Below are 56133 nucleotides of genomic sequence, written 5' to 3'. Positions count from 1 at the left end.
GCAGGCCTCGGCGAAGTCCGAGGCGGTGACGCCGAGGCCGGCGACGCCGAAGCACAGGATGTTCGATTGCCCGGCCGTCGGGTCGAAATGCAGGCCGGGCACGTCGGCGATCGCCGCGTGGATCAGCCGGATATGCGCGTTGTCGGTCTTCAGCTGATCGACGTGGTGGTCGAGCGCGTAGAGGCCGGCGGCCGCGATCACGCCGGATTGGCGCATGGCGCCGCCGAGGCGGTACTTCCAGCGCCACGCCTCGACGACGAAGTCGCGAGAGCCGCACAGCACCGCGCCGACCGGGCAGCCGAGACCCTTGCTGAGGTCGAGCCAGACGCTGTCGAACCCCTCGGCGTAGTCCTTCGCCGGGATGCCGGTGGCGGCCACCGCATTGAGGAGACGGGCGCCGTCGATATGCGCCTTGAGGCCGTGCGCGCGGGCGATGTCGCGGATCGCCCGCATGTCGGCCAGCTCCCAGACCGAGCCTCCGGAGAAGCTGGTGGTCTGCTCGATGGAGACGAGGGCGCTGCGCGGCGCGGTGCGCGCCGGCGGACGGATCGCGGCCCGGAACGCCTCGGGCGTGTAGACGCCCGCCGGCGTCGGGAGCGCCCACACCGAGACGCCGCCGATCGCGGCCGAGCCGGCGGCTTCCGTGTTGTAGATGTGCGACTGGTCGTCGACCACGATCTCGTCGCCGGCCCGGGTCTGCACCAGGATCGAGACCAGGTTGCACATCGTGCCGGAGGGCATGAACACGCCGTCCTCCTGGCCGAGCAGCGCCGCGACCCGGTCGCAGAGCTCGCGCGTCGTCGGGTCGGAATCCGACTGCTCGTCGCCCACCACCGCGCGCGCCATCGCCTCCCGCATGCCCGGCGTCGGCCGCGTCTGGGTGTCGCTGTAGAGATCGATCGTCACAGGAAGGCTTGCCTCTGGGCGGGGTTGCGGCGCCATAGTGCCATGGCCGCGCGGGATCGCGAAGGCGATGCGCGCCATCTTTCCCTAAAAATGAATTTTGAATACATTTAGGAGAGGCGGCCGCGTTCGGTCGCACGGAGGGCCGAGCAGGTGGCGGTTGGAACGGCGCCCCAGGGTGCACGACAGGGCGCACGCGTCGCGGGGCGGAACGGAGCGGGTCTGGCGCGGCGTCTCGCCGAGGCGTTGCAGGGCGAGGCCCGGTTCGACGCCTTCACACGCGGACGCTACGCGACGGATGCCTCGATCTACCAGATCATGCCGGCCGGCGTGGTGCTGCCGCGGAGCGCGGCCGACATCGCCGCGACCCTGACGATCGCCGCCGAGCACGGGGTGCCCGTGATCATGCGCGGCGGCGGCACCTCGCAGAACGGGCAGCCGATCGGCTCCGGGCTGGTCGTCGACTGCTCCCGCCACTTCAACGGCATCCGCGACTACGACGCCGAGGCCGGCACCGTCACCGTCGAGCCAGGGATGGTGCTGGAGCGCCTGAACACCCGCGTGAAGGCCGACGGCTGGTTCTTCCCGGTCGAGCCCTCGACGGCGACCCGCTGCACCATCGGCGGCATGGCCGGCAACAATTCCTGCGGCGCCCGCTCGCTGCGCTTCGGCAAGATGAGCGACAACGTGCTCGCCATGGAGGCGCTGTTCCACGATGCGGAGGCCTTCGGCTTCGGGCTGACCGGCAACGCGTCCGACGGCGTCACCGGCTCGGCCCGCGCGGAAGACCTCGCGCGCAAGATGATCGCGCTTGCCGAATCGGAGCGCCAGGAAATTCGAGACAGATACCCGAAGGTCCAGCGCCGGGTCGGCGGCTACAACCTCGATGCGCTGATCGAGGCGCGGCCGAACCTCGCCCACCTGCTGGTCGGCTCCGAGGGCACCCTGGCGGCGACCACCGCGGTGACGCTGAAGCTGTCGCGGCTGCCGGCGCACCGGGTGATGGGGGTGTGCCACTTTCCGTCGTTCCGCGCCGCGATGGAGACCACGCGGCACATCGTCGACCTCGACCCCGTGGCGGTGGAGCTCGTCGACAACAACGTGCTGGTGCTCGGCGCCGACATCCCGCTGTTCCGCGCGACGCTCGCCGACATCACCCGCGGCACGCCGAACTGCCTTCTGCTCGCGGAGTTCGCCGGCGAGGATCTCGCCGGGCTGAAGCGCGACCTGAAGCGCCTCGACGCCTGCATGGCCGACCACGGCTTCCCCGACGCGGTGGTCGAGATCCACGAGCCGTCGCGCCAGAAGTCCGTATGGGAGGTGCGCGAGGCCTGCCTCAACATCATGATGTCGATGAAGGGCGATGCGAAGCCGGTCTCGTTCATCGAGGATTGCGCGGTGCCGCTCGAGCACCTCGCCGACTACACCGACGCCGTCACCGACGTGTTCACCAAGCACGGCACGCGGGGCACCTGGTACGCCCACGCCTCGGTCGGCTGCCTGCACGTCCGCCCGATCCTCGACATGAAGCTGGGCGGCGACGTCGCCAAGATGCGCGCCATCGCGGAGGAGACCTCCGAGCTGGTGCGCCGCTACAAGGGCTCGTATTCCGGCGAGCACGGCGACGGCATCTCGCGCTCGGAATACATCGCGCCCCTGTTCGGGCCGCGCCTCGCCCGCGCCTTCGACGCGGTGAAGGACGCGTTCGACCCGGAGAACCGCCTGAACCCGGGCAAGATCGTGCGCCCGCTCAGGATGGACGACCGCACGCTGATGCGGTTCGCGCCGGACTACCGGGTGAGCGAGCCGCAGGCGACGGCGCTCGACTGGCCCGAGGCCGGCGGCTTCGGCGGCGCCGTCGAGATGTGCAACAACAACGGCACCTGCCGGAAGCTCGCCGGCGGGGCGATGTGTCCGTCCTACCGCGTCACGCGCGAGGAGCAGCACCTGACCCGCGGACGGGCGAACTCCCTGCGGCTGGCGATCTCGGGCCAGCTCGGCAAGGACGCGTTCACGTCGCCCGAGATGAAGCGCGCGATGGACCTCTGCGTCTCGTGCAAGGCCTGCCGCCGCGAATGTCCGACCGGCGTCGACATGGCGCGGATGAAGGTCGAGTTCCTGCACCACTACCACGCCCGCCACGGCCTGCCGCTGAAGGACCGGCTGATCGGCGCGATGCCGCACTACGCCGGCATCGCCGCCCGGCTCGCGCCGCTGCTCAACCTGCGCGACCGGGTGCCGGCGCTGGCGCGGATCTCCGAGCAGGTCGCCGGCCTCTCCGCCCGGCGCTCGCTGCCGCGCTGGCGCAGGCCCTGGAAGGAGACCGGCGAGCCGGCCCATCCGCAGGACGTGGTGGGCGAGCACCGCGACGTGATCCTGTTCGGCGACACCTTCAACCGCGCCTTCGAGCGCGAGAACCTGGAGGCGGCCGAGCGGGTGCTCGTCGCCGCCGGCTATCGGCTGCACCGCGTCTTTCCCGCCAAGGGCAAACGCCCGCTCTGCTGCGGGCGGACGTGGCTCGCCTCGGGCCAGACCGACCGGGCGCGGGCCGAGGCGCGACGGACGCTCGACGCGCTCCTGCCCTTCGTCAGGGCCGGCGCCCGCGTCGTCGGCCTCGAACCGTCCTGCCTGCTCACCTTCCGCGACGAGTTCGTCGCCCTGCTGCCCGGGCCGGACGCGAACCTGCTGGCCAAGCAGAGCCTGCTGATCGAGGAGCTGCTCGCCGCCGACCTCAAGGCCGGCCTGATCGCGCCGGACTTCACCGACCAGGGGGGCCGCGTCGCGCATCTGCACGGCCATTGCCACCAGAAGTCCTTCGGCGCGATGGGCGCGGTCGAGAGCGTGCTGCGCAGCGTGCCCGGGCTCGACGTGCGCCCGATCGAATCGAGCTGCTGCGGCATGGCCGGCGCCTTCGGCTACGGCGCCGAGACCGTCGACACCTCGCTGGCGATGGCCGAGCTGTCGCTGTTTCCGGCCTTGCGCAAGGCCGGCCCCGGCGATCTCGTGGTCGCGGACGGCACCAGCTGCCGCCACCAGATCCACGACGGGCTCGGGTTGGAGGCAGAACATGTGATCAGGATCCTGGACCGAGCCCTGATGCCTCGACACTGATTTCGGAGGCGCCTAAACAGGGGCGCCTCCTGCTCGCCCGCGATTGCATCGAACGCATGAACAAGATCGATCCCGGCCTCGGCATCAATCGACGTTATCTTCACGACGAGGTGGCGGACCGGATCCGGGCGCTGATTCAATCCGGGGAGATGGAGCCCAAGGCGCGCGTCAACGAGGGCGAGCTCACCGAACGCTTCGGCATCTCGCGCACGCCGCTTCGCGAGGCGATCAAGATCCTGGCCACCGAAGGCCACCTCGAGCTGCTGCCCAATCGCGGGGCGCGGGTCGCCAGCATCTCCCAGGTGGAGATCGAGGAGATGATGGAGGTCATCGCCGGCCTCGAGGCGACGGCCGCCGACCTCGCCTGCCGCACCGTCACCGAGGACGAGATCGCCGCGATCCAGGCGGATCACGACGCGATGGTCGGGATGTGGAAGGCCTCCGACGAGGCCGGCTACTTCCGCCTCAACCGCCAGATCCACGAGGCGATCATGGCCGCGAGCCGCAACGCGACGCTGGCGGGGATCTATCGCAGCCTGTCGGGCCGCATCCAGCGCTCGCGCTACTCCGCGCACCAGACGCCCGAGCAGTGGACCCGGGCGATCGAGGAGCACGACCGCATGGTGCAGCTTCTGCGGGCCCGCGACGGCACCGCGCTCTCCCAGCTGATGCGCGAGCACATCCGCGGCAAGAAGCCGGTGATCGCCGCCAATTTCGGCGAGGCCTCCGCCGACCTGCCGGCGGACGCCGCCGACTGAGGCTTTAGTCGGCGTCCGTCATCTCGAACCAGAACGAGGCGCCCGGCAGGCCGGTGTCGTTCGGGTAGTGGAACGGGATGTCCGGGCCGCCGGCGGGCGCCGCGAACACCCGTTTCACCCGCTCGCCGAAGCCGGCATCCTGGCAGAGATAGGTGATCGGCGCCGTGACCTTGAACGGCGGCCGTCCGCACATCAGCATCGCGGCGAGCAGGTATTGCTCGTTGTAGAGCCGGTAGTTCCAGGCGGTCGGGTAGTCGTCGGGGATGAAGATGTCGTGGATGTGCACGATCACGCCCGGGACCAGCCGCGGCAGGATCTCGAAGAAGAACACCACCACGTCGGAGTTGGCGAAGGCCCGGTGCGACCCGTCGAAGAACAGCACGTCGCCGGCCTGCAGCGCGTCGAAGACCGCGAGGTCGCAGACCTCGAGCGGCTGGCGGATCACCCGGTCGCAGATCTGGTCGATGTGCCGGCGCGGGTTGGGATCGATCGAGGTCATCCGCGTCGGCAGCGACAGGGCCTCGACGGCGTAGCGGGCGAAGCAGGTCGAGGTGCCCGAACCGATCTCGACGTAGCGCGCCGGCCGTTTCCAGGCGAGGAAGGTGACGAGGGCCGCCGCATCGAGCGCCGTGAACCAGGTGTTGTTCCAGCACGGCGCGGTCGGGTTGGCGATGTCGGGCGCGTGGGCGACCCCGTGGATCAGCGCCGCGTGGTCCTCCAGCGCCGACACGAAGCGCTCGTAATCCGGGCGGCCCTGGTCGAGCACCGTTCGCAGGCGGCTGTGCGGAAGGGTCTGCGGCTGCCAGCGTGCCTGCGGGGCGACCGGATAGTAATCGTGGACGGTGTGGCTCCACCGGAACGGATCGGTGCTCGCCCGGAAGATGTCGAGACCCGCCTTCCGGCCCGCGGTCTTCACCAAGTGCTTGAGCATCGACGACTCCGACCCGCACGCCCCAGGACGAAGGATCGTACCATCAAAAACAATCTGTGGTTGAGTTGTTCTGCGTAGACGCCCGCTCCGATCGCAATCGCGGTAAATGCAATTCCCGCTGCCCGCCTGAGCCGGATGGTTCCGTCCGGTCGGTGGCTCAGGCGGCGTTGCCGAGGGAGCGCAGGCCGGCGACCAGGTCTGAGAAGCGGTCGCCCTGCACCACCACGTGCGTCCGCAGCCGTTCGGCGGCCGCCGCGTCGTCGCCGCCGACGATCGCCGCGACGATGCTGTCATGCTCCGCCAGCGATTGACCGAGCCGATGCCGCGTCCGAAGCTGCAGGCGGCGATAGGGCGCGAGCCGCCGGCTAAGCAGGCGCGCCTGCTCGGCGAGGAAGGCGTTGCCGCAGGCGCCGTAGACCACCGCGTGGAAGACGTGGTTCTCCGCGTAGTAGCCTTCGGTGTCGCCGGCCGCGGCGGCGGTCTCGCAGGCCGCGAGCGCCGCCTTCAGCGCAGCCTCGTGGTCCGGCGTCAGGCGCCGGGCCGCGAAGCGGCCGCAGGCCGCCTCCAGCTCGGCCATGGTCTCGAACATCGCCAGCAGGAGCTGCGGCTCCGGCGCGCTGACGATGGTGCCCTTGCGCGGCTTGGTCTCGACGAGCCCGGTGACCGCCAGTTGCAGCAGCGCCTCGCGGATCGGCGTCCGGGACACCCCGAACCGCTCGGCGAGAACGACCTCGTCGAGGCGCGCGCCGACGGCCAGGCGGCCGGCCACGATCTCGTCCTCGATGGTCTGCCGCAGGCGCTGTGCCTGGCTCATCGCCGAACCCCTCCCGGGCGCAACGTTTTCTCTCAGCTCATTATGCAGGGGCGTTGACAAAATATACAAGAGCCCCTCCAATGTATACCAAGCGTTGCATCCCGTATATTGTGCGGCGCAAAACAATACAGTCGCGATTGTGCGACGCGGGAGAAACATCATGATGCCGACCCGACGCGCCCTCCTCGCCGGCGGCCTCGCCGCGCCGGCCCTGCTGCGCTTCGGCCTCGGCGCGGCCCAGGCCGCGACCGTGCTGAAGCTCTCCCATCAGTTCCCGGGCGGCACCATCGACGAAGGCGACTTCCGCGACCGCATGTGCCGGAAGCTCGCGAAGGCCGTCGGCGAGCGCTCGAAGGGCGCGCTGGAGGTGCAGGTCTATCCCGGCTCGTCGCTGATGAAGACCAACGCCCAGTTCGGCGCGATGCGCAAAGGCGCGCTCGACATGTCGCTCTACCCGTCGCCCTACGCCGGCGGCGAGATCCCCGAGCTGAACATCGGTCTGATGCCGGGGCTGGTGACCTCCTACGCGCAGGGCGTCGCCTGGAAGGCGGCGCCGGTCGGCCGCAAGCTCACCGAGATCCTCGACGCCAAGGGCATCATCCTCGTCTCCTGGGTCTGGCAAGCGGGCGGCGTCGCCAGCCGCGAGCGCCCGCTCTACGCGCCGGCCGACGCCAAGGGCCTCAAGGTCCGCGGCGGCTCGCGCGAGATGGACCTGATGATGAAGCAGGCGGGCGCGGCCACCCTCTCGATCCCGTCGAGCGAATCCTACGCCGCGATGCAGACCGGCGCGTGCGACGCGGTCATCACCTCCTCCACCAGCCTGATCTCGTTCCGCCTCGAGGAGCTGTCGAAGGCGCTCACCTCCGGCCGCGAGCGCTCGTACTGGTTCATGCTCGAGCCGATCATGATGTCGAAGTCGATCTTCAGCGGCCTGCCGAAGGACCAGCAAGACCTGATCATGACCGTCGGCGCCGAGCTCGAATCCTTCGGCCAGGACGGCGCCAAGGCCGACGACACCCATGTCGAGCAGGTCTTCGCGAAGGCCGGCGCCAAGGTGCAGAACCTCGACGAGAAGACCATGGGGCAGTGGCGCGACATCGCCCGCGACACGGCGTGGAAGGACTACGCCTCCAAGAACGCGCAGTGCGCCGAGCTCCTCAAGCTCGCGGAGCAGGTCGCATGAGCGCGATGCAAGCGCAGTCCTGGCCATCCGGCCAACGGCCGGCAAGCGCGAATGCGCGCCGCGGCCGGTGCCGCGGAACGCTCCCGAGGCGTCGGCATCGGGAGCACACACGATGAGCCACGCCTTCGACGCGGCCTCGGCCGCCTCCGAGACGAAGGCGGTCGCCGAGCCCCGGATCCCCGGCGCGCTCGGCGTCATGGATCGCGCGATGAAGCGCCTGAACGGGGTGATCATGGTGCTCGGCGGGCTGGCGCTCGTCGGCGCCTGCCTCGTGCTGAGCTACAGCGTGGTGATCCGCTACGTCCTGCACGAGCCGACCGACTGGCAGGACGAGATGGCCGTGTTCCTGATCGTCGGCGCGACCTTCTTCTCGGCCGCCGCGGTCCAGGCCAAGCGCGGCCACGTGGCGATCGAGGCGCTGACCGGGTTCCTGTCGCCCAAGGTCAACCGCGCCCGCCTGCTCATGGCTGACGTGATCAGCTTCGTCTTCGTGGTGTTCTTCGCCTGGAAGAGCTGGACGCTGTTCCACGAGGCCTGGGTCGACGGCCAGGTCTCGCAATCGAGCTGGGGCCCGCCGCTCGCCATCCCCTACGCGCTGATGGCCGTCGGCATGAGCCTGCTCGGCATCCAGTTCGCCGTGCAGATCGTCCAGGCCCTGACCTACGGCCCGAACTCCGCCGGCTGGGTCGCGCCGAAGATCGGCGTCGGCGCCGACCTGAACAAGGACATGCACGGGCGGCCCGACGCGACGCCGCGCGGCACCGACCCGATGGGCGACACCGTCGACACCGCGAGGATCACCCGATGAGCACCGCCGCGATCGGCTTCCTCTATGCCGGAGCCACCCTCTCGGCGATGCTGGCCGGCATCCCCATCGCCTTCGCGCTCGGCTTCGTCGCGCTGGCGTTCATGTTCTTCTTCATGCCGTCGGCCTCGCTCGATACCGTGGCGCAGAACGTCTACGAGGAGATGGCCTCGATCACCCTGCTCTCGATCCCGCTCTTCATCCTGAAGGGCGCCGCGATCGGTCGCTCGAAGGCGGGGCAGGACCTGTACTCGGCGATGCATGCCTGGATGCACCGCATCCCCGGGGGGCTCGGCATCGCCAACGTCTTCGCCTGCGCGCTGTTCGCCGCCATGGCGGGGTCCTCGCCCGCGACCTGCTCGGCGATCGGCTCGGCCGGCATCCCCGAGATGCGCAAGCGCGGCTACTCGCCGGGCTTCGCCGCCGGCATCATCGCGGCAGGCGGCACGCTCGGCATCCTGCTGCCGCCGTCGATCACCATGATCCTCTACGCGGTGGCCGCCGAGCAGTCGCTCGGGCGCCTGTTCCTGGCCGGCATCGGGCCGGGGCTGCTGCTGGTGGGGTTGTTCGCGGCGTGGGCGATGTTCCGCTTCCGCGCCGAGTACGCCACCGCGAAGGCCGCCTACGAGCGGGGCGGCGTCCAGTCGCCGATCCTCGCCGAGGACACCTACAGCATGCGCCAGCGGTTCGAGACGCTGCCGCGGGTGCTGCCCTTCGTGGTGCTGCTCACCGGCGTGATGGTCGCGCTCTACGGCGGCTACGCGACGCCCTCCGAGACCGCGGGCCTCGGCGGCCTCCTGGCGCTCGGCCTGATCGCGGTGATCTACGGCGTCTGGCGCCCGCGGGACGTCAGCCCGATCCTTACCGCGACCCTACGCGAATCGACCATGCTGATGCTGATCATCGGCATGTCGCTGCTCTACGCCTACGTGATGAGCTACCTGCACATCTCGCAGTCGGCCGCCGCCGCGATCGTGGCGATGCAGCTCTCGCCCTGGGTGCTGCTGGTCACGATCCTCGGGCTGGTGATCGGGCTCGGCTTCTTCCTGCCGCCGGTCTCGATCATCCTGATGACGGCGCCGATCATCCTGCCGCCGCTGAAGGCCGCGGGCTTCGACCTCGTCTGGTTCGGCGTGGTGATGACGATCACCATGGAGATGGGCCTGATCCACCCGCCGGTGGGGCTCAACATCTTCGTCATCAAGAACATCGCCCCCGACATCCCGCTCTCGGACATCATCTGGGGCACGCTCCCCTTCGTGGTGCTGATGGCGGTCGCGATCCTGATCCTGTGCCTCGTGCCGGGCATCGCCCTGTGGCTGCCGGACCTGCTGCTGCCGTCGACGCGGTAGCGCGGCCCTTCTCCCCTCTCCCCGCACGCGGGGAGAGGCCCGAAGGCACCTCGTCGTGCCTGCGGGAAGCGGAGGCGAAGCCGTAGCGAGGGTGAGGGGGTGGGGACGAACGAGGCTCCTTCGTCGAAGCCCCCTCACCTTCGGCTGCCGCCGCGCCGCGCCGACGACGAGGTCGTCGCGGCCCTCTCCCCGCAGGCGGAGCGAGGGGATGGGCGGCGAACGGGCGACCCAATGCGGATCGAGCGAGGTTCGATCGCCCGTGCGGGAAAGCGGATCAGCGCCCCTGCCAGTCCGGCGTGCGCTTGGCGAGGAACGCCTCCATGCCCTCGCGAAAGTCGCGGCTCATGTAGCAGCTGAGGATCAGGTCGTCGCCGGGCTGCGGCTCGCCCTCGGGGGCGGCGGCCTCCTCGGCGAGCCGGCGCAGGCCTTCCTTGGTGGCCTGCATCGTCAGCGGGGCGTGACCGGTCAGGAGCGTCGCCAGCTCCGTCGCGCGCGCGGCCAGGGCGGCGGCATCGGCCACCACCTCGCCGACGAGGCCGATGGCGAGCGCCTCCTCGGCGCCGACGAGGCGGGCGGTGAAGATGATGTCCTTGACCCGCGCCGGGCCGATCAGGTCCGACAGGCGCTTGAGGTTGCCCTGCGACAGGCAGTTGCCGAGCGTGCGGGCGATCGGGAAGCCGAAGCGGGCGTCGCGCGTGGCGATGCGCAGGTCGCAGGCGGCGGCGATCGCCGCCCCGCCGCCGGTGCAGGCGCCCGCGATCGCCGCGATGGTCGGCACCCGCATCCGCTCCAGCGTGCCGAGCACCCGGTCCATGAAGCGCTCGTAGCCGAGCGCGTCCTCGGCGGTCTCGAAGCTGCGGAACTGGGCGATGTCGGTGCCGGCGGCGAACGCCTTCTCGCCGGCGCCGGTGATCACCAGCGCCTTGACCGAGGCGTCCTCCTGAATCCGCAGGCACTGCGTGACCAGGCCCTCGTACATCGCGAAGGTCAGCGCGTTGCGGGCGTGCGGCCGGTTGAGGACGATGCGGGCGATCGCGCCGTCCTGGGAGACCAGCAGCTCATCGGTCGGGGCGGCGTCGCTCATGGTGGAAGTCCTCTCCAATCGTCACGCCGTCGTCTCGCCCACGACGCCCGCCGCGATCAAGCCGTCGATCGCCGCCGCGTCGTAGCCGGCCCCGCGCAGGATCGCGCGCGAGTGCTCGCCGAAGAGCGGTGCCGGGCCGTGGACCTTGCCCGGCGTCGCCGAGAACTTCACCGGCAGCCCGAGCGTCGTCATCGTCCCGGCGCGGGGATGATCGACCGGGACCACCATCTCGCGGGCCAGCGTGTGCGGGTCGCGGTGCATCTGGTTGACGTCGAGCACCGGCCCGGCCGGCACGCCGCCCGCCTCCAGGCGCGCGAGCCACGCCGCGGAGGTGGCGCCGCGGAAGAACGGCGCCAGCGCCTCGGCGAGGGCGATCCGATGCTCCATGCGGCCGGCATTGAGGGCGAAGCGCGGGTCGGCGGCGAGCTCCGCGGCGCCGAGCACGTCGAGCAGGCGCAGCCAGTTGGTCTGGTTGGCCGCACCGATGGTGATCCAGCCGTCTTCGGTCTCGAACGCCTCGTAGGGGGCATTCAGCGGATGGGCCGAGCCCATCGGCCCCGGCGCGATCCCGGTCGCCATGGCGATCGCCGACTGCCAGTAGGTCAAGGTGATGCCGGCCTCGAACAGCGAGGTGTCGACCACCTGGCCGAGGCCGGTCTTGAGCCGGTGCGTGTAGGCGGCGAGCACCCCCATCGCCGCGAGGATGCCGGCGGTGATGTCGGTGACCGGCGGCCCGCACTTCATCGGCGGCTCGCCCGGCCCGGCGCCGGTGACGCTGATCAGCCCGCTCATCCCCTGCGCGACAAGATCGAACCCGGCGCGCTCGGCGTAGGGGCCGGAGCGGCCGAAGCCGGAGAGCGAGCAGTAGACCAGGGCGGGGTAGCGTTCGCGGAGGGCCTCGTAGCTCAAGCCCAGCTTCTCCATCGTGCCGGCGCGGTAGTTCTCGATCAGCACGTCGGCATCGGCGAGCAGGCGGTGCAGCACCGCCTTGCCGGCCTCGCTCTTGAGGTCGAGGGCGAGGCCGCGCTTGCCGCGGTTCATCATCATGTAGGCGGCGCTCTCGCCCTCGATCGCGGGCGGCACCGAGCGGCGGGTGTCGTCCCCGCCCGGGATCTTCTCGACCTTGATCACCTCGGCGCCCATGTCGCTGAGCATCAGGCCGCAGACCGGGCCCGCCATGATGTGGGCGAGCTCGACCACCTTGACGCCCGCGAGCGGGCCTTCGCGTCGGGTCTCCGTCATCGGCATCCCCTCAGCGCGCCGGAAGGGTCGCCCCCGGCGGGACGAGACCGGCCTCGGCCGGCTCCACGAAGGGCCGCTCGGGATGCATGGTGAAGGCGGTGGCCGCGCCGAGCAGGCACAGGCCGATCGAGCCCGCGAACGGCAGCGTCCAGTCGCCGGTCGCGTCGACGATGAGCCCGAACACGATCGGCGAGACGATCGCCGCCACCGCCGACCCGGTGTTCATCAGCCCGCTCGCGGTGCCGGCGAACTTCGGCGCGATGTCCATCGGCACCGACCAGATCGGCCCGATCACCAGCTCGGCGAAGAAGAAGCCCGAGGACAGCAGCAGCGCGACGTAGGTGAGGTCGCGGGTGAAGAACACGCCGGTCAGGCTCGCCGCCGCGCCGAGAAAGCCGATCACGACGATCGAGAGGCGCGCGAGCTTGAGGTTGCCGGTCTTCTCGAAGATCCGGTCGGAGAGCACGCCGCCCAGCGTGTCGCCGACGACGCCGGCGAAGAACACGCCCGAGGCGAACAGCGCCGAGTTCTTCAGGTCGAGGCCGTAGCTCTGCTTGAAGAAGCTCGGCAGCCAGCCGAGGAACAGCCACAGGGTCCAGCCGTAGCAGAAATAGGTGATCGTGACGGGCAGGATGCGCCTGGTCAGCGCGCCCCACGGCACCGACTGCTTGGCGCCGACCTTGCGCGGGGGCGGCAGCTCGTCGAGCTCGGCTCGGGTGATCGACTTGTGGTCGGACGGGTCGTCGCGGAAGTACAGGTACCAGACCACGACCCAGACGAAGCTGATCGCGCCGAGGATGACGAAGCTCGAGCGCCAGCCGAAATGGTAGATCAGGAAGGCGACGATCGGCGGCGCGACCGCGTTGCCGAGCCGTGCGAAGGCGTGGGTGATGCCCTGCGCGAAGCCGCGCCGTCCGGGCGCGGTCCAGTTCTGCATGGCGCGGGTGGCGGTCGGGAAGGTCGCGCCCTCGCCGAAGCCCAGCAGCACGCGGGCGAGGAACAGGCTGACGAGGCCGCCGACGAACCCGGTGAGGATCGTCGCCGTGGCCCAGATCAGGCCGCAGACCAGGAGCGTGCGCCGCGCGCCGAACTTGTCGCCGACCGAGCCGCCGATCACCTGGAAGATCGCGTAGGGGTAGGCGAAGGCCGAGAGGATCAGGCCGAACTGGGTGTTCGACATGCCGAGATCCTTGATGATCACGGCGCCCGCGGTGGCGATGTTCACGCGGTCGAGATAGGTGATGAAGTACATCAGGCAGAGCAGGAACAGCACGCTGTTCGTGGCGCTCAGGCGCTTGATCATGGCGTCGATCCTCCGGCAGGATTTTTGTCGCAGCCGCCTTGTGGCGGTCCTCGCCGGCACCCTGGCCTCGCGACCGGATGCGACGTTTCGCATTACGTATTCAGTACGCTCGGCCGATGCCGGAGTGCAACCGTCGGTGACAAAGACCCGGTTTTTTCCGCAGGCGCAATCCACCGCGACGTCGGCCGACGGCGGCGTCGGGAAGGCTCGGGCAGCGCGAGCGAGGCGGGGGCGGGTCGATCGCACCCGTGGCGGGCCGAGCACGGCACCGGACTGCGCGTCCCTCGCGCCGGGCTGAGGCAGCGACCGCGACGGTCGCGTCTCGCCGTCCCCGCTCGCCCTTTTCGCCGTCGGCTGGTGGCGAAACGAAAAACGGGGGCCGAAGCCCCCGTGCTAATCCGTGACGATGGTGGAGGGTTCAGGCCGTGGCGGCGCGCATGCCGTCGTTCGCCGCCGGGGTGGCCGACGGATCGAGCACCTTGCCGCGCGGGCCGACCCAGGTGCCGACCCACTTGCGCTGCCACAGGAACAGGCAGCCGAGCACGATCCCGGCGAAGACGGCGTAGACGACGAAGCCGGTGGCGAAGGCGCCGGTATACTGCTTCGAGAAGCCCATGACGTTCGGCAGGATCGCGCCGCCGAGCGCCCCGATCTCGCCGATCATCGAGCCCGACACCGCGGTGTTGGTGGGGTAGCGCAGCGGCACGAGCTGGAACAGCGCACCGTTGCCGGCGCCGAGCGCGGCGAAGCAGAGCATGAACAGGATCGTGGTCGCGGCCAGCGACGGCGTCGCGGTCAGCGCCAAGAACGATGCGATCGAGGCGAGCAGGACGACCGAGAGCACGGCGATGCCGCCGAGGCGGTCGGCGAAGTAGCCGCCGAGGATGCGGATGCCCGAGCCCATGAAGGCGGCGAGCATGGTGAGACGGCCGGCCTCGACCTTGGTCACCGCGAACTGCTCGTAGAAGAACGTCGGCAGGAAGTTCGACAGGCCGATGAAGCCGCCGAAGGTGATGACGTAGATCAGCGAGAAGGCCCAGCCGTCCTTGGTGAACAGGCACGAGATGTGGTCCTTGAAGGACTGGTGCTCGAGATCCGGGGGCTCCTTGGCGAGGACGATCATCACGATGAGCGGGATCGCCATGACGCAGCCGGCGAAGCCGTAGACCGCCTGCCAGCCGTAGGCCTGGGCGAGCGGCGGCGCGAACAGCACGGCGAGCACGGTGCCGGAATTGCCGGCGCCGGCGATGCCCATCGCGAGCCCCTTGTGCTCCGGCGGGAACCAGCCCGAGCCGAGCGACAGGGCCACGCCGAACGAGGCGCCGGCGATGCCGAGCAGCACGCCCATGGCGAGCACGTCGTTGTAGCTGGAGATGAAGAAGAACCCGTAGGCCATCGCCAGCATGATGACGCTCATCTCGGTGATGGCGGCGTTCTTCCGGCCGATGTACTGGGCGAGCACCCCGAGCGGGAAGCGCATGATCGCGCCGGCGAGGATCGGCAGCGAGATCATGAACCCGGTCTGGGCCGGCGAGAGCTTGTAGGTCTCGGTGATGAACGGCCCCATGGCGCCGTTGAGGACCCAGATCGCGAAGCAGAAGTCGAAGTAGAGGAAGGCGGCGAACAGCGTCGGGGGATGTCCCGACTTCATCACGGTCTTGAAGGAGGCCATCGTGGGTGCTCGTCTTGATCGGGCGGGCGCTCGGGCGCAGCCGCTCATGCCGGAGGAACCGGACTCACACCGTCCGCATTGCGAGGCTTCGTTGCCCAGCGTGCCGCGCATGGCGCAGCGCACCACCCCAAGCAGCAACCGTGCCAGACGCGGACGCGACGCCGGATGCCCCCCGGCCTGACGAACCGGCGCTCCGGAGGGTCGGACCTTCGGGGTGCAATGGGCCCGGCGACGGGACGGCATGCGGCCGTCCAGCGAGCACCCGGTGCCGGGTTTCAGGGCAACGATGCCTGGGCAGGATGCGATCGCCGAAATCCGCCCAATCCACGGGCATCCCGTGCGGGTGCATGGCCCGCGGATCAACCGATCACGTCTCCGAGATCGGTTGCCGGATCGCAGCCTCAATGGCAGGTGGTGATGGCCTTCACGATCCAGCCCTGCTCGGGCTGCCACAACTTGCGGCGGGCACGCGTGCAGTCCGGCGGCGCGGTCCCCGCCGTCCAGGCGGCCTTCGGCTCGGACGCGTCCGGCTCGACGGTCTGGACCGGGCGCGGGCGCTCCGGACGCTTCGCGGCGTCCCGGGCGACGGCCGGGACCGCGACGACGCAGGCGAGCGCCAGGAGCGACGCCGCGAGGCGCGCGCGCAAGTTCGAAGCGGATGACACGGGTCGATGTCCGAAGATGGTGTGATCTGCGATACTGTTGGCGCCAAGACGGGCGACAAATCAATCGCGTCTCCGCAACTTGTCCCCGCTCTGCCGGGAACGATCGGGCATGGTAAAGGGCGGGTGCCGACGGGCGCCCGGATGCTGCGATCCAGCTCTCGCCTCCCGTTCCGGCCACGCACCGGCTCTGCACTGCAGATCTCGCGGCCCGGCAGATTCTCGATAGACGAGCGCGCGCTCGGCGCCGACCGTTGCAAGGAATCGACGGCACGCGATGAAACGGCGTCCGGGACGCTGCGGAGGATGACGCGACGGGCCGGGACTTGCTAAGCCTTGGATCGTCACCACCGGATCGCGGCCGCCGCTGCACGACCGCGTGACTCAAGGTTCCGTGCCGGCCCCGCGCCGACCCGGGGACCTCGGATCAAGGACGTTTCGAACCGCCATGTCGAATACCCTGCGAAGCCTTCTGCTCGTCGGCGCGATGACCAGCCTCGCGAGCCTGTCCGCGACCGCGCCCGGTCACGCCCAGGGACGGGGCACCCTCGCCTCGAGCGCCATCGACGGCGTCGGCGACGACGACCGCCTGTTCCAGGACCAGACCGGCGCGCTCTACCGCCTCCGCGCCGGCCGCTACGAGCCCTATGCCGGCCGCGTCGAGTTCGGCCGCGCCGTTCCCGATCGCGCGACGACGTCCGAGCGCCGCCTCGCCCCCGAGCGCCAGCAGCTCGCCGAGCGCCCGCCCGAGACGCTGGCCGAGAGCCCGGCCGACGCGCCCGCCGCGCCGCTCACCGTCGGGCCGAAGCCCGGCGCCAACCAGCTCTCCCCGGCCATGGCCGCCGCGATCAACCGGCCGATCGACAACGGCCCGATCAGCTACGACAAGGCCTATGCCGCGATCGCCGACGACGCGTTCCCGGTGGCGGCGTTCAACTGGAAGAAGACCAACCCGGCGTTCCTGCGCCAGGAGATCGCCTATACCGGGCCCTACGAGCCCGGCACGATCATCGTCGACCCGCGGGCGCACCAGCTCACCCTCGTCCAGGCCGACGGCCGGGCGCGGCGCTACGGAGTCGGCGTGGGCAAGCAGGGCTTCTCGTGGTCGGGCACCGCCACGGTGAACCTGAAGCAGGCCTGGCCCGACTGGTACCCGCCCAAGGAGATGATCGCCCGGACGCCGCACCTCGCCCGCGAGGTCGACACGCTGCCGAGCGGCGTCGGCGTTCCCGGCGGCAACCGCAACCCGCTCGGCGCCCGGGCCATGTACCTGTGGCAGGGCAACAAGGACACGCTGTTCCGCATCCACGGCACCCTCGATCCGAACTCGATCGGCAAGAGCGTCTCGTCGGGCTGCATCCGCATGATCAATCAGGATGCGATCGATCTGTTCAGCCGCGTCAACGTCGGCACCAAGGTCGTCGTCCTGAACTGAGCGGGGAACGACCGCGCCGTCCGCAGGGGGAGACTCCGCGGACGGCGTTCGCGCATGCTCAGTCGACGTTGCGCTCCGTGCGGCGGTGCTCGCCGAGGATGCGCCGTACCGTGCCCGTGGCCGAGCGGTAGACCACGGTCTCGGTCTCGATCACGCCGGGCCTGAAGCGCACGCCGCGCAGCAGCGCGCCGTCGGTGACGCCGGTCGCCGCCACGATGACGTCGCCCCGGGCGAGGTCGGTGAGCTCGTATTTCCGGTTGGGGTCGCCGATGCCCATGTCCTGCGCCCGCCGGCGCTTCTCGGGCGTGTCGAGGATCAGCCGGCCCTGCATCTGGCCGCCGATGCAGCGCAGCGCGCCGGCCGCGATCACGCCCTCGGGCGCCGCGCCGGTCCCGAGATAGATGTCGACGCCGGTCTCGTGGGGCGAGTTGGTGAAGATGATGCCGGCGATGTCGCCGTCCGAGATCAGGCGGACCCCGGCGCCCGCCGCGCGGATCGCGGCGACGAGGTCGGCGTGGCGCGGCCGGTCGAGGACGATCGCCACGATCTGCGAGGCCGGCACGCCCTTGGCGCGGGCGAGCGCAGCGATGTTGTCGGCGGGGCTGGCGTCGAGGTCGACGACCCCCGGCGGATAGCCCGGGCCGATCGCGATCTTCTGCATGTAGACGTCGGGGGCGGCGAGGAGCGAGCCGCGCTCGGCCATCGCCATGATCGCGATGGCGCCCGGCATGTCCTTGGCGCACAGGGTCGTACCCTCCAGCGGATCGACCGCGAGGTCGACGCGCGGCCCGCCGCCGCTGCCGAGGCGCTCGCCGATGAACAGCATCGGCGCCTGGTCGCGCTCGCCCTCGCCGATCACCACGGTGCCGTCGATCGGCAGCGCGTTGAGCTCGGCCCGCATCGCGTCGACGGCGGCCTGGTCGGCGGCCTTCTCGTTGCCCTGCCCGCGCAGGGCCGCCGCGGCGATGGCAGCGCGTTCGGTCACGCGCGCGAGTTCGAGGGTGAGCGTGCGCGCGACGACGCTCCGCGAGCCCTGCATGAGCGCCTCGTCCATCGTTTCCCAAGCCCTTCCCGCGGCCCGAACGTTTTCGGTGCCCTGCTCCTACAGCTTAGCGCAGGCAGGATGCACGAAAATAACTCAGGTTTCCGAATTTCCAGCGAAGAGGAACGATAGTGCTTATCCTTCGAGCGCCGAGGAGGCTTATTCCCGCTCGATTCGGATGAGCTGCGGCGCCTCGGCCAGCAGCCCGTCGGCGGCGATGGCGTCGAGCGCCGCGCGGATGTTGCCCTCCGTCGCGGCGTAGGTGATCAGCACCAGCGGCACCGGCTGCCCGGAGCGCCCGTGCGGATCGCTCTCCGCCGTCTCCCCGGTGCGGCGCTGCAGGATGCTCTCCAATGAGATCTCGCGCTCGGCCATGCGGGTGGCCACGCCCGCCGCGACGCCGGGCCGGTTGTGGACCGTGAGGCGGATGTAATAGCCGCCCTCGTGGCGCTGCATCTCGACCCGCTCGGCGGGGCGCAGCTGCGCGGTCGGGCAGCCGAAGGTCGGGCGGGTCAGGCCGGCGGCGAGGTCGGCGATGTCGGCGACGACCGCCGACGCCGTGGCCTCGCCGCCGGCGCCCGGGCCAATCAGGGTCAGCTCGCCGACGGCGTCCGCGTCGATCGTCACCGCGTTCGTCACGCCCATCACCTGGGCGATGCTGGAGGATTTCGGCACCATGGTCGGGTGCACGCGCTGCTCGATCCCGGCCTCCGTCGCCTGCGCGACGCCGAGCAGCTTGATCCGGTAGCCGAGCTCCTCGGCCATCAGCAGGTCCAGCGGCTTCACGCCGGAGATGCCCTCGACCGAGACGCCCTCGGCGTCGATCGCGGTGCCGAAGGCGAGGCTCGTCAGGATCGCGAGCTTGTGGGCGGTGTCGAAGCCCTCGACGTCGAAGGTCGGGTCGGCCTCGGCGTAGCCCAGCGCCTGCGCGTCCTTGAGGCAGGCCTCGAAGGTCAGGCCCTCGCGCTCCATCCGGGTGAGGATGTAGTTGCAGGTGCCGTTCATGATCCCGTAGACGCGGCTCACCGCGTTGCCGGCCAACCCCTCGCGCAGCGCCTTGATCACCGGGATGCCGCCGGCGACCGCCGCCTCGTAGGCCAGGGCCACGCCCGCGGTCTCGGCGGACGTCGCCAGCGCCGCGCCGTGCAGGGCGAGCAGCGCCTTGTTCGCGGTGACGACCGGCTTGCCGGCGGCGAGCGCCGCCTCGACGACCGCCTTGGCCGGCCCTTCCGAACCGCCGATCAGCTCAACCACGCAGTCGACCTCGGCCGAGCGCGCCATCTCCACCGGGTCGTCGAACCAGTGCAGCCCGGCGACGTCGAACCCGCGGTCGCGCGTCCGGTCGCGGGAGGAGACCGCGACGACGCGGATGTCGCGGCCGGTGGCGGCGGCGAGCGCCGACGAGCGGCGCGCGATCATGCGGACGACGGCGGCACCGACCGTGCCGAGACCGGCGACACCGAGGCGGAAGCTCTGGGACATGCTGGTTTTCGTAGCCTTCTGCCCTGCGCCGTCGGCGGCCTGTCGGCCAGCGCGGACGGGCGCGGGGTACGCCGCGCGCCCCATCGGCTGCGGCGGCGTCCTTCTGCCCCGATTTGCCGGGAGGCGCAAGAAATCGGCCGGTCTCGGTCGTCTCCGGGCGCCCCCCGTCACCGGCGGCGCGACGCCGCCCGATGCCGCACGGCGGCGACGACCAGGCCGAAGAGGATGCCGGCATTCAGCAGATGCCAGAGGGCGTGGGTGCCGACGGGCACGCGCGCGCAGACGCTGCGGTCCATCGTGCGCAGGGCGAGTGAGACGCCGAACAGGAGCGCCAGCGCGGCGAGCCGCCGGGCGGTCGACGACGGGTCGCCGAGCCATCGCAGCCCGACCGCGACGCCGAGGAGCGCCAGCACGGCCGGCAGGTAATCGACCGAGCCGTTGGTGAGGGCCTCGACCGAGCGCCCGGCGGCGGCATCGAGGGCGGGGACGAGCCCGAAGCCGAAGCCCGCGAACGCCAGGGTCGCCGCCGCCGCTGCCACGAGCCCGAATCGCAGGAACCGCACCATCGCCAGGAAGAAGTAGGCGTGGATGAACACGGTGATCGGCACCACGTCGGCGAGCATCGCCCAGCGCACGGCGAGGGTGTGGAACAGGAAGGATCCGACGCCGACGATTGCCGTCAGGAGCGCGAGAGCGGCGGCGGGCCGATCGTCCACCGTGCGGGCACGCCGGAACGCGACGGTGCCGGCGACGAGGAAGGCGGCGTTGGAGACGGCGTTGACCGGCTCGGCCCAGAACGCCGGGCTCCCGCGCTCGCAATAGCCGGCGATCGGCTCGAACCAGTCCACCGGCGACCTCGTTGCGGGACGGACGACGATGCGTCCGGCCTTCCGCTTGTCAGGGCGGTGCGAAGGCCCGATGACGGGCTCCGCTCTCCAGGACGCCAGCGATGCGCATCACCACGTGGAACGTCAATTCGATCAAGCAGCGGGTCGGGCACCTGCTCGCCTTCCTCGACGAGGCCAAGCCGGACGTGGTCTGCCTGCAGGAGTTGAAGTGCCAGGAGGAGGCGTTTCCGCGCGCCGAGATCGAGGCGGCGGGCTACGCGGTCGAGGCCGTGGGCCAGAAGGCCTATAACGGGGTCGCGCTGCTGGTGCGCGCGCCGCTGACCTACGATCCGGACACCGTTCTGCGCGCGCTTCCGGGCGACGCCGAGGACGAGCAGTCCCGCTACGTCGAGGCGCTGGTCGCCGGGGACGGCGTCGCGCCGGTTCGGGTGGCCTCGATCTACCTGCCGAACGGCAACCCGGTGGCGAGCCCGAAATACCCCTACAAGCTCGCCTTCCTCGAGCGCCTGCGCCTGCATGCCCGCGCGCGGATGCGCGAGGAGACCGCCCTGGTGCTGGCCGGCGACTACAACGTCATTCCCAAGCCGGAGGATGCGGCCGAGCCCTCGGCCTGGGCCGACGACGCGCTCTACCTGCCCACGACGCGCGCGGCGTTCCGGTCGCTCCTCGCCGAAGGGCTGACCGACGCGGTCCGCGCCTGCGACCCGCGCCCCGGCCTCTACAGCTTCTGGGACTACCAGGCTGCCGCCTGGTCGCGAAACTTCGGCATCCGCATCGACCACCTGCTGCTCTCGCCCCAGGCCGCCGACCGCCTGGTCGCGGCCTCGGTGCAGAAGCACCTGCGCGGATTGGAGAAACCCTCGGACCACGTGCCCGTGACGGTGGAGCTGACGTGAAGGCCGGATCGGCCCGGCGTCCGATATCGTAACCCTTCCGCGCTACGCCCCACGGATTCGATGGCGACATAATCCCCGCCGCCGCAACGAACTTATGCGGTCAAGGTTGTCCCCGGTCGATCGGAGTCGCAGGCAGCCATGGAACGACCGAACCCCATCCACGGCGAGGACGCGTCCGCCGGCGCCGAGACCGGCCAGGACCACGCGGCCGCGGACGAGGCCGCCGAAGCCGGCGTCCTGGAGCCGCTGGCCGACTACCCGCACATCGATCTCCGCGCCGGCGGCGAGCCCTGGGACAAGCGCCGCGCCGCCGGCAAGCGCCTGCGCGAGGTGGTGGACCATGCAGCTCACGCCGCCCTCGACCTGCCCGCCGACCGGCCCGATCCGGTCGACCTGATCGCGGGCGCTCACGAGGGCCGGCAGCCCGAGCTGGTGCCGCTGCGCGTCGCCCGCATGGCGAGCTCGCCCTTCGCCTTCCTGCGCGGGGCGGCCCACGTCATGGCCTGGGATCTCGCGCACAGCCCGCGCAGCGAGATCATGGTGGTGATGAACGGCGACGCGCACATCTCGAATTTCGGCCTGTTCGGGACGCCGCAGGGCGACGTCGTGCTCGATCTCAACGATTTCGACGAGGTCACGATCGGCCCCTGGGAGTGGGACCTGAAGCGCCTCGTTGCCAGCATCGAGGTCGCGGCCCGCGAGGACGGGGTGCCCGCCGACCAGCGCCGGCAGGCGGTGATGGCCGCCGTCGGCGGCTACCAGCACACGATGCTGGACCTCGCGCCGCAGGGGTCCCTCGACGTCTGGCAGCAGGCCACCCGCGCCGACGAGCTCGATTTCTCCGGCGTCCGCATCGACGAGGCGTCCCAGGCCGTCGTGCGCAAGGCGGTGGAGAAGGCGCGCAAGAAGAACAACCAGAGCCTGCTCGCCCGCGTCGGCGAGCGCCGCGTCGACGGAGGCTGGCGCTTCCGCGAGGACGCGCCGATCCTCACGCGCGTCGACGACGACACCCGCGAGTCGGTGATCACCGGGCTCGAGCACTACGCCGAGACGCTGCCGCGCGAGCGCCGGTTCATGCTGAGCCGCTACCACGTGGTCGACGTCGCCCACCGCGTCGTCGGGGTCGGCAGCGTCGGGACCCGCGCCTACGTGGCGCTGCTCTGCGGCAACTCGGACCAGGACGTGCTCTTCCTGCAGGTGAAGGAGGCGGTGCGCCCGGCCCACGCCCCCTACCTGCCCGGCATGCCGGAGCCCTATGCCAGCCACGAGGGCGAGCGGGTGATCTACGGCCAGCGCCTGCTCCAGGGCGTCGGCGACCCGCTGCTCGGCTGGACCACGATCACCGACCGCCCATTCTACGTGCGGCAGATGAAGAACATGAAGGGTGAGATCCCGGTCTCCTGCATGACCGGGCAGCCGCTGCTGTACTTCTCCTGGGCCTACGGCGCGCTGCTCGCCCGCGCGCATGCCCGCACCGGCGACGCGGCGGCCATCGCCGGCTATTGCGGCAAGGACCGCCACGCCGACCTGCGCGAGGCGCTGGCCGACTGGGCGCACGCCTACGGCGACCGGAACGGGGCGGACTACCAGGCCTTCCTCGCCGCGATCGAGGCGGGCCGGCTCGAGGCGGCACACGATCCCTGCCTGTGACCCGGCGCGGCCCGCGCCGCGCCGGGTCCCTGCTACCGCTTCGTCAGCCCGCCGAGCACGTTGCGCAGGATCGCGTTGCCGACCTGGGTGCCGACGCTGCGCGCCATGGAGCGCGCCGCATTCGACACGACCTGCTCGGCAAGGCTCTGCGGCGCCTTGCGCCCCCCCTTGCCGCCACCCTTGGCGGCGGGCGGGCCGAACACGCTGCCCATGATGCCGCCGAGGAACCCGCCGAGGCCGCCTTCCGAGGCCTGCGCCGCTTCCGCCGGGGCGGCGTCGAGATTCTTGCGCTTGGCCAGCATCTCGTAGGCGCTCTCGCTGTCGATCGCCGCATCGTACTTGCCGCGCAGGGGGCTCCGGGCGATCAGGTCGGCGCGCTCGGCCGGCGTCAGCGGGCCGACGCGACCCTGGGGCGGCGCGATCAGGGCGCGCTCGACCACCGACGGCGTCCCCTTCGGCTCCAGGAAGCTGACCAGGGCCTCGCCGACGCCGAGCTGCGTGATCGCCTCCGCGACGTCGAAGCTGGGATTCTGCCGGAAGGTCTCCGCGGCGGCCTTCACCGCGCGCTGGTCGCGGGGAGTGAAGGCGCGCAGCGCGTGCTGGACCCGGTTGCCGAGCTGGCCCAGCACCGTCTCGGGCACGTCGAGGGGGTTCTGCGTCACGAAGTAGACGCCGACGCCCTTCGAGCGGATCAGCCGCACCACCTGCTCGACCGCGTCCAGCAGCGCCTTCGGCGCATCGTTGAACAGCAGGTGCGCCTCGTCGAAGAAGAACACCAGCTTCGGCTTGTCCAGGTCGCCCACCTCGGGCAGCTGCTCGAACAGCTCGGAGAGCATCCACAGCAGGAACGAGGCGTAGAGCCGAGGCCGCTGCATCAGCTTGTCGGCGGCCAGGATGTTGACGACGCCGCGCCCGTCGCGGTCGGTCCGCATGAAGTCCTCGAGGTTGAGGGCCGGCTCGCCGAAGAACCGGTCGGCGTTCTGGTTCTCGAGCATCAGGAGCTGGCGCTGGATCGCGCCGACCGACGCCGCCGAGACGTTGCCGTACTGGCCGGAGATCGTCTTGAGGTTCTCCGAGCAGAAGGCCAGCAGCGCGCGCAGGTCCTTCAGGTCGATCACCGGCCACTGGTTCTCGTCGGCGACGCGGAAGGCGATGTTGAGGACGCCCTCCTGCGTGTCGTTGAGCTCGAGCAGCCGCGCCAGCAGCAGCGGCCCCATCTCGGTCACGGTGCAGCGGATCGGATGGCCCTGCTCGCCGAACAGGTCCCAGAACACGGTCGGGAAGCGGTCGGGCTCGTAGGCGATGCCGAGTTCCTCGGCGCGCTTGACGAAGACGGGCTTGGATTCCCCGGCCGCCGCCAGGCCCGAGAGGTCGCCCTTCACGTCGGCTGCGAAGACCGGGACGCCGGCATTGGAGAAGCCCTCGGCCATCACCTGCAGCGTCACGGTCTTGCCGGTGCCGGTCGCGCCGGTCACCAGCCCGTGCCGGTTGGCGAGCTTGAGCGACAGCACCTCGGGCTTCGGCGCGCCGGTCTTCGGGATGCTTTTTCCAACGAGGATGCTGCCGTCGCCCGCCATCACGCCCAATCCCCTTCGCACCACCGGTGAAGGTTATGCCGGCCGAAGACCGGCTTTGCCAGATGCGCGGCCGTTTTGCTTGATTTCTGCTTCCCTAAGCCCGAAGGACGAGGAAACACCCTCGGGAGCTGCCGATCATGGAAGAACTCATCGCCCGCGTGACCAACCGCACCGGGCTCGATGCCGCGACGGCGCAGACCGCGATCGGGCACATCCTGGCGTTCCTCCAGAAGGAGGGCCCCGCCACGGAGGTGAGCCAGCTGATGGCGGCGATGCCGGGCGCCGAATCCCTGGTCGCGACCTCGAACGCCGACGAGGGCGGCGGCGGCCTCATGGGCATGCTCGGCGGCATGATGGGCGGCGGCGTGATGGCGCTCGGCCAGAAGCTGATGGCGGCCGGCGTGCCGATGGGCCAGATGCAGCCGCTTGGCCAGGAGCTGTTCGCCTACGGCCGCGAGAAGGCCGGCGAGGACGTGATGGGGCCGATCGTCGGCTCCGTCCCCGGCCTCAGCCAGTTCGTCTGAGACCGGACGGCCTTCGGGCTCGCGGGACGCTCACGGGCGCCGGCGCGGGCCTGTCATAAAAGCGTGCGGCCTTCGTGATTGTGTCCGGTTCCAGGGCCTGGAGCCGGCCGCCCCGCGGGGGCGCGCTCCCGACCCGGAATGGGCGTCGACCATGGTCGCGAAGTTTACGCGTGGGGCCTCCGCCGCCTGGGACGCGATCCGGGCCAACGGCTGGGACAGCGTCGAGTCCCCCATCGCGAAGCTGAAGCGCAAGTCGGCCGACGGCACCCTGCCCGGCTTCGGTGGCCGCAGCCTGATCCCGCCCGGCGCCACGCCGATCCGCTTCAAGGCCAAGGGTGCGGGCAAGCCCCTCCCCGAGCTGGGCCCGAGCCTCGGCCGCATCGGCAGCCTCGAGGTGTGCCTTGCCACCCGCAAGTCCGAGATCCGCCGGGCGCAGCGGCTGCGCTACCAGGTGTTCTACGAGGAGATGTCGGCGATCCCCAGCGGCATGGCGATGCTGTCGCGGCGCGACGTCGACGCCTACGATGCGGTCTGCGACCACCTCCTGGTGATCGATCACGCCGCGACCGACGCGAAGCCGTTCCGCAAGGCGCGGCCCAAGGTGGTCGGCACCTATCGCCTGCTCCGCGGCGAGGCGGCCGAGCGCCATTTCGGCTTCTACTCGGCCTCCGAGTTCGACATCGCGCCGCTGCTCGCGGCCCATCCCGGCAAGCGCCTGCTCGAGCTCGGCCGCTCCTGCGTGCTGAAGCCCTATCGCACCAAGCGCACGGTCGAGCTGCTCTGGGCCGGCATCTACGCCTACGTGCTGCACCACCGCATCGACGCGCTGATCGGCTGCGCCAGCCTCGACGGCACCGATCCCGCCCGCCTCGCGCTGCCCCTGAGCTTCCTGCACCACCATGCCCGTGCGCCCGACGGCTGGCGGGCCCGGGCGCTTCCCGAGCGCTACGTGCCGATGGACCGGCTCGACCGCGAGGCGATCGACCCGAAGGCCGCCCTGCAGGCGCTGCCGCCGCTGATCAAGGGCTATCTCCGCGTCGGCGCCACCTTCGGCGACGGGGCGGTGATCGACCGCCAGTTCGGCACCACCGACGTCTTCGTCGTGCTGCCGGTGACGGCGATCGGCACGCGCTACCTCGGCCACTTCGCGCCGACGGCGAACGCGCGGGCGGCGTGAGCCCCCGCGACGAGCGACGCCGGCGACGGTCCGTTCCGGACCGCGCCAGCATCGCCCCGTCGGTCAGTTCGGGTGGAACACGACCTTCACGCAACCGTCCTTCTTGTCCCGGAACGTCTTGTAGAGGTCCGGCCCGTCGGCGAGGTTGGTGGAGCGGTGGGTGATCATCGACGTCATGTCGATCTTCCCCTCCTGGATCAGCTTGGTCAGCGTCTCCAGGTAGCGCTTCACGTGGGTCTGCCCGCTCTTCATGGTCAGGCCCTTCTGGACGATCATGCCCATGTTGACCGGGATCGGGCCGCCGTAGACGCCGGGCACCGAGACGATGCCGCAGGGGCGCACCGCCTTGATCGCCTCCATCAGGGCGTAGGGCCGCTCGGTCGAGGTCAGCTTCTCCTGGATCGTGTTGACGAGGCTGGCGACGCCATGGCCGGCGCTGGCCTCCATGCCGACGCAGTCGATGACGCCGTCGGCGCCCTCGCCCTTGCTGATCTCCTTGATCCGCTCGAACACGTCTTCCTTCGCGTAGTCGATGATGTCGGTCGCGCCGTAGGTGCGGGCGAGCGCCAGGCGCTCGGGCACCGTGTCGATCGCGATGATGCGCTCGGCGCCCATGATCTTGGCGGACTGGATCGCGAACAGGCCGACCGGGCCCGCGCCCCAGACCGCGATGATCTCGCCGCCCTTGATCTCGCAATGCTCGGCGCCCTGCCATCCGGTCGGCAGGATGTCGGTGAGGAACAGCAGCGACTCGTCGTCGACGCCCTCGGGCGCCAGCATCGGCGCGACGTCGGCCATCGGCACGCGCACGTACTCGGCCTGCCCGCCGCCGTAGCCGCCGGTGAGGTGCGAGTAGCCGAACAGGCCGGCGGTGGTGTAGCCGAACTGGGCGGCGGCCATGGCGGCGTTGCGGTTCGAGCGCTGGCAGACGGAGTAGTTACCGAGCCGGCACTGGCGGCATTCGCCGCAATTGATGTTGAACGGCACGACCACGCGGTCGCCCTTCCTGAACTTGGTGAAGCCCTGCCCGACCTCGACGACCTCGCCCATGAACTCGTGGCCGAGCACGTCGCCCGCCTCCATAGTCGGCATCTGGCCGTCCATCAGGTGGAGGTCGGAGCCGCAGATGGCGCAGGACGTCACCTTGATGATGATGTCGCGCGCATCCTCGATCCGCGGATCGGGGACCGTGTCGCAGCGGATGTCGCCCTTGCCGTGCCAGCACAGCGCTTTCATGAAAATCCTCTCGTGACGGCGGAATCGCGGCCCACGGAGGTGCGGGCTCGTGCGGGTAAGTGCCCGATCGTACGGCCAAGTTCCGATGGCCCGTCGAATGGCCGCAGCGGTCCGACCGCATCCGGGGGGCCGGTCGCGGCCGTGCCGCCGGGATCCGTGCTACGAGGCGCCCTCCGCAAACCCGATGGGTCCAGAACCAGCATGATCGTCTACGGCACCGGCTATTCGCCCTACGTCCGCAAGATCCTCGTGGCGCTCGCCGAGAAGGGCGTGCCCTACGAGCACGTGCCCTGCATGTTCCACGCGCCCGATGCGGCGTTCCAGGCGGCGAGCCCGCTCGGCAAGATCCCGGCGATCGACGACGACGGCTTCAAGCTCGCCGATTCCTCCGCGATCCTGTGGTACCTGGAGCGCAAGCACCCGGACCCGGCGCTGATGCCGGCCGACGCGAAGGCGCTCGGCCGCGCGGTCTGGTACGACAAGTTCGGCGACACGGAGCTGTTCGGCCCGCTGGTCGTGGCGTTCCGCGAGCGGGTACTGAAGCCCAACATGATGGGCAAGCCCTGCGACGACGCCGCGGTCGCCAAGTCGCTCGACACCGACCTGCCGCCGCTGTTCGACCATCTCGAGGGTCGGATCGACGGCGCGTTCCTGGTCGGCGACGCCTTCTCGATCGCCGACATCGCGATCGCGACCGGCTTCTACAACTTCCACCTCGCGGACGCGAAGATCGACGCCGCCCGCTGGCCGAAGCTCGCGGCCTACGTCGACGGCATCCTGGCGCGCCCGTCCTTCGTCACGGCCATGGCCGCGCGCAAGGGCTGAGCGCCGTCCGATAGACCGCGTTACTGATGGACTCGGTTCAGCGCGTCTCCCTCCCCCCTCGGCGGGGAGGGAGGAACCCGTGCCGGGTTCGATTCGCGTCGCGGGATATGACGTCGCCCCGGCCGGGCCGTCGTGCCCGCCCGGGTTCAGCGGCGGCGCTTGATCGAGCCCACCGTCTGCACCTGGGCCTGCGCCTCGGCGCGGTCCTCGTCGCTGGCCGCTGCCCAGTTCTTCTCGTAGAGCGCGACGATCCACGCGTCCTTGCGCCCCTCGACGCCCTCGCGGGCCAGCGAGAGCCACATCAGGCCACGGGCGCGCTGCACCGGCACGCCGCCCATGCCGTTCATCAGCATGTCGCCCAAGAGCGCCTGGGCCGGGTGGTGGCCCTTCTCGGCGGCGAGGTTGAACCAGCGCGCGGCCTGGCGCGCGTCGGCCTCGACGCCGGTGCCGTCGAGGTAGAGGCGGGCGAGGTTGTACTGCGCGTTCGGGTCGCCGAAATACGACGCCGCGTAGTTGAACATGTCGTAGGCCCGCTCGGGGTTCGGGCGCACGTAGGTGCCCTTGATCCCGTCGAGGAAGTAGCTGCCGAGCGCGGTGAAGGCGCTCGCCGTCACCGCCGAGGTCTGCGCGTCGGGCCCGTCGTCGGTGCCGGAATCGGCGATCCGCGAAAAGAACTCGAACGCCTTCAGGTCGTCGTGCGGGACGCCGTCGCCCTCGGCGTACATCCGGCCGAGCTTCCACAGGGCGAGCGCGTGGCCCTGGTCGGCGGCGTATTCGAGCGCGCGGGCCGCGCCCTCCTTGTCGCCGGCATTGTACTCGCGCACGCCGGCCCGCAGCGCGTCCTTGGCGCTGCGGTAGCTCTTCTCCGGCACGGGCGTGCGGACGCTGGCGTCGAGCGCCTCCGTCGCCGGCGTGCCGGCGAGCAGGGTCGCGACCGCCGTCGCGGCGAGCGCGAGGCCGCGCAAGTGCACGTTCAGCCCGCCGCGGGACCGACGGGGATCGGCCCGGTCCGGCCGGTCGCGGTCGGTCCTAGACGTCCGCATAGCTCTGGATCTCCTCGGCGCCGCCCGGATGGGTCACGGCGCCGTTCACGGCGGGTCCGACGGTCTGCGCGTACTTCCAGAGGTAGCCGGAGGTCGCGGAATTGGTCCGCGGCGTCCACGCCTTGCGGCGCGCGTCGAGCTCGGCGTCGGAGAGCGCCACGTCGAGGGTGCCCTTGATCGCGTCGAGCGTGATCATGTCGCCGTCGCGCAGCAGCCCGATCGGCCCGCCCACCGCCGCCTCGGGCCCGACATGGCCGACGCAGAAGCCGCGGGTGGCGCCGGAGAAGCGCCCGTCGGTGATGAGGGCGACCTTGTCGCCCATGCCCTGGCCGTAGAGCGCGGCGGTGGTGGACAGCATCTCGCGCATGCCGGGGCCGCCCTTCGGGCCCTCGTAGCGGATCACCAGGACCTCGCCCTCCTTGTAGGTGCGCTTCTGGACGGCCTCGAAGCAGGCCTCCTCGCCGTCGAACACCCGCGCCGGGCCGGTGAAGACCTGCTTGTCCAGCGGCATGCCGGCGACCTTCACGATCGCGCCCTCGGTGGCGAGGTTGCCCTTGAGGCCGACGACGCCGCCGGTCGGGGTGATCGGGCTGCCGGCCGAGCGGACCACGTCCTGGTCTGGGTTCCAGCGGACGTGCTCCATGTTCTCGGCGATGGTGCGGCCGGTCACCGTCATGCAGTCGCCGTGGATGAAGCCGTGGTCGAGCAGGGTCTTGATCAGGAGCGGGATGCCGCCGACCTCGAACATGTCCTTGGCGACGTAGCGGCCGCCCGGCTTCAGGTCGGCGACGTAGGGCGTGCGCCGGAAGATCTCGGCGACGTCGAACAGGTCGAACTTGATCCCGCACTCGTGCGCGATCGCCGGCAGGTGGAGCGCGGCGTTGGTCGAGCCGCCCGAGGCAGCCACCGCGGCGGCGGCGTTCTCCAGGGACTTGCGGGTGACGATGTCGCGCGGGCGGATGTTCTTGGCCAGCAGCTCCATCACCTTCTCGCCGGCGGTGGCGCAGAACTGGTCGCGGATCTCGTAAGGCGCCGGCGCGCCGGCCGAGTAGGGCAGCGCAAGGCCGATCGCCTCGGAAACGGTGGCCATGGTGTTGGCGGTGAACTGCGCGCCGCAGGCGCCGGCCGAGGGGCAGGCGACCTGCTCGAGCTCGTCGAGGTCGTCGAGGCTCATGTCGCCGACCGCGACCTTGCCGACCGCCTCGAACAGGTCCTGCACGGTGACCGGGCGGCCGCGGAACGAGCCCGGCAGGATCGAGCCGCCGTAGATGAAGATCGACGGCACGTTGAGGCGCACCATCGCCATCATCATGCCCGGCAGCGACTTGTCGCAGCCGGCGAGGCCGACCAGGGCGTCGTAGGCGTGGCCGCGCATGGTCAGCTCGACGGAATCGGCGATGACCTCGCGCGACGGCAGCGAGGCGCGCATGCCGGCGTGCCCCATGGCGATGCCGTCGGTGACGGTGATGGTGCAGAACTCGCGCGGGGTGCCATGGGCGGCCGCTACGCCCTTCTTCACCGCCTGCGCCTGGCGCATCAGCGAGATGTTGCACGGGGCGGCCTCGTTCCAGCACGACGCCACGCCGACGAGCGGCTGGTGGATCTGCTGCTTGGTCAGGCCCATCGCATAGAGATACGAGCGGTGCGGCGCGCGGTCGGCCCCCTCCGTGACGTGGCGGCTCGGCAGCTTCGACTTGTCGTTCGTAGGCGCGTCCATGACCTGTCCCGCACCCCCGGGTCCGCTACGCATCGGCCGATCCCCGGCAGGGTGCGAACGACCGTCCCGCAGCGTCGACCGACGTTGCGCGAGGAGGCTCGACCACGCTCTTGGAATCGCTCGCAACCGAGCGGTAACCGGTTGGGGGAAAAGCCGTTTACCGCGGATGCTGAGGTGGTCCCGGTTTATGGCGGGATCGCGGCGGTTGAAGGCAGGTCTCGGGGCAAACCCGGGATGCTTTCGCGGTGTTGCGACATCGCCACAGCCGCGCTTGCGCCGCGAATACTTGGTCGCTCCCGAGCCCGGCGCCCCGGTGAACCGTCGGCCGAGCGAATGCTGGGACGTCGAGCGGGGCGCTCAGGGCTGCGGCAGGGACCGCGTCGGCTCGGGGGCGGCGAGCGCGGCGTCGCTCTCGTCCTTCAGGGACACGCCGGTCAGCCCGCGGGCGAAGGCCTGGGTCAGGAGCCAGTCAAGCTTGAACGCGGCGAGCGGGTGCGAGAGCCCGGCGGGGCGGACGTTCGAGATGCAGTTGCGCTCGGCGTCCGAGCGGCCGGGGCGCGGCGCGAAGGTGAGGTAGATCCCGAGGCTGTCGGGCGAGGACAGGCCGGGACGCTCGCCGATCAGCACCGCCACCGCGCGGGCCTTGAGGGCGCTGCCGACGGCGTCGCCGAGCGCGACGCGGGCCTGCGTTGCGACGACCACCGGCGCGAGCCGCCAGCCGGCCCCGTCGGCATGCGGCTTGAAGGCCGCAAGGAAACCGGCCGCGCCCTCGTGCACGGCACGGGCCGACAACCCGTCGGCGACGACGATCGCGAGATCGACCGGATCGCCGGCGGCCTGCTCGAGGGCCTGGCGGCCCTCCTCCGCCAAGGCGCGCCCGAAGTCGGGCCGGCGCAGGTAGGTCGCGCGGTCGGCCGCCCGCGAGGCGACCCGGAGCGTCGCGAAACCCAACGCCGCGATCGCCCGTGCGACCGCATCTGCATCCATCGGCGCGTGCACGGCGTCGCGGGCCTGGGCGTGGGCGAGGCCGAAGCGCAGGACCTCGCGGGTCGGCAGGCCGCTCCCGGCCCGCCCGAGGCCGATCCGGGCGGGCGTCAGCCCGGCGAGCCGCGCCCAGACCTTCGCGTCCTCGCTCATGCGGCGAGCCCCGAAGCGTCGGCGAGCAGCGGCGATCCCAGCTCCGCGGGCAGCAGCCTGCCGTGATCGTCCGTCATCCCGAGGGCGTGCAGCCACGCCTCGAACTCGGGGGCGCGCTTGAGGCCCAGAACCTCGCGGACGTAGAGGGAGTCGTGGAACGAGGTGGATTGGTAGTTCAGCATCACGTCGTCGGCGCCGGGCACGCCCATCACGTAGGTGCAGCCGGCCGCCCCCAGCAGCGTCAGCAGCACGTCCATGTCGTTCTGGTCGGCCTCGGCGTGGTTGGTGTAGCAGACGTCCACGCCGAGCGGGACGCCCATCAGCTTGCCGCAGAAGTGGTCCTCGAGCCCGGCGCGGATGATCTCCTTGCCGTCGTAGAGGTATTCCGGCCCGATGAAGCCGACGACGGTGTTGACGAGAAGCGGCCGGAACGGGCGCGCCACCGCGTAGGCCCGCGCCTCCAGCGTCTGCTGGTCGATGCCGTGATGGGCGTTCGCGGACAGCGCCGAGCCCTGCCCGGTCTCGAAGTACATGCCGTTGTCGCCGACCGTCCCGCGCTTCAGCGCCAGCATCGCCTCGTGCGCCTCCTTCAGGATCGCCAGCGTGACGCCGAACCCGGCATTGGCGCCCTGCGTGCCGGCGATCGACTGGAACACGAGGTCGACCGGCAGCCCACGGTTCATCGCCTCGAGGGTGGTGGTGACGTGGGTCAGCACGCAGCCCTGCGTCGGGATCGCATGGCGCTGGATGATCGCGTCGAGGAGGTGGAGGAGCTTGCCCAGCGCGGCCACCGAGTCCGAGGCCGGGTTGATGCCGATCACCGCGTCGCCGCAGCCGTAGGACAACCCGTCGAGGATCGCCGCCGTGATCCCGGCGGGATCGTCGGTCGGGTGGTTCGGCTGCAGCCGCACGGCCATCGTGCCGGGCAGGCCGATGGTGTTGCGGAACCGGGTCACCACCCGGCACTTCCGGGCGATCAGGATCAGGTCCTGGTTGCGCGAGATCTTCGAGACCGCCGCCGCCATCTCCGGCGTGATCCCGGGCGCGATTCGCGCCAGCGTCTCGCTGGTCGCGACGAGCAGGAATTCGCGAAAGTCGCCGACGGTGAGGTGCGCGATCTCGGCGAACGCCGCCGCATCGTGGCCGTCGAGGATCAGCCGGGTGACGTCATCGTCCTCGTAGGCGATCAGGGGCTTGGCCAGGATCTCGCGCAGCGGCACGTCGGCGAGGCACCAGCGCGCGGCCGACCCCTCCTCCGCCGATTCCGCGGCGAGCCCCGCGAGCCGGTCGCCGGAGCGGACCGGCGTCGCCTTCGCCATCAGCTCGGCAAGGTCGGCGAACGCCCAGCTGCGCGGGCCGACGACGTGGCGGTAGGCCATGGCATGCTCCTGACGCCGATGCCGGCTTCCGCTGCGCGAGAGGTGGGAAGCGGCGTCCCCATCCTGTCAGATCGTGCGGTAGCGCTGCGCGAGAAAATCGAAGGTGGTTCGGATGAGCGGCGTGACCTTGGCGATGTCTCGATAGTTGGCCGCCACGAGCTCGTCCGACAGGTAGGCGTGGGATGTGGTGTTGCGGTGATCGAGCATGTCGAGCCAGACCGCCTCGTCGTGTAGCCAGCCGATCCGGAAGGCCTCCTTCACGCTGTCGCGCGGCGTCTTCGGGCTCAGGCCCTCGAATTCGAGGGCGCGCTTCAGGGTCTTCCAGACCAGCTCGATCGTGATCTCGAAGCGGTGGATGGTGCCTTCGAAGACGAGCTCGCCATCCGTCGGGATCGTCAGCGCACGCTCGAGATTGGCGACGGCGCGGCCGAGATTGCCCAGGCTGTCGTCAAGCTTCCGCGCGCTCATAGATCGTGACTCCCTGCGCCAGGACGCGATCCTTGAGTGCGCTCGGCATCGTGTCGAGCCGGGTCATCGAAATCCGATAGAGCGTGGGAAACCGCGCGATCCCGTCGCGAAGCCGCGCCATCGCCGCCGGGTCGAGGCCCGGTGCCTCGATGGCGACATCGATGTCGGACCGGGCATCGTGATCGCCCGCGGCGCGCGACCCGAACACAATGATCGCCCGCACCGCGGGATGGGCCGCCACCGTCTCGATCGCGGCCCGCGCGCTGTCCGGGATGTCGACCGGTCGGTGCTGATGATCGTTGATCGCGCGCGACACGGCATCGCTCCTTTGCCGGGGCTATCGATCCCTTCCTAACACGGACGGGCGATCCGGCGCATCGATGGCGGCGGTTCAGGCCGCGCCCGCATGCGGCGCCGGCACCTCCGTCGAGATCGCGTCGACCGTGCGCTGGGGCGGGCTGCCGAGGCCGTCCGAGCGCGTGATGCGGATCTGCTGGTTGACCGGCTGCATGTTGCCGTAGGGCGTCGAGAACGCGATCTCGGCGGCATCCCGGCCGACGCCGATGCGCACCAGGCCGTCGAGATCGGCCTGGCGGGTCGCGTCGAACAGCCACCAGCGCCCGTCGAGATAGGCCTCGAACACCGCGTGGAAGTCGCTCGGCACCAGGCCGTGCGCGTAGCAGGACACGAAGCGGGCGGGGATGCCCAGCGCGCGGCAGAAGGCGGTGCCGATATGCGCGAAGTCGCGGCACACGCCCGCGCGCTTGAGCAGGCTCTCGTCGGCGGTGGTCTCGCCGTCGCTGGTGCCCGGCTTGTAGGTCATGTGGTCGTGGATCCAGTTGCAGATCTGGTTGACCCGTTGATGCCCCTTCGGCAGCGCGCCGAACTCGGCCTGGGCGAACGGCGTCAGCCGATCGGACGAGACGAAGCGGCTCGGCAGCAGGAACGGCAGGATGTCGAGCGGCAGCGCCGAGATCGGCGTCTCGTTGATCGTCGCCGGGTCGGCCCGGTGGACGGTGAGCTCGACCTCGGCGTTGTATTCCAGCGCGAACTGGCCCATCGGCACGTTGACGCCGAGGTAACGGTTGAGCAGATCGGGCGTCGTGTAGATGTCGCGCTTCAGGTTCGGCGTCAGCACGAGGGATTCGCTGAGAATCTCAAGGCTTCGCAGGCGCGCGACCTCCAGGTTGAAGATGAAGGTCGTGTCCGAAAGGATGTTGTAGGACAGGCTGCAGCCGAGAGTGTAGCGCATCGGGCCTCCGTAGCGTTGCCGAGGGTCTAGCCCAAGCAAGGAGCACGCCCGTTCCGAGGTTCCCCGAGCTCGACGGCGCGATCGATCAGGCGGCCCGAACGTCGCGGCGCGGCAACAGGACGACGGTCAGCGAGCGCACGCCCTGCGCCCCGTGGATCAATACGCCCTCGATGTCGGCGGTGGCGGAGGGGCCGGTGTGCAGGACGGCGTAGGCCGCCCCGGCGAAGTCCGGCCGCTTGTAGGCCGCCTGGACGTTGACGACGATGTCGGCGGGGTCGAGCAGCACCACGAGGTGCTGGGCGAGGTAGGCCACCGCGTTCACCACCAGCTCGGCCTCGGTGAACAACACCGATCCGGTCTCGGCGATGCCGAAGCGGGCGCGCACGATCGCGACGTCGACGTCGTCGACCGCCTGCGGCCGGGTGACGGCGGAGAGGTCGCGGTTGCCGGCATGTTCCGGCACGGCGGAAGCGACGACCTTCGCCGCGTCCAGGCGCTCGCGCACGTGGCCGAGCGGATCGCCGGCGTGGCCGGCCTCGACCACGCGCCCGCCCATGCGCTTCAGCGCCTCGGTGAAGGCCGCGACGTGGTCGTCGGCGACCAGCGGGGCGAAGACCGGGACCTGCGGCAGCGGGTGGTCGCCGGCCGGCCGGTTCCGGCGGATCGCGGCCAGCGTCGCCGCGCGGGTGCCGGCGCTCACGACACGTCTTTCTTCGCCGCGCCGGCCATGCGGTTCTGCTTGTACCAGGCGTGGAAGCTCTGCTTCGGGGCGTCGGGCATCTCGCGCTTCTTCCCCCAGGTGTTGAGCGGGTTGTAGACGGCGAAGCGCGGCAGCGCGCGCAGCGCCGAATCCGCCGTGCCGATCGCCGCGCGGTAGGCGGCCGGGCGGCTCAGCACCGCGCCGGCCGCCTTCATCATGCCCTGCTTCAGGAGCGGGATCTGGTGCTCCTCGGCCAGCACCTTGCGCCAGGCGAAGATCTGCTCGTGGATGTTGATCTTCACCGGGCAGACGTTGGTGCAGGAGCCGTTCATCGTCGAGGAGAACGGCAGCGTCGAGTATTTCCGCTTGTTGAAGGTCGGGTCGATGATCAGGCCGATCGGCCCGGAATAGGTCGCCCCGTAGGAGAGCCCGCCCGAGCGGCGGTAGACCGGGCAGGTGTTCATGCAGGCGCCGCAGCGGATGCATTTCAGCGAGGTCCAGAACTCCTCCATGCCGAGGCGCTCGGAGCGGCCGTTGTCGACCAGCACGTAGTGCATCTCGGTGCCCGGCCGCGGCCCGCGGAAATGCGAGGTGTACTGGGTGATCGGCGAGCCGAGCGCCGAGCGAGACAGCAGCCGGATGAAGACGCCGAGATCCTCGATGCGCGGGATGATCTTCTCGATGCCGATCGAGTGGATCTGCAGCAGCGGCACGTTGCCGGAGAGGTCGGCGTTGCCCTCGTTGGTGCAGGTGACGACCGTGCCGGTCTCAGCGATGGCGAAGTTGCAGCCGGTCATCCCGGCATCGGCGTTGAGGATGTAGGGGCGCGTGGTCTCGCGCTGGCTCTCGGCGAGGTAGTGGGCGTCGTCGTTGTCCGGGTCGGTGCCCAGCGTCTTCGCGAAGACCTCGGCGACGTCCATTCGGGTCTTGTGGACGGCCGGCGCCACGATGTGGCTCGGCTCCTCGTTGTCGAGCTGCTGGATGCGCTCGCCGAGATCAGTCTCGATGATCTCGATCCCGCTGGCCGCCATGTGGTGCCGGAAGCCGCACTCCTCGGTGAGCATCGACTTCGACTTCACCAGCGTCCTCGCGCCGTGGCTGCGGAGGATCTCGAGCACGATGCGGTTGTGGTCGGCCCCGTCCGCGGCCCAGTGGACGTGGACGCCGTTGGCCTTCGCCGCCGCCTCGAACTGCTCGAGATAGGTATCGAGGCGGCTCAGCGTGTGCGCCTTGATGCTCGAGGCGATCTCGCGAAGCTCCTCCCATTCGGGGATGCCGTGGGCCGAGACGTCGCGCTTCTTGCGCAGGTCCCACAGGCGCTCGTCGTGCGCCGCCTGATGCAGCGGCGCGGCGAGGAAGCGCTCGGCGGCCTCGCCCTGGTCGATCGGCCGGTTGCCGCGGATCTTGGCCCCGCGCGGCTGCGGCTCGCGCGTCTTCGGCGCGGCGATCGGCTTCGAGGCCGCCTCGGCGTGCTGGAGGCGGCCGCCGTCCTGGTGGCGCTCGCTCTCGTCGACGGGCGCGCGGACCTCGGGATGGATCATGCCGCCGGTCTCGCGGGGCGTGAGATCTTCGATGCTCATGCGGCGGCTCCGTTGAGGACCTGCGCGATGTGGATGTACTTCAGCGGCACGCCGAGGCGCTCGGCGCAGCCCTTCTGGTGCATCATGCACGAGGAATCGGCCGAGACGACGTAGGCCGCCCCGGCGCGCGCCTGATCGGTCACCTTGTCGTAGCCCATCTTGGCGGAGACCGCCGGCTCGAACACCGAGAAGGTGCCGCCGAAGCCGCAGCACTCGTCGGGCCGCGTCAGCGACACGATCTCGATGCCCTTCACCTTGGAGAGCAGGTCGAGCGGCTTCGAGTAGGGCGGCGCGACGATCTCGGAGGGCCGGGCGTGGTGGATGCCGCGCAGGGCATTGCAGTTCGAGTGGTAGGCGACCTTGTGCGGGAACGACGCCCAGGGGAACTCCTCGATCTTCAGCACGTCGTGCAGGAACTCGACCAGCTCGAAGGTCTTGCGCCGCACGCCGACCACCTCCTCCGTCTGCGGGATCGCGGTGAGGTGCTCGCGGACCTGGTGCACGCAGCTGCCCGAGGGCGCGACGACGTAATCGAACGGGGCGAAGTTCTTGACGAACAGGGCTTCCGTGGCGGCGGCCTCGGCGTGGCAGCCGGTGTTGGTCATCGGCTGGCCGCAGCAGGTCTGGTCGAACGGGTACGCCACGTCGAGCCCGAGTCGCTCCAGCAGTTCGAGCGTGGCGATGCCGACCTCCGGCTCGAAGGCGTCGACGTAACAGGGGACGAACAGTCCGATCCGCATGTTCCTGCCATCTTCCTCGGCCGATTCCCCCGGCCGTCCGCGTCGGCCGTTCGCCGACGCCCTCAGGCGCCGACCTCGACCAGCAGCTTGCCGAAGTTGCCGCCGGTGTAGAGGCTGTCGAGGTGCTCGAGCGCCCGCTCGAGGCCCGGCCGGACGTCCTGCCGGGTCTTGATCCGGCCTTCCGCCATCCAGCCGCCGAGCGCCTGCACCGCCTCGTCCCAGCGCGCGGCGTAGTCGGTGACGATGAAGCCCTGCACCGTAAGCCGGCGCATCAGCATTTGCCGCCACGCCGCGGACGCCGCCGGCCCCGGGCGCTCCGCGGTGTCGTTGTAGGAGGCGATCAGGCCGCACAGCGGCATCCGCCCGAACAGGCGCATCCGGGCGAACACCGCGTCGGAGACCGCCCCCCCGACCTGCTCGAAGTTGATGTCGACGCCGTCGGGCGCCAGCGCGTCGAGACGGGCGCCGACATCCTCGTTGCGGTAGTCGATCGCGGCGTCGAACCCGAGCTCGTCGACGACGAACCGGCACTTTTCCGGGCCGCCGGCGATGCCGATCACCCGGCAGCCCTTGATCTTGCCGATCTGCCCGACGATCTGGCCGACGCCGCCGGCGGCGGCCGAGACCACCAGGGTCTCGCCGGCCTTGGGGTGGCCGATGTCGAGCAGGCCGAAATACGCTGTCGAGCCGACGAGGCCGAACACGCCGAAGCCCACCGAGAGCGGCACGCCCGGCGGCAGGGCCAGGGGCTGCAGGCCCTGGCCGTCGGTGACCATGTGGTCGGCCCAGGCGCCCATCCCGGCATAGAGCGCGCCGACCTCGACCCCGTCCTTCCGACTCTCGACCACCCGGCCGGCGACGAGGCCCCGCATCGGCTCGCCGAGGCCGACCGGCGGCATGTACTGCTCGGCGTCGCTCATCCAGATCCGGTTCGTCGGATCGAGCGACAGGTACAGGACCTGCAGCAGGAACTGCCCGGGCTGCAGCTCGGGCAGCGCCTCCGAGCCGTAGGCGAGGTCGCCCTCGGCGATCGTGCCGACGGGGCGGCGCGCGAGGCGCCAGATGTTCCGCTGCCGGGCCATGCGCGCCCTCCCGTATGTCTCGAACGCGCCATGCGCGCGCCGCGGCGCGCCCTGGAACGATTTCAATCCGGTCTATCGAATCAGGTTGGTCTTGGCGAGGTCGAGGACCGCGTCACCGCGTCCGCTCATCACCGCGCGCAGCATGTAGAGGCTGAAGCCCTTGACCTGCTGCCCGTCGATCTTGGGCGGGATCGACAGCTCGTTGCGCGCCACCGCCACGTCGAGCAGCGACGGGCCGTCGAAGGCCAGGAACTCGCGGATCGCGCCCTCCAGCTCGCCCGGATCCTCGACGCGGATCGCGAAGATGCCGGCCGCCCGCGACATCGCGGCGAAGTCGGGGTTGTCCAGCGCGACGCCGGTCTCGAGGTAGCCCGCGGCCTTCATCTCCATCTCGACGAAGCCGAGCGAGCCGTTATTGAACACCACCACCTTCAGCGGCAGCCGATGCTGGCGCAGCGTCAGGAAGTCGCCCATCAGCATGCTGAAGCCGCCGTCGCCGCACAGCGCGATCACCTCGCGCCGGGGCGAGGCGGCCTGGACGCCGATGCCCTGCACCATGGCGTTGGCCATCGAGCCGTGCACCCAGGAGCCGATGAGCCGGCGCCGGCCGTTCATCTTGAGGTAGCGCGCCGCCCAGATCGTCGGGGTGCCGACGTCGGCGGTGAAGACCGCGTCGTCGGCCGCCGCCTCGCTCAGGAGCCGCGTGAGGTGCTGCGGGTGGATCGGCTTGCGGCCGGGCTTGCCCTCCGCCAGCTCGTCGAGGCCGGCGCGCGCCTTGGCGTAGTGCTTGAGGCTGCCGTCGAGCCAGGCGCGGTCGGTCTTGACCGCGAGCTTTGGCAGCAGCGCCCGGATCGTGGCGCCGACGTCGCCGACGAGGCCGAGGTCGAGCCGGCAGCGGCGCCCGAGCTCCTCCGGGCGCAGGTCCACCTGCGCCACCTTCGCGTCGGCCGGGTAGAACTGCTTGTAGGGAAAGCCGGTGCCGAGCATCAGCAGGGTCTCGCAGCCGTGCATGGCCGCGTAGCCGGACGAGAACCCGATCAGCCCGGTCATGCCGACGTCGTAGGGGTTGTCGTACTCGACGTATTCCTTGCCGCCGAGCGCGTGGACGATCGGGCTCTTCAGGGCCTCGGCCAGCTGCAGCAGCTCGGCATGCGCGCCCGCGCAGCCTCGCCCGCAGAGCAGCGTGATCTTCTTCGCGCCGTTGAGGAGCGCAGCGAGCGCGTCCAGGTCGGCCTCGGCCGGCCGCACCACGGGCTTCGGGGGCACGAGGCCGGCCTTCGTCGCGACCGCGCGGGCCGGCGCGTCCTTGAGCGCGACGTCGCCGGGGATGACGACGACCGCGACGCCGCGCTGCCCGATCGCGGCGCGCATCGCGTTCTCCAGCACGTAGGGAAGCTGGGCGGGGTCGGAGACCTGCTCGCAGTAGTGGCTGCAGCCGCGGAACAGCTCGGTCGGGTGCGTCTCCTGAAAGTAGCCCGAGCCGATCTCGGCCGACGGGATGTGCGCCACGATCGCCAGGACGGGCGTGCGCGAGCGGTGGCAATCGTAGAGGCCGTTGATGAGGTGGACGTGGCCGGGGCCGCACGAGCCGGCGCAGACCGCGAGCTCGCCGGTGATCTGGCTCTCGGCGCCGGCCGCGAATGCCCCGGATTCCTCGTGGCGGACGTGGATCCACGCGATCACGCCGCGGGCCCGGATCGCTTCGGTGATCGCGTTCAGGCTGTCGCCGACGACCCCGTAGATGCGCCGGACGCCGGCTTCCTGCAGGGTCTCGACGACGTGGTCGGCGACGGTGGTGATCCGCATCGGTTCGGCTCCGGTTTTCGGAGGGCGAACCTTTTGCGGTGCAGCGCGGTTCCGGCTCGTGGATCGGGGCCGGTGACGGCTCAATCGCCGATGTCGCTCACGCGCGGCGCCACGACGGCGAAGAGATCGGCGAGCGCGGCGAGGCTCGCGGCCTGCACCGCGGCCGCCGCCACCACGGATCCGTCGGGTGCCGGCAGGTCGCGGGTGGCTGTGGTCGACGCGACCACCGTCGGCTTGAAGCCGAGGCTGAAGGCGGCGCGCGCCGTGGAGTTGACGCACATATGCGTCATGAAGCCAGCGACGATCAGGTCTGTGACACCGAGCGCTTTCAAACGCGCTTCGAGATCAGTGCCGACGAAGGCGCTCGGATAGGCCTTCGTGACGATCGCCTCGTCACCCTCGGGCGCGACCGGGTCGGCGAACTGTCCGATCGGCGCAGTCAGGTCGTAGGGCGAGCCCGGCCCGGCATCGTGCCGAACGTGGATGATCGGAATGCCGGCGCCCCGCGCCCGCGCGAGCAGCCCCCTCGCCTCCGCGATGGCGGGCTCGACGTTCTCGAGGCGCATCACGCCATCCAGATAGGTGTTTTGAAGGTCGATCATCAGCAGGGCCGAACCCGCGAGGCCCGCCGGTTCAGCGCCGAGACCAGACAGACCGCGCAACGTCTTGAGATCGGTCACCGCGCGTCTCCCGCCTCGATCGGTCTGCCGCTTTCAGCGCTGAAGCGTAGGGCCAAAAAGCTCAATCGTCCATCTTCAGCGCGGCGATGAACGCCTCCTGCGGGATCTCGACGCGCCCGAACTGGCGCATCTTCTTCTTGCCTTCCTTCTGCTTGTCCAGGAGCTTGCGCTTGCGCGAGATGTCGCCGCCGTAGCACTTGGCGGTCACGTCCTTGGACAGCGCCTTGATGGTCTCGCGGGCGATGATCTTGCCGCCGAGCGCCGCCTGGACCGGGATCTGGAACAGGTGGCGCGGGATCAGGTCCTTCAGCTTCTCGCACATGGCGCGGCCGCGATGCTCGGCGCGGGAGCGGTGGACCAGCATCGAGAGGGCGTCGACCGGCTCGGCGTTGACGAGGATCGACATCTTGACGAGGTCGCCCTCGCGATAATCGGAGATGTGGTAGTCGAACGACGCGTAGCCCTTCGAGATCGACTTGAGGCGGTCGTAGAAGTCGAACACCACCTCGTTCAGCGGCAGGTCGTAGACGACCATGGCGCGCTTGCCCACGTAGTTGAGGTCGACCTGCGTGCCGCGCCGGTCCTGGCACAGCTTGAGCACGCCGCCGAGGTAGTCGTCCGGCGTGAGGATGGTGGCGCGGATCCACGGCTCCTCGATCGCCGTGATCTTCATCACGTCGGGCATGTCGGCCGGGTTGTGCAGCTCCTTCACCGTGCCGTCGGTCATCTGAAGGTGGTAGACGACGGAGGGCGCGGTCGAGATCAGGTCGAGGTTGAACTCGCGCTCCAGGCGCTCCTGGATGATCTCGAGGTGCAGGAGCCCGAGGAAGCCGCAGCGGAAGCCGAAGCCGAGCGCGGCGGAGGTCTCCATCTCGTAGGAGAACGACGCGTCGTTGAGCCGGAGCTTGCTCATGGCGCTGCGCAGGGTCTCGAACTCGGCCGCGTCGACGGGGAACAGCCCGCAGAACACCACCGACTGCACGTCCTTGAAGCCCGGCAGCATCTCCTTGCACGGGCGCTTGTCCTCCGTGAGCGTGTCGCCGACGCGGGTGTCGGCGACCTCCTTGATCGAGCCGGTGAAGAAGCCGACCTCGCCCGGCCCGAGCTCGCCGATGTCGGCCATCTTCGGCCGGAACACGCCGATCTTGTCGACGCCGTGCACCGCGTCGGCCCGCATCATGCGGATGTTCATGCCCTTCTTGAGCACGCCGTCGACGATGCGCACCAGCACGACGACGCCGAGGTAGACGTCGTACCAGCTGTCCACCAGCAGCGCCTTGAGGGGCGCGTCGCGGTCGCCCTTGGGCGGCGGCAGGCGCTTGACGATGGCCTCCAGCACCGCCTCGATGTTGAGGCCGCTCTTGGCCGAGATCGCGACCGCTTCCGAGGCGTCGATGCCGATCACCTCCTCGATCTGCGCGCGGATGCGCTCCGGCTCGGCGGCCGGCAGGTCGATCTTGTTGAGGACCGGGACGATCTCGTGGTTGGCGTCGAGCGCCTGGTAGACGTTGGCCAGCGTCTGCGCCTCGACGCCCTGGCTCGCATCCACCACCAGCAGCGAGCCCTCGCAGGCGGCGAGCGAGCGCGAGACCTCGTAGGCGAAGTCGACGTGGCCGGGCGTGTCCATCAGGTTGAGGACGTAGTTCTTCCCGTCCTCGGCCTTGTATTCCAGGCGCACGGTCTGCGCCTTGATGGTGATGCCGCGCTCCTTCTCGATGTCCATCGAGTCGAGCATCTGCTCGCTCATGTCGCGCAGCGCCACGGTGCCCGTCGTCTGGATCAGGCGGTCGGCGAGCGTCGACTTGCCGTGGTCGATATGCGCGACGATCGAGAAGTTGCGGATGTTGTCGATCGGCGTAGTCGTCATCGATGCGGATCTCCGGCGCGCGTGCGGCCGGCCGAAGGGCCATCGCTGCGCGCCGTCTGATGTGAGGAGGCGGTGTCGGTCGCCCGCGGGATAGCAGCCGCGGGGGAGAGCGCCAAGCGCGGGTGTCGTCGCGGGGCGAAAGAGGGCGTGCGGAGGCCGGGCGGACCCGCTCCGCGCCTCGGCCCTTCGGTTTCCGCACGTTCCGCCCTATTTAGAGAGCTTCCCTCCGCGCAATCCCGTGCCTTGGGTTACGAAGCGGAAGGCCCCCGAATGGCTCGCACTCCCCCCAACGGGCGCTCGCCCAGCATCTCGATGTCGGACTTCAACGCGCGGGTGAAGCGCGTGCTGGAAGGCAACGAGGAAGTCACCCGCGGCGCGCCGCGCGCGACGCCCGGCTGGAGCCGCCGCCGCACCCGGCCCTCGCCCGGCGCCGAAGCTCAGCCCGAGCCGGAGGCCGCCGAAGCCGAGACCGAGGACGCCGAGACGGACGGCGACGAGGCCGAGACGGAAAAGCCGGCCGCCGAAGAGGTCTGAGGCCCCTCCCCCGTCGTCGGCCCGCGCGGCATGCCGGCCGAGCGGGGATGCGTCGGCTTCAGGGCCGCGGCGTCTCGGCCGCCGCCCTCGCTTCGGCGGCCATGACCACGAGGACCTTGCGCAAGGCGCCCATGTCGCGGACCGTGTCCGGGAACGTCACCCGCGCGGTCCGGTCGCCGGCCAGCAGGTCCATGCCCTCCGGGTCGAGCCCGGTGAGGCGCCACGCAGCCGTTCCCTTTGAGGCCGCGTAGAGCGCCAGCGAGTCGGCGTGGTCGGCGTTCATGTGCTCGATCGCGCCGCGCTCGCCGGCCACGATCGCCTCCGCGCCGGCGAGGTCCAGAAGCAGCTCGGCCCGCGTCAGCGTCGCCGCCTTGGCGAAGCCGCCGTTGAGGTGGCCCGCCGTCGGCGCGATCGCGAAGAACCCGAAATCGGGGAAGTCGGCGTAGAGCGCGGCCTTCGGGTGCCGGGCGAGGAAGCGGGCCCGCGCGCGCGGCTCGTCGGTCCGCACGCCCCGCCCGACGACGGTCAGCCGCGGGTGGGCGAGCGGATCGCCCTTGCCGCCGGCCGAGAACAGCAGCGAGCAGCGCGGGTCGGCGAGCAGGTTGCGGGTGTGGGCCGAGAGCTGGGACAGCAGCATCAGCGGCGCGCCGTCGACGTCGGTGGCGATGGTCACCAGCGAGGCGAACGGCGTGCCGTCGGCATCGAGGGTCGCCAGCGCGCCGGAGCGGATGCTGCGCAGCAGGCGCCGCGACAGGCCGATCGCGTCGAACGGGGCCTGGGCCGCCGGAAGCGGCCGCGCCGGCCCGCGCGGCCCGCTCGATTCGGCCCCGCCCACGCTGTCGGATGTCTCTGCCATCGCGCCCGTCGCTCCCCGAAGCGGCGTCGGAAAAACGCCGCGCCCGCCGCATCATAGGGCGAAATCGCGGCCGCCGACGAGGCCGGGGGGACGCGGCGCATCGCCCGGATACGGCCAAGCTACCATGGCCGCTCGCTTTTTTCGAAACTTCGGCTTAAAGCACCAGACCTTCCGCGCGAAACGGACACGGTCATACGACTCGTCGTCGCGTTCGCGTTTTTGCCTGCCCCGTCCGGGGCCGGAGGCGGCGACGCAGGCCCTCGTTACGCGCCCGCACCGCCCCGATCAGTCAAGGAACGCGCATGCCGACCATCGCCCTCGTCGACGACGACCGGAACATCCTCACCTCGGTGTCGATCGCCCTGGAGACCGAAGGCTACCGGATCCAGACCTACACCGACGGCGCCTCGGCCCTCGACGGGCTCAAGCACTCGCCGCCCGACCTCGCGATCTTCGACATCAAGATGCCGCGCATGGACGGGATGGAGCTTCTCAGGCGGCTGCGGCAGAAATCGGACCTTCCCGTGATCTTCCTGACCTCGAAGGACGAGGAGATCGACGAGCTGTTCGGCCTCAAGATGGGCGCCGACGACTTCATCCATAAGCCGTTCTCGCAGCGGCTGCTGGTCGAGCGGGTGAAGGCGGTGCTGCGCCGCTTCGCCCCGAAGGACGGCCCGGGCGCCGCCGCCCGCGAGGCGGACGCCGCCGCCCGCTCGCTCGAGCGCGGCTCGCTGATGATGGACCCGGAGCGCCACACCTGCACCTGGAAGGGCGAGCCGGTGACCCTCACGGTGACTGAGTTCCTGATCCTGCAGGCGCTCGCCCACCGTCCGGGCGTCGTGAAGAGCCGCAACGCGCTGATGGACGCGGCCTACGACGACCAAGTCTACGTCGACGACCGCACCATCGACAGCCACATCAAGCGCCTGCGCAAGAAGTTCAAGGTGACCGACACCGCGTTCGACATGATCGAGACGCTCTACGGCGTCGGCTACCGCTTCAAGGAAGGCTGAAGCTCCGCGCCCCGCCCCGAATGCCTCGATCGCTTCTCGAACACCGGACCGTCGTGACGTCGCAGACCGATGAAGAGCCGCGCCGCGGCCCGCTCGCATGGCCGCGGGCCTCCTGGGATGCGATTGGTCAGCGGGCCTCGTCGAGCCTGACCCGCCGCATCGTCGTGCTCAACCTCGTCGGGCTGATCGCGCTGCTCGTCGGGTTCCTATACCTGAACCAGTTCCGGCAGGGGCTGATCCAGGCCCGCGTGCAGAGCCTGGCGATCCAGGGCGACATCATCGCCGGCGCCATCGCCTCCTCCGCCTCGGTCGATACCGGGACGATCCGGATCGACCCCGACAAGCTGCTGCAGCAGCAGGCGGGCGAGGGCAGCAACGCGCCGGACGAGGAATCGCAGCCGCTCGCCTTCTCGCTCAACCCGGAGCAGGTCGCGCCGCTCCTGCGCCGCCTCGTGACCCCGACGGGCAACCGCGCGCGGGTCTACGACAGCGAGGGCGGCCTGCTGTTCGACACGCGCTCGCTGTTCAACCGGCCCGAGGGCGCCGCGGGTGCGCCCCAGATCCGCAAGCGCTCCCTGCTCGAGCGCGCCTTCGAGGTCGCGCAAGCGTGGAGCTTCGGCCTGTTCGGCGAGCGGGTGAAGCCGCAGGAGGAGATCGGGCCGACGAACGGCCATTCCCTGCGCGAGGTCCAGACCGCCCTGAACGGCGCCCGCGGCAGCCTCGTGCGCCGCAACGGGCTCGGCGAGACCACGGTGTCGGTCGCCGTGCCGATCCAGCGCTCGGGGGCGGTGCGCGGCGCGCTGCTGCTCTCGACGCAGGGCGACGCGATCGACCGCGTCATCGCCTCGGAGCGGTTCGGCCTGTTCCAGGTCTTCCTCGTGGCCGCGATGGTGATGGTGGTGCTCTCGATCCTGCTCGCCGGCGCCATCGCCGGCCCGGTGCGGCGGCTGGCGGAGGCCGCCGAGAAGGTGCGCATGGGGATCAAGACCCGCGAGGAGATCCCCGACTTCACCAGCCGCACCGACGAGATCGGCCACCTCTCGGGCGCCCTGCGGGACATGACGCAGGCGCTCTACCGGCGCATCGACGCGATCGAGAGCTTCGCCGCCGACGTCAGCCACGAGCTGAAGAACCCGCTGACCTCCCTGCGCAGCGCGGTCGAGACCCTGCCGCTCGCCCGCAACGACGATTCGCGCAGCCGGCTGATGGCGATCATCCAGCACGACGTGAAGCGCCTCGACCGCCTGATCAGCGACATCGCCGACGCCTCGCGGCTCGACGCCGAGCTCGCCCGCGCCGAGGCGCGCAAGGTCGACCTGCGCAAGCTCCTGACCACGGTGGTCTCGGTCGCCAACGAGCGCAAGCGCCCCAAGGACTGCCTGATCCAGCTCGACGTCGACGCGCCGGCCGGCGACCAGGACACGCCGTTCGCAATCATCGGGCACGACAGCCGCCTCGGCCAAGTGGTGAACAACCTCCTCGACAACGCCCGCTCGTTCTCGCCGACCGAGGCGAAGGTGCGCGTGGCGCTGCGCCGGGTGCGCGGCGACATCGAGCTGATCTGCGAGGACGAGGGGCCGGGCATCCCCGAGCACGCCCTCGAGCGGATCTTCGAGCGCTTCTACACCGACCGTCCCGAGCAGGGCTTCGGCCAGAACTCGGGGCTCGGCCTCTCGATCTCCCGTCAGATCGTCCAGGCGCATCGCGGCTCGATCCGCGCCGAGAACCGCCCCGGCCCGGCGGACGAGGACGGCGAGCCGACGGTCCGCGGCGCCCGCTTCATCGTGCGGATCCCGGCGGCGCCGCGGCAGTTGTCGGCGGCGTGATCGGGCCGGTGCGCCGCGCATCGCACGATGCGACGGATGCGGAGCGTGTCGCCGTGCACGCCACCTGCGTCGTGGTCGGCGAGGCGGGCGTGCTGCTCCGCGGCGAGGCGGGCGCCGGCAAGTCGAGCCTCGCCCTGGCGCTGATCGAGCGGGCCACCCTTCGGGGCGGCTTCGCGGCCCTGGTCGGCGACGACCGGGTGCGCCTCGCGCGGTGCCACGGGCGCGTCGTGGCACGCCCGCATCCCGCCATCGCCGGGCGGATCGAGATCCGCGGCCACGGGATCGTCGCGGTGGAGAGCGTCGAGGCCTGCGTCCTGCGGCTCGTCGTCGACCTCGTCGCCGGCGAGCCGCGCCTGCCCGATGCGCCGGATGGCGAAGCCACGATCCTCCGCATCGCCCTGCCCACGCTCCGGATCGACCGCGCGGTGCGCGAGGCCGGCCTCGCACCCGGCCTGGTGCTCGCGGAACGGGCATTGGCCGGGCTCAGCGTGTCTTCGCAGTCGCACACGGCGCTTCCCGTCGACCGGACCCGCGCGGCCCCGTAGCGCGCTGCTCACTTGCGTGGCATGATCGCGGCGACGGGCGATCAAAACGTCGCGACTGCCTTGAGCCTGTGCGTGCAATGCACAACATGGCGGACTCGTTCACAGGACACCGGAATACGTGTCGATGATTGGCATGGTGCTCGTCACCCACGGACTGCTCGCGACCGAATTCAGGGCCGCATTGGAGCACGTGGTTGGCCCTCAGAAGCAGATCGAAACCATCACGATCGGTCCGGAAGACGACATGGAGCTTCGGCGGCGGGACATCATGTCGGCGGTCGGCCGGGTGAATACCGGAACCGGCGTCGTCGTGCTGACCGACATGTTCGGCGGCACGCCGTCGAACCTCGCGCTGTCCTGCATGAACGGCGGCGCCGTCGAGGTGGTGGCGGGCATCAACCTGCCGATGCTGATCAAGCTCGCCAGCGTCCGCGATGCGGAATCCCTCGGCGACGCGGTGCTCCACGCCCAGGAAGCCGGCCGCAAGTACATCAACGTCGCCTCGCGCGTTCTCGCCGGCAAATAGTCTTCCCCGTCATCTTGCCGTCCCGACCGCCGACCCGCTACGCACGGTGAGGGCCGCGCCGTGCGCGCGCCGATTCAGGCCGACGCGAATCGCAGCGCGGCGACGGACAGGGAAGCGCGCCGGGGGATGGACGACCTCTTCGAGCCCGACGACGAGCCGCCGCCCGTGCCCGACGGCGGCTTCCTGCGGCGCCTGCCGATCATCAACCGACGCGGCCTGCACGCGCGGGCATCCGCCAAGTTCGTCCAGACCGTCGAGCGCTTCGACGCTCAGGTCACGGTGACCCGCGCCGGCGAGACGGTGGGCGGCCGCTCGATCATGGGGCTGCTGACGCTCGGCGCGGCGCAGGGCACCCACGTGATGGTCACCGCCGTCGGAGCCGACGCCGAGCCCTGCCTCGCGGCGATCGAGGCGCTGCTCGCCGACAGGTTCGGCGAGGACGAGTAGCGCGTCACACCCGCGCCGCGCGCCGCCAGACCACGGCGCGGGCGCCCGCGCCGAGGTGGAGCGTGCCGGCGACGAGCTCCCCGGCGCGGCGGGCGAGCTCGATCCGCATCTGCCCGCGGCGGGCGAACAGGCGGGTCACCACCCGCACCATCGACGCCTCCGACGGATCGGCGATGATCGGGCGCGCCGCGTGGCGCGCGTCCAGCGCGAGGAATTCCTCGACCGCGGACGGGATCAGGCCCGGGGCGGACACCTGCTCGACCTCGGCCGCCGCGTCGTCCCCGGCGCGCACGCCGATCACGCAGTCGGCGGGAATGGTCCGGCGCCGGCCCTCATGGGTGGCGGCGAGGACCGGGCGCGAGGCGCCGCCCTGGGTCGGCAGGCGCGTCGGCGCCCCGAGCCGCAGGGGCCGGCGCAGGCCCGCGAGCCGGCCGCGGACCGCGGCCTCGACGGCCTCCGCCCGCGACCCGTCGATCAGGGCGGCCGCGGGGTCCGGGAGGCCCGGCGGCTGCCACAGGTCGGCCCGGCCCCGCCCCCAGATCGGGTGCGGCATCGCCATCGGCATCACCCCGTGGAGCGCCGCGCGGCCGTTGCCGTCCCGGTCCCAGGCCAGGGCGAAGGCGATGGTCCGGCCGCCGGATTGATGGCGGGCCGCGCTCAGCACGTAATCCGGATCGACCCGCGGATCGGTGATCGCGCTGCGCGTCATCAGCGCCCGCCAGGCGGCGACCGCATCGTCGTCGACGGTGCCGGCGCGGCGCAGGTCGACGCGCCAGCGCGACGCCGCATATCCGTTCGAAGCCGCCTCCTCGGACGCCCGCGCGACGGGATGGCCGATCGCCGCCGCGTCGGGGACCGCCTGCCCGCCCTGGATGACCGTGAAGCCGTGCATCATGGCACCTGCGTCCCGCATTCGTGAGGAACCGTTCCACTCTGGAACGTTCGGCACCCCTGGAGGCGCCCTTTGGGGTGCGGGCTTCAAGGATGATGCCGCGGGAGCCGTCAGCCGCCGGGAATGGCAAGCGGGTTGTCGGTGAGCGCCGCCGCATCCGGCGCGTCGATCCGCGGGCGGCCGAGGAAGGCGTCCCAGAGCCGGATGACGAAGTCCGGGTCGAGGTCGCGGACGATCAGGACGAGGCGCGAGGTGCGGTCGTCGTCGGGCCAAGCCGGCAGGGTGACGGGGGCGTGCACCACGTGCTGGACGCCGTGGACCACCACCGGCCGGTCGGGATCGTCGGCGATCGCGACGAGGCCCTTCAGGCGCAGCAGCTTCGGGCCGTGGCTTCCCCGAAGCAGGTCGAGGAACATCTCGAAGGACGCGCGCGGCACCGGCACGTCGCTCGTCAGCGAGAAGGCGCGGATCGCCGCGTCGTGCCGGTTCACGTCGTGAGCGTGCCCGTCCGCCTCCGGCACGGCTCCGAGCCAGGCCTGCACGTCGGCGGCCTTGCCGTCGAGGCCGAACAGGCCGCCGAGCAGCGTCTCGGCGGGGACGTCGGGCGGATCGATCGGTGCGGCCGGGTTGAGGGCGTGCAGGCGCGCCCGCAGCGAACCGGTGTCGCCGGCCAGATCCGCCTTCGCGAGGACGATCCGGTCGGCCACCGCCACCTGCCGCACCGCCTCCGGGTGGGCGTCGAGCGTGTCGAACCCGTTGACCGCGTCCACCACGGTGACGACGCCCTGCAGCCGGTACCGCATCACGAGGTAGGGGTGGTAGATCAACGCGTGCAGGATCGGCGCGGGGTCGGCGAGGCCGGTGGTCTCGATCACGACCCGGCGGAACGGCGTGATCCGGCCGTTGTCGCGCTTGCGCAGCAGGTCTTCCAGCGTCGCGATCAGGTCGCCGCGCACGGTGCAGCACAGGCAGCCGGCGCCGAGCAGGACCATGTTCTCGTCGATCGCCTCGATCAGCAGGTGATCGAGGCCGATCTCGCCGAACTCGTTGACGATGACGACCGTGTCGGCGAGCGCCGGATCGCGCAGCATCCGGTTGAGCAGCGTGGTCTTGCCGGCTCCGAGGAAGCCGGTGAGCACGGTGAGCGGGATCGGGTCCGGTCGGCGGGGAGCGTCGGTCATGCCGCCGGCCTAGCGCGGCCGGGCGGCGGGCTCAATCGCGCGCGCCGATCACTCGTCCGCGGATTCGGCCGACTTGGCCGCGTTGGGCTTGGGCTTCGCGCCGGCCTTCGGCTTGGTCTGCACGGATTTGGCCACCGCGGGCTTGCCGCCCTTCTGCGTCACCGCCGTCGCCGGCTTGGCGTGGGTCGGCGGCTTGTGCTTGGCCTCCGGCATGCCGGACACGTCGACCGAGGTGTAGGCGCTGGCCGCGCGGGGCACGGCGCCGGCGATCGCGGCCTTCGCCTTGCCCTGGTCCTTCCCCGGGGCCTTTGCCTGGGTCTTGGCTTCCGCGGCCGCGGCGCGCTTCTGCTTGGCCGCCTCGAGCGCCGCCTCGCGCTTGGCCTTGGCGGCCTCGAGCTTCGCCTCGCGCGTGGCGGCGGCGGCGGCCTTCTCGGCCTCGGCCTGCTCGTTGAGCATGATCTGCCCCTCCGCCGGGTCGCGGCCGATCCAGACCAGGATCGGCTGCAGCGGGGCGCGCGGCGGCAGGGTGCGGTTGCGCGCGGCGGCGCCGTTGAGCGTCGCCAGGGTCAGCGCGGGCGAGGACAGGCCGGCGGCGCCGAGGAACTGCGCGCCGGCGTTGTCGGCGTTTCCGGCGATGGCGCCGGGGCCCTCGTCGATCGGCATCGGCTTCTTGCGGTCGCAGATGTAGGGCCGCATGTCGGGCGGCGCGCCGATGGCGGAGGCGGGCAACGCGTCGAGCGTCTGCGCGGTCCATCCGGCCGACTGGCCGAAGCCGTAATCGAACAGGTCGGCGGCCTTGAGGTCGCGCTCGCGCGCGCTCGGGCTGCCCATCACGATGGTGAGGATGCGCCGGCCGTTGCGGTTGGCGCTGGCGACCACGTTGAAGCCGCCGGCGCAGATGAAGCCGGTCTTCATCCCGTCGACGCCGGCATAGCGCCCGAGCAGGCCGTTGTGGTTGGCCATCACCGAGCGGCCGAACTGGATCGCCGAGATCGAGAACAGGTCGTGCGAGTCGGGGAAGTCGCGCAGCAGCGCGCGGCCGAGCACCGCCATGTCGCGGGCCGAGGTCCATTGCCGGGGGTCGGGCAGGCCGTTCGGATTGTACCAGCGACTCTCGCGCATGCCGATCCGGCGCGCGGTCTCGTTCATCATGTCGGCGAAGCCGTCGATCGTGCCGCCGAGGGTCTCGCCGATCGCCCAGGCCACGTCGTTGGCCGACTTGACCATGATGATCTTCAGCGCGTTGTCGAGGGTGAGCTGCGTGCCCGGCTTGAAGCCCATCTTGGAGGGCGGCTCGGCGGCGGCGGCGGCCGAGATCGTGATCATCGAATCGAGCGAGACCTTGCCCTGCCGCACCAGGTCGAGGGCGACGTAGGTGGTCATCAGCTTGGTGATCGAGGCCGGGTACCAGGGGTCGGTCGCCCCCTGCGCGTAGAGCACCTTGCCGGAATCCACCTCCACCACGAGGACGGGTGCGGTCACGGCGTCGGCCGCCTGCGCAGCGAGCAGGCCGGCGAGCGTGGCGAGCCCCAGGGTGAGGCGCCTCAGGAAACGGTTCGACATCGACCCCGACTCAAAGCAGTGGAACGCCGCGCCGGCACCGGGCCCGATGCCGTCCCTCTCGCGGCCGCGAAGGAGGGCCCTGAGAACGTCGGCCGTTCAACGCGGGCACCGTGGCGAGAGCATGGCGGATCTTCGCGCGTCCACCGCCGCGATGTGGCGTTGCGGCACCGGCGCGCCTATGTGCTGTCGCGCGACGATCTTTTCAGGACAGGACGATGCCCCGGCCGTCATCGGCTCGGGCCCGGCGGGACGATGGCGTACGCGGTCAAGGAACTCTTCCACACGCTCCAGGGCGAGGGCGCGCAGGCCGGGCGGGCGGCGGTGTTCTGCCGGTTCGCCGGCTGCAATCTCTGGTCCGGCCGCGAGGCGGACCGGGCCGAGGCGGTCTGCCGGTTCTGCGACACGGCCTTCGTCGGCACCGACGGCGAGGGCGGCGGAAAGTTCGCGACCGCCGACCACCTCGCGGATGCGATCGCGCGGACCTGGGAGGGCGGTCCCCACGCGCACTACGTCGTCTTCACCGGCGGAGAGCCGCTGCTGCAGCTCGACCCGGAGCTGATCGCGGCCGTCCACGCCCGCGGCTTCGCGATCGCGGTCGAGACCAACGGGACGCTCGCGGCACCGGAAGGGATCGACTGGATCTGCGTCAGCCCCAAGGCCGGTGCGCCGCTGGTGCAGCGACGCGGCGACGAGCTCAAGCTCGTCTTCCCGCAGGCCGACCTCGCGCCGGAGACGGTCGCCGACCTCGATTTCCACCATCGCTGGCTCCAGCCGATGGACGGGCCGGACCGGATCGCCAACACCGGCGCCGCCGTCGCCTATTGCCGCGCGGATGCCCGCTGGCGGCTCTCGCTCCAGACGCACAAGATGATCGGGATCCCGTGAGCGCGCGCCCGCCGAGCCGATCCGTCGGTGGCCCGATTTCACCGGGCGGTTAACCCCATGATCAACTTCTAGTTGTAATTTCAGGCGCGTGCTGGGATCGTTGCTGTCATGGCCCGGATCCGTCGGTTCCCTTGGATCTCCGAGCCTTGACAGCCCCGGGGAATGTTCGGAAGCCCCGTCGCGATGGGCGGGACAGGCGCCGAGGCTCGGTCCGGGGCGATGTCCAGCGCGAGCGCGGCGGTTTCGGGGAGCGTGCGATGGACGTAATCGAGACCCGGGTTCCGGGGGTGATGCGGGTTGTCCCGAAGCGCTTCGGGGACGCGCGCGGGTGGTTCTCGGAGACGTTTCGCGTCGACGCTCTGGCGCGGGCGGGGATCGCCTGCGCCTTCGTGCAGGACAACCAGTCGTTCTCGGCGCCGAAGGGGACGATCCGCGGGCTGCACTTCCAGGTCGCGCCGCAGGCCCAGGCCAAGCTCGTGCGGGTGCTGGACGGGGCGATCCTCGACGTGGCGGTCGACCTGCGCCGTGACTCCGCCACCTACGGCCGGCACGTGGCGGTGAGGCTGGACGCGGAGGGCGGCGAGCAACTGTTCATCCCGCACGGCTTCGCCCACGGCTTCTGCACCCTGACGCCGGACACGATGGTGGCCTACAAGGTCGACGCCTACTACAGCCCGGCCCACGACCGCGCCCTGGTCTGGAACGACCCGGACGTCGGCATCGACTGGCCGGTCCTGGCCGCGGAGGCGATCCTGTCGGACAAGGACCGGGCAGCGCCGCGCCTGTCCGAGCTCGGGCCGGTGTTCTGAAGCCCCGGCGCGCGAGCGCCATCGACGACGTGAAGGAAAGGCTCGACATGCGCATCCTGGTGACCGGCGGCTGCGGCTTCATCGGCTCCGCCCTCGTGCTCCACCTGGTGCGCGACCTCGGCCACGACGTGCTGACGCTCGACGCGCTGACCTACGCGGCCAACCCGGTGTCGCTGGCGCCCCTCGCCGAGGATCCCCGCCACCGCCTGGTCGAGGCCGACATCTGCGACGCCGACGCGGTGCGCGCGGCCTTCGCGGACTTCCGGCCCGACGCGGTGATGCACCTGGCGGCCGAAAGCCACGTCGACCGCTCGATCACCGATCCGGGCGCGTTCATCCGGACCAACGTGATCGGCACCCAGGTGATGCTGGACGCGGCGCGCGGCCACCACGAGGGGCTGGCGGCGGACGCGAAGGGCCGCTTCCGCTTCCTCCACGTCTCGACCGACGAGGTCTACGGCTCGCTGCCGCCGGGCGGGTTCTTCACGGAAGGCAGCCGCTACGACCCGCGCTCGCCGTACTCGGCCTCGAAGGCCGCCTCCGACCACCTGGCCCGGGCCTGGCACGAGACCTACGGCCTGCCGGTGCTGGTGACGAACTGCTCGAACAACTACGGGCCGCGCCACTTCCCGGAAAAGCTCATCCCGCTGATGATCCTCAACGCGCTTGAGGGCCGTCCGCTGCCGGTCTACGGCGACGGCCTGAACGAGCGCGACTGGATCCACGTCGAGGACCACGCCCGCGGCCTGGTGGCGGTGCTGGAGCGCGGCCGGGTCGGCGAGACCTACCTGCTCGGCGGGCGCGCGGTGCGCAACAACCTCGCCGTGGTCGAGGCGCTGTGCGCCGCCTTCGACCGGCTGCGGCCCGAGCACGCCCCGCACGCGCGGCTGATCGCCTTCGTCGCCGACCGGCCCGGGCACGACCGGCGCTACGCGATCGACCCGGGCAAGGCCGAGGCCGAGATCGGCTGGGCGCCGTCCAAGACCTTCGAGCAGGCGCTGGAGGAGACCGTGCGCTGGTACCTCGACAACGCGGCCTGGTGGCGCCCGATCCGCGAGGGCCGCTACGCCGGCGAGCGCCTCGGCCTCGCCCC

General features: G+C 70.8%; 51 protein-coding genes (1 of these 51 only partly in view). 20 read left to right on the top strand and 31 right to left on the bottom strand.

Annotated elements, in window-relative coordinates:
- Nucleotides 1-942, bottom strand: the 5' portion of a protein-coding gene (locus tag MKK60_RS10370) for a threonine aldolase family protein (RefSeq protein ID WP_243985563.1). The gene continues 150 nt to the left of window position 1, outside the view; only the first 942 of its 1092 coding nucleotides appear in the window; the start codon lies at nt 940-942; its stop codon lies beyond the left edge, outside the window.
- A 114-nt stretch (nt 943-1056) separates the two neighbouring features.
- Between MKK60_RS10370 and MKK60_RS10365 the strand changes: the two genes are divergently transcribed.
- Both MKK60_RS10365 and MKK60_RS10360 read left to right on the top strand, forming a co-directional pair.
- Nucleotides 1057-4014 (top strand): FAD-binding and (Fe-S)-binding domain-containing protein, encoded by a 2958-nt coding sequence (locus MKK60_RS10365; protein ID WP_243985524.1) that lies wholly within the window; start codon nt 1057-1059, stop codon nt 4012-4014.
- Between the two features lie 56 nt (nt 4015-4070).
- The gene (locus MKK60_RS10360; RefSeq protein ID WP_147726689.1) at nt 4071-4772 is read left to right on the top strand and encodes a GntR family transcriptional regulator; all 702 of its coding nucleotides are present in this window, start codon (nt 4071-4073) and stop codon (nt 4770-4772) included.
- Between the two features lie 4 nt (nt 4773-4776).
- Here MKK60_RS10360 and MKK60_RS10355 read toward each other — a convergent pair whose 3' ends face one another.
- Together MKK60_RS10355 and MKK60_RS10350 are read right to left on the bottom strand one after the other, a co-directional pair.
- Entirely contained in the window at nt 4777-5703 is a 927-nt protein-coding gene (locus MKK60_RS10355; RefSeq protein WP_243937582.1) for a class I SAM-dependent methyltransferase, read from the bottom strand.
- A gap of 157 nt (nt 5704-5860) precedes the next feature.
- A complete protein-coding gene (locus MKK60_RS10350) occupies nt 5861-6517 on the bottom strand; it encodes a GntR family transcriptional regulator (protein WP_147843307.1) in 657 nt (218 codons plus the stop codon).
- A 160-nt stretch (nt 6518-6677) separates the two neighbouring features.
- On the opposite strand from MKK60_RS10350, the gene dctP reads away from it, so the two are divergent.
- From dctP to MKK60_RS10335, 3 genes are all read left to right on the top strand, one after another.
- The gene (gene dctP / locus MKK60_RS10345) at nt 6678-7700 is read left to right on the top strand and encodes a TRAP transporter substrate-binding protein DctP (protein ID WP_147726682.1); all 1023 of its coding nucleotides are present in this window, start codon (nt 6678-6680) and stop codon (nt 7698-7700) included.
- 112 nt (nt 7701-7812) lie between these two features.
- Entirely contained in the window at nt 7813-8508 is a 696-nt protein-coding gene (locus MKK60_RS10340; RefSeq protein WP_243947093.1) for a TRAP transporter small permease, read from the top strand.
- A complete protein-coding gene (locus MKK60_RS10335; protein ID WP_147843305.1) occupies nt 8505-9857 on the top strand; it encodes a TRAP transporter large permease in 1353 nt (450 codons plus the stop codon). The genes MKK60_RS10340 and MKK60_RS10335 overlap by 4 nt, the downstream gene beginning before the upstream one ends.
- Nucleotides 9858-10131: 274 nt before the next feature.
- Here MKK60_RS10335 and MKK60_RS10325 read toward each other — a convergent pair whose 3' ends face one another.
- From MKK60_RS10325 to MKK60_RS10305, 5 genes are all read right to left on the bottom strand, one after another.
- Nucleotides 10132-10941, bottom strand: a complete 810-nt coding sequence (locus MKK60_RS10325; RefSeq protein ID WP_243937584.1) for an enoyl-CoA hydratase/isomerase family protein — start codon at nt 10939-10941, stop codon at nt 10132-10134.
- A 21-nt stretch (nt 10942-10962) separates the two neighbouring features.
- Nucleotides 10963-12183 (bottom strand): CaiB/BaiF CoA transferase family protein, encoded by a 1221-nt coding sequence (locus MKK60_RS10320; RefSeq protein ID WP_243985521.1) that lies wholly within the window; start codon nt 12181-12183, stop codon nt 10963-10965.
- Nucleotides 12184-12193: 10 nt separating this feature from the next.
- Nucleotides 12194-13486, bottom strand: a complete 1293-nt coding sequence (locus MKK60_RS10315) for an MFS transporter (RefSeq protein WP_243985519.1) — start codon at nt 13484-13486, stop codon at nt 12194-12196.
- Nucleotides 13487-13904: 418 nt separating this feature from the next.
- Nucleotides 13905-15158, bottom strand: a complete 1254-nt coding sequence (locus MKK60_RS10310; RefSeq protein ID WP_147728409.1) for an MFS transporter — start codon at nt 15156-15158, stop codon at nt 13905-13907.
- A 401-nt stretch (nt 15159-15559) separates the two neighbouring features.
- Nucleotides 15560-15823 carry a hypothetical protein gene (locus tag MKK60_RS10305; protein WP_147844085.1) on the bottom strand — a complete coding sequence of 88 codons (264 nt, stop codon included), beginning with the start codon at nt 15821-15823 and terminating at the stop codon, nt 15560-15562.
- Between the two features lie 445 nt (nt 15824-16268).
- Between MKK60_RS10305 and MKK60_RS10300 the strand changes: the two genes are divergently transcribed.
- Complete coding sequence (locus MKK60_RS10300; protein WP_243985518.1) at nt 16269-17255, top strand: L,D-transpeptidase; 987 nt, start codon at nt 16269-16271, stop codon at nt 17253-17255.
- A 58-nt stretch (nt 17256-17313) separates the two neighbouring features.
- Here the strand turns inward: MKK60_RS10300 and glpX are convergent, their stop codons facing one another.
- From glpX to MKK60_RS10285, 3 genes are all read right to left on the bottom strand, one after another.
- Nucleotides 17314-18309, bottom strand: coding sequence for a class II fructose-bisphosphatase (gene glpX, locus MKK60_RS10295; protein ID WP_243938841.1), 996 nt, complete (start codon nt 18307-18309; stop codon nt 17314-17316).
- A 147-nt stretch (nt 18310-18456) separates the two neighbouring features.
- The gene (locus MKK60_RS10290; protein WP_243985514.1) at nt 18457-19779 is read right to left on the bottom strand and encodes a homoserine dehydrogenase; all 1323 of its coding nucleotides are present in this window, start codon (nt 19777-19779) and stop codon (nt 18457-18459) included.
- A 167-nt stretch (nt 19780-19946) separates the two neighbouring features.
- Entirely contained in the window at nt 19947-20627 is a 681-nt protein-coding gene (locus MKK60_RS10285) for a ceramidase domain-containing protein (protein WP_243985512.1), read from the bottom strand.
- Between the two features lie 101 nt (nt 20628-20728).
- Here MKK60_RS10285 and xth point away from each other — a divergent pair, with 101 nt between their 5' ends.
- Together xth and MKK60_RS10275 are read left to right on the top strand one after the other, a co-directional pair.
- The gene (xth, locus tag MKK60_RS10280; protein WP_243985510.1) at nt 20729-21523 is read left to right on the top strand and encodes an exodeoxyribonuclease III; all 795 of its coding nucleotides are present in this window, start codon (nt 20729-20731) and stop codon (nt 21521-21523) included.
- A gap of 138 nt (nt 21524-21661) precedes the next feature.
- Complete coding sequence (locus MKK60_RS10275) at nt 21662-23173, top strand: DUF2252 domain-containing protein (RefSeq protein ID WP_243985508.1); 1512 nt, start codon at nt 21662-21664, stop codon at nt 23171-23173.
- Nucleotides 23174-23205: 32 nt separating this feature from the next.
- Here MKK60_RS10275 and MKK60_RS10270 read toward each other — a convergent pair whose 3' ends face one another.
- Nucleotides 23206-24750, bottom strand: a complete 1545-nt coding sequence (locus tag MKK60_RS10270) for a helicase HerA-like domain-containing protein (protein WP_243985506.1) — start codon at nt 24748-24750, stop codon at nt 23206-23208.
- Between the two features lie 137 nt (nt 24751-24887).
- On the opposite strand from MKK60_RS10270, the gene MKK60_RS10265 reads away from it, so the two are divergent.
- Nucleotides 24888-25274: a DUF2780 domain-containing protein gene (locus MKK60_RS10265; RefSeq protein ID WP_147726661.1), complete on the top strand. Its 387-nt coding sequence runs from the start codon at nt 24888-24890 to the stop codon at nt 25272-25274.
- Nucleotides 25275-25425: 151 nt separating this feature from the next.
- Nucleotides 25426-26451, top strand: coding sequence for a GNAT family N-acetyltransferase (locus MKK60_RS10260; RefSeq protein WP_243985504.1), 1026 nt, complete (start codon nt 25426-25428; stop codon nt 26449-26451).
- A gap of 63 nt (nt 26452-26514) precedes the next feature.
- Here the strand turns inward: MKK60_RS10260 and MKK60_RS10255 are convergent, their stop codons facing one another.
- Nucleotides 26515-27687: a zinc-dependent alcohol dehydrogenase gene (locus MKK60_RS10255; RefSeq protein ID WP_147842965.1), complete on the bottom strand. Its 1173-nt coding sequence runs from the start codon at nt 27685-27687 to the stop codon at nt 26515-26517.
- Nucleotides 27688-27888: 201 nt separating this feature from the next.
- Between MKK60_RS10255 and MKK60_RS10250 the strand changes: the two genes are divergently transcribed.
- On the top strand, nt 27889-28512 hold the full coding sequence (locus tag MKK60_RS10250) for a glutathione S-transferase family protein (protein WP_147726655.1): 624 nt from the start codon (nt 27889-27891) through the stop codon (nt 28510-28512).
- Between the two features lie 146 nt (nt 28513-28658).
- On the opposite strand, the gene MKK60_RS10245 is transcribed toward MKK60_RS10250, so the two are convergent.
- The 14 genes from MKK60_RS10245 to lepA form a co-directional block, all read right to left on the bottom strand.
- A complete protein-coding gene (locus MKK60_RS10245; RefSeq protein WP_147842963.1) occupies nt 28659-29555 on the bottom strand; it encodes a tetratricopeptide repeat protein in 897 nt (298 codons plus the stop codon).
- Nucleotides 29542-31272: a dihydroxy-acid dehydratase gene (ilvD, locus tag MKK60_RS10240; protein ID WP_147726211.1), complete on the bottom strand. Its 1731-nt coding sequence runs from the start codon at nt 31270-31272 to the stop codon at nt 29542-29544. The genes MKK60_RS10245 and ilvD overlap by 14 nt, the downstream gene beginning before the upstream one ends.
- A gap of 357 nt (nt 31273-31629) precedes the next feature.
- Nucleotides 31630-32409 carry an ethanolamine ammonia-lyase subunit EutC gene (eutC, locus tag MKK60_RS10235; protein ID WP_243985502.1) on the bottom strand — a complete coding sequence of 260 codons (780 nt, stop codon included), beginning with the start codon at nt 32407-32409 and terminating at the stop codon, nt 31630-31632.
- Nucleotides 32406-33788, bottom strand: coding sequence for an ethanolamine ammonia-lyase subunit EutB (locus MKK60_RS10230; RefSeq protein ID WP_243985500.1), 1383 nt, complete (start codon nt 33786-33788; stop codon nt 32406-32408). Before MKK60_RS10230 ends, eutC begins: the two co-directional genes overlap by 4 nt.
- 66 nt (nt 33789-33854) lie before the next feature.
- Entirely contained in the window at nt 33855-34256 is a 402-nt protein-coding gene (locus MKK60_RS10225) for an HI0074 family nucleotidyltransferase substrate-binding subunit (RefSeq protein ID WP_243985498.1), read from the bottom strand.
- Nucleotides 34237-34572 carry a nucleotidyltransferase domain-containing protein gene (locus MKK60_RS10220; RefSeq protein ID WP_243985496.1) on the bottom strand — a complete coding sequence of 112 codons (336 nt, stop codon included), beginning with the start codon at nt 34570-34572 and terminating at the stop codon, nt 34237-34239. The genes MKK60_RS10225 and MKK60_RS10220 overlap by 20 nt, the downstream gene beginning before the upstream one ends.
- 75 nt (nt 34573-34647) lie before the next feature.
- Nucleotides 34648-35508, bottom strand: coding sequence for a transglutaminase-like domain-containing protein (locus MKK60_RS10215; protein ID WP_243934399.1), 861 nt, complete (start codon nt 35506-35508; stop codon nt 34648-34650).
- Nucleotides 35509-35593: 85 nt separating this feature from the next.
- Entirely contained in the window at nt 35594-36208 is a 615-nt protein-coding gene (locus MKK60_RS10210) for a lactate utilization protein C (RefSeq protein WP_243985494.1), read from the bottom strand.
- The gene (locus tag MKK60_RS10205) at nt 36205-37788 is read right to left on the bottom strand and encodes a lactate utilization protein B (RefSeq protein ID WP_243985492.1); all 1584 of its coding nucleotides are present in this window, start codon (nt 37786-37788) and stop codon (nt 36205-36207) included. The genes MKK60_RS10210 and MKK60_RS10205 overlap by 4 nt, the downstream gene beginning before the upstream one ends.
- Nucleotides 37785-38528, bottom strand: coding sequence for a (Fe-S)-binding protein (locus MKK60_RS10200; protein ID WP_147726217.1), 744 nt, complete (start codon nt 38526-38528; stop codon nt 37785-37787). Before MKK60_RS10200 ends, MKK60_RS10205 begins: the two co-directional genes overlap by 4 nt.
- Nucleotides 38529-38590: 62 nt before the next feature.
- Nucleotides 38591-39610: an NADP-dependent oxidoreductase gene (locus MKK60_RS10195; RefSeq protein WP_243985491.1), complete on the bottom strand. Its 1020-nt coding sequence runs from the start codon at nt 39608-39610 to the stop codon at nt 38591-38593.
- 72 nt (nt 39611-39682) lie between these two features.
- Nucleotides 39683-41416 (bottom strand): ubiquinone-dependent pyruvate dehydrogenase, encoded by a 1734-nt coding sequence (gene poxB / locus MKK60_RS10190; protein ID WP_243985485.1) that lies wholly within the window; start codon nt 41414-41416, stop codon nt 39683-39685.
- Between the two features lie 80 nt (nt 41417-41496).
- On the bottom strand, nt 41497-42096 hold the full coding sequence (locus MKK60_RS10185; protein WP_147726220.1) for a cysteine hydrolase family protein: 600 nt from the start codon (nt 42094-42096) through the stop codon (nt 41497-41499).
- 61 nt (nt 42097-42157) lie between these two features.
- Entirely contained in the window at nt 42158-43963 is a 1806-nt protein-coding gene (gene lepA / locus MKK60_RS10180) for a translation elongation factor 4 (protein ID WP_147726221.1), read from the bottom strand.
- Nucleotides 43964-44233: 270 nt separating this feature from the next.
- Between lepA and MKK60_RS10175 the strand changes: the two genes are divergently transcribed.
- A complete protein-coding gene (locus MKK60_RS10175) occupies nt 44234-44497 on the top strand; it encodes a hypothetical protein (protein ID WP_147842983.1) in 264 nt (87 codons plus the stop codon).
- Between the two features lie 58 nt (nt 44498-44555).
- Here the strand turns inward: MKK60_RS10175 and MKK60_RS10170 are convergent, their stop codons facing one another.
- Entirely contained in the window at nt 44556-45353 is a 798-nt protein-coding gene (locus tag MKK60_RS10170; protein WP_243985484.1) for a HugZ family protein, read from the bottom strand.
- A gap of 302 nt (nt 45354-45655) precedes the next feature.
- Here MKK60_RS10170 and MKK60_RS10165 point away from each other — a divergent pair, with 302 nt between their 5' ends.
- From MKK60_RS10165 to MKK60_RS10145, 5 genes are all read left to right on the top strand, one after another.
- Nucleotides 45656-46366, top strand: a complete 711-nt coding sequence (locus tag MKK60_RS10165; protein ID WP_147728688.1) for a response regulator transcription factor — start codon at nt 45656-45658, stop codon at nt 46364-46366.
- Between the two features lie 20 nt (nt 46367-46386).
- A complete protein-coding gene (locus MKK60_RS10160) occupies nt 46387-48192 on the top strand; it encodes a sensor histidine kinase (protein WP_147842981.1) in 1806 nt (601 codons plus the stop codon).
- Nucleotides 48189-48737, top strand: coding sequence for a hypothetical protein (locus MKK60_RS10155; protein WP_313901120.1), 549 nt, complete (start codon nt 48189-48191; stop codon nt 48735-48737). The genes MKK60_RS10160 and MKK60_RS10155 overlap by 4 nt, the downstream gene beginning before the upstream one ends.
- Nucleotides 48738-48861: 124 nt before the next feature.
- Nucleotides 48862-49263 (top strand): PTS sugar transporter subunit IIA, encoded by a 402-nt coding sequence (locus MKK60_RS10150; protein WP_147728692.1) that lies wholly within the window; start codon nt 48862-48864, stop codon nt 49261-49263.
- Nucleotides 49264-49389: 126 nt separating this feature from the next.
- On the top strand, nt 49390-49710 hold the full coding sequence (locus MKK60_RS10145) for an HPr family phosphocarrier protein (protein WP_147728691.1): 321 nt from the start codon (nt 49390-49392) through the stop codon (nt 49708-49710).
- A gap of 4 nt (nt 49711-49714) precedes the next feature.
- On the opposite strand, the gene MKK60_RS10140 is transcribed toward MKK60_RS10145, so the two are convergent.
- From MKK60_RS10140 to MKK60_RS10130, 3 genes are all read right to left on the bottom strand, one after another.
- Nucleotides 49715-50605: a hypothetical protein gene (locus MKK60_RS10140; protein WP_243985482.1), complete on the bottom strand. Its 891-nt coding sequence runs from the start codon at nt 50603-50605 to the stop codon at nt 49715-49717.
- A 107-nt stretch (nt 50606-50712) separates the two neighbouring features.
- Nucleotides 50713-51783 (bottom strand): CobW family GTP-binding protein, encoded by a 1071-nt coding sequence (locus MKK60_RS10135; protein ID WP_243985481.1) that lies wholly within the window; start codon nt 51781-51783, stop codon nt 50713-50715.
- 48 nt (nt 51784-51831) lie between these two features.
- Entirely contained in the window at nt 51832-53346 is a 1515-nt protein-coding gene (locus tag MKK60_RS10130) for a D-alanyl-D-alanine carboxypeptidase family protein (RefSeq protein ID WP_243985479.1), read from the bottom strand.
- A 252-nt stretch (nt 53347-53598) separates the two neighbouring features.
- On the opposite strand from MKK60_RS10130, the gene queE reads away from it, so the two are divergent.
- The 3 genes from queE to rfbB form a co-directional block, all read left to right on the top strand.
- Entirely contained in the window at nt 53599-54231 is a 633-nt protein-coding gene (gene queE / locus MKK60_RS10125) for a 7-carboxy-7-deazaguanine synthase (protein ID WP_147727791.1), read from the top strand.
- Nucleotides 54232-54488: 257 nt separating this feature from the next.
- Nucleotides 54489-55040, top strand: coding sequence for a dTDP-4-dehydrorhamnose 3,5-epimerase (gene rfbC, locus MKK60_RS10120; protein WP_243985478.1), 552 nt, complete (start codon nt 54489-54491; stop codon nt 55038-55040).
- A gap of 47 nt (nt 55041-55087) precedes the next feature.
- Nucleotides 55088-56133, top strand: a 1046-nt coding sequence (gene rfbB, locus MKK60_RS10115; protein WP_243985477.1) for a dTDP-glucose 4,6-dehydratase, incomplete at its 3' end; no start/stop codon positions are given.

This window comes from Methylobacterium sp. J-092 (genome assembly GCF_022829325.1).
Taxonomy (GTDB): domain Bacteria; phylum Pseudomonadota; class Alphaproteobacteria; order Rhizobiales; family Beijerinckiaceae; genus Methylobacterium.
This window is presented reverse-complemented; position numbering and strand designations above follow the sequence as displayed.

What these genes read in the sequence shown, in the direction of transcription:
- MKK60_RS10360 (WP_147726689.1), top strand. Translation starts at nt 4,071, where the DNA reads ATGAACAAGATCGATCCCGGCCTCGGCATCAATCGACGTTATCTTCAC.
- MKK60_RS10355 (WP_243937582.1), bottom strand. Translation starts at nt 5,703, where the DNA reads ATGCTCAAGCACTTGGTGAAGACCGCGGGCCGGAAGGCGGGTCTCGAC.
- MKK60_RS10350 (WP_147843307.1), bottom strand. Translation starts at nt 6,517, where the DNA reads ATGAGCCAGGCACAGCGCCTGCGGCAGACCATCGAGGACGAGATCGTG.
- dctP (WP_147726682.1), top strand. Translation starts at nt 6,678, where the DNA reads ATGATGCCGACCCGACGCGCCCTCCTCGCCGGCGGCCTCGCCGCGCCG.
- MKK60_RS10340 (WP_243947093.1), top strand. Translation starts at nt 7,813, where the DNA reads ATGAGCCACGCCTTCGACGCGGCCTCGGCCGCCTCCGAGACGAAGGCG.
- MKK60_RS10335 (WP_147843305.1), top strand. Translation starts at nt 8,505, where the DNA reads ATGAGCACCGCCGCGATCGGCTTCCTCTATGCCGGAGCCACCCTCTCG.
- MKK60_RS10325 (WP_243937584.1), bottom strand. Translation starts at nt 10,941, where the DNA reads ATGAGCGACGCCGCCCCGACCGATGAGCTGCTGGTCTCCCAGGACGGC.
- MKK60_RS10320 (WP_243985521.1), bottom strand. Translation starts at nt 12,183, where the DNA reads ATGACGGAGACCCGACGCGAAGGCCCGCTCGCGGGCGTCAAGGTGGTC.
- MKK60_RS10315 (WP_243985519.1), bottom strand. Translation starts at nt 13,486, where the DNA reads ATGATCAAGCGCCTGAGCGCCACGAACAGCGTGCTGTTCCTGCTCTGC.
- MKK60_RS10310 (WP_147728409.1), bottom strand. Translation starts at nt 15,158, where the DNA reads ATGGCCTCCTTCAAGACCGTGATGAAGTCGGGACATCCCCCGACGCTG.
- MKK60_RS10300 (WP_243985518.1), top strand. Translation starts at nt 16,269, where the DNA reads ATGTCGAATACCCTGCGAAGCCTTCTGCTCGTCGGCGCGATGACCAGC.
- glpX (WP_243938841.1), bottom strand. Translation starts at nt 18,309, where the DNA reads ATGGACGAGGCGCTCATGCAGGGCTCGCGGAGCGTCGTCGCGCGCACG.
- MKK60_RS10290 (WP_243985514.1), bottom strand. Translation starts at nt 19,779, where the DNA reads ATGTCCCAGAGCTTCCGCCTCGGTGTCGCCGGTCTCGGCACGGTCGGT.
- xth (WP_243985510.1), top strand. Translation starts at nt 20,729, where the DNA reads ATGCGCATCACCACGTGGAACGTCAATTCGATCAAGCAGCGGGTCGGG.
- MKK60_RS10275 (WP_243985508.1), top strand. Translation starts at nt 21,662, where the DNA reads ATGGAACGACCGAACCCCATCCACGGCGAGGACGCGTCCGCCGGCGCC.
- MKK60_RS10270 (WP_243985506.1), bottom strand. Translation starts at nt 24,750, where the DNA reads ATGGCGGGCGACGGCAGCATCCTCGTTGGAAAAAGCATCCCGAAGACC.
- MKK60_RS10265 (WP_147726661.1), top strand. Translation starts at nt 24,888, where the DNA reads ATGGAAGAACTCATCGCCCGCGTGACCAACCGCACCGGGCTCGATGCC.
- MKK60_RS10260 (WP_243985504.1), top strand. Translation starts at nt 25,426, where the DNA reads ATGGTCGCGAAGTTTACGCGTGGGGCCTCCGCCGCCTGGGACGCGATC.
- MKK60_RS10255 (WP_147842965.1), bottom strand. Translation starts at nt 27,687, where the DNA reads ATGAAAGCGCTGTGCTGGCACGGCAAGGGCGACATCCGCTGCGACACG.
- MKK60_RS10250 (WP_147726655.1), top strand. Translation starts at nt 27,889, where the DNA reads ATGATCGTCTACGGCACCGGCTATTCGCCCTACGTCCGCAAGATCCTC.
- MKK60_RS10245 (WP_147842963.1), bottom strand. Translation starts at nt 29,555, where the DNA reads ATGCGGACGTCTAGGACCGACCGCGACCGGCCGGACCGGGCCGATCCC.
- ilvD (WP_147726211.1), bottom strand. Translation starts at nt 31,272, where the DNA reads ATGGACGCGCCTACGAACGACAAGTCGAAGCTGCCGAGCCGCCACGTC.
- eutC (WP_243985502.1), bottom strand. Translation starts at nt 32,409, where the DNA reads ATGAGCGAGGACGCGAAGGTCTGGGCGCGGCTCGCCGGGCTGACGCCC.
- MKK60_RS10230 (WP_243985500.1), bottom strand. Translation starts at nt 33,788, where the DNA reads ATGGCCTACCGCCACGTCGTCGGCCCGCGCAGCTGGGCGTTCGCCGAC.
- MKK60_RS10225 (WP_243985498.1), bottom strand. Translation starts at nt 34,256, where the DNA reads ATGAGCGCGCGGAAGCTTGACGACAGCCTGGGCAATCTCGGCCGCGCC.
- MKK60_RS10215 (WP_243934399.1), bottom strand. Translation starts at nt 35,508, where the DNA reads ATGCGCTACACTCTCGGCTGCAGCCTGTCCTACAACATCCTTTCGGAC.
- MKK60_RS10205 (WP_243985492.1), bottom strand. Translation starts at nt 37,788, where the DNA reads ATGAGCATCGAAGATCTCACGCCCCGCGAGACCGGCGGCATGATCCAT.
- MKK60_RS10200 (WP_147726217.1), bottom strand. Translation starts at nt 38,528, where the DNA reads ATGCGGATCGGACTGTTCGTCCCCTGTTACGTCGACGCCTTCGAGCCG.
- MKK60_RS10195 (WP_243985491.1), bottom strand. Translation starts at nt 39,610, where the DNA reads ATGGCCCGGCAGCGGAACATCTGGCGCCTCGCGCGCCGCCCCGTCGGC.
- poxB (WP_243985485.1), bottom strand. Translation starts at nt 41,416, where the DNA reads ATGCGGATCACCACCGTCGCCGACCACGTCGTCGAGACCCTGCAGGAA.
- lepA (WP_147726221.1), bottom strand. Translation starts at nt 43,963, where the DNA reads ATGACGACTACGCCGATCGACAACATCCGCAACTTCTCGATCGTCGCG.
- MKK60_RS10175 (WP_147842983.1), top strand. Translation starts at nt 44,234, where the DNA reads ATGGCTCGCACTCCCCCCAACGGGCGCTCGCCCAGCATCTCGATGTCG.
- MKK60_RS10170 (WP_243985484.1), bottom strand. Translation starts at nt 45,353, where the DNA reads ATGGCAGAGACATCCGACAGCGTGGGCGGGGCCGAATCGAGCGGGCCG.
- MKK60_RS10165 (WP_147728688.1), top strand. Translation starts at nt 45,656, where the DNA reads ATGCCGACCATCGCCCTCGTCGACGACGACCGGAACATCCTCACCTCG.
- MKK60_RS10160 (WP_147842981.1), top strand. Translation starts at nt 46,387, where the DNA reads ATGCCTCGATCGCTTCTCGAACACCGGACCGTCGTGACGTCGCAGACC.
- MKK60_RS10150 (WP_147728692.1), top strand. Translation starts at nt 48,862, where the DNA reads ATGATTGGCATGGTGCTCGTCACCCACGGACTGCTCGCGACCGAATTC.
- MKK60_RS10145 (WP_147728691.1), top strand. Translation starts at nt 49,390, where the DNA reads ATGGACGACCTCTTCGAGCCCGACGACGAGCCGCCGCCCGTGCCCGAC.
- MKK60_RS10140 (WP_243985482.1), bottom strand. Translation starts at nt 50,605, where the DNA reads ATGATGCACGGCTTCACGGTCATCCAGGGCGGGCAGGCGGTCCCCGAC.
- MKK60_RS10135 (WP_243985481.1), bottom strand. Translation starts at nt 51,783, where the DNA reads ATGACCGACGCTCCCCGCCGACCGGACCCGATCCCGCTCACCGTGCTC.
- MKK60_RS10130 (WP_243985479.1), bottom strand. Translation starts at nt 53,346, where the DNA reads ATGTCGAACCGTTTCCTGAGGCGCCTCACCCTGGGGCTCGCCACGCTC.
- queE (WP_147727791.1), top strand. Translation starts at nt 53,599, where the DNA reads ATGGCGTACGCGGTCAAGGAACTCTTCCACACGCTCCAGGGCGAGGGC.
- rfbC (WP_243985478.1), top strand. Translation starts at nt 54,489, where the DNA reads ATGGACGTAATCGAGACCCGGGTTCCGGGGGTGATGCGGGTTGTCCCG.